At 75.0% G+C, this 57143-nt stretch carries 50 protein-coding genes and 2 riboswitches (2 of these 52 only partly in view); of the genes, 22 read left to right on the top strand and 28 right to left on the bottom strand.

Going from position 1 to position 57143, the window contains the following annotated elements; genetic code table 11:
- The 5 genes in view from HUT06_RS26880 to HUT06_RS26860 are tightly spaced (at most 53 nt apart) and all read right to left on the bottom strand, a layout consistent with a single transcriptional unit that may run on beyond the window.
- Positions 1-442 carry the 5' portion of an asparaginase gene (locus HUT06_RS26880; RefSeq protein WP_176198249.1) on the bottom strand. It extends 530 nt beyond the left edge of the window, so 442 of the gene's 972 nt are visible here — the first part of the coding sequence; its start codon is at positions 440-442; its stop codon lies off the left edge, out of view.
- Between the two features lie 11 nt (positions 443-453).
- The gene (locus tag HUT06_RS26875) at positions 454-1329 is read right to left on the bottom strand and encodes an amino acid ABC transporter permease (protein ID WP_176198248.1); all 876 of its coding nucleotides are present in this window, start codon (positions 1327-1329) and stop codon (positions 454-456) included.
- A complete protein-coding gene (locus tag HUT06_RS26870) occupies positions 1326-1970 on the bottom strand; it encodes an amino acid ABC transporter permease (protein ID WP_138635229.1) in 645 nt (214 codons plus the stop codon). Before HUT06_RS26870 ends, HUT06_RS26875 begins: the two co-directional genes overlap by 4 nt.
- An 11-nt stretch (positions 1971-1981) precedes the next feature.
- On the bottom strand, positions 1982-2917 hold the full coding sequence (locus HUT06_RS26865) for a glutamate ABC transporter substrate-binding protein (protein WP_176198247.1): 936 nt from the start codon (positions 2915-2917) through the stop codon (positions 1982-1984).
- 53 nt (positions 2918-2970) lie between these two features.
- Positions 2971-3699: an amino acid ABC transporter ATP-binding protein gene (locus tag HUT06_RS26860; RefSeq protein ID WP_176198246.1), complete on the bottom strand. Its 729-nt coding sequence runs from the start codon at positions 3697-3699 to the stop codon at positions 2971-2973.
- A gap of 116 nt (positions 3700-3815) precedes the next feature.
- Between HUT06_RS26860 and HUT06_RS26855 the strand changes: the two genes are divergently transcribed.
- Positions 3816-4973, top strand: coding sequence for an ROK family protein (locus HUT06_RS26855; protein WP_217711477.1), 1158 nt, complete (start codon positions 3816-3818; stop codon positions 4971-4973).
- An 18-nt stretch (positions 4974-4991) separates the two neighbouring features.
- Here HUT06_RS26855 and HUT06_RS26850 read toward each other — a convergent pair whose 3' ends face one another.
- Entirely contained in the window at positions 4992-5336 is a 345-nt protein-coding gene (locus HUT06_RS26850; protein WP_217711476.1) for an STAS domain-containing protein, read from the bottom strand.
- Between the two features lie 428 nt (positions 5337-5764).
- Between HUT06_RS26850 and HUT06_RS26845 the strand changes: the two genes are divergently transcribed.
- From HUT06_RS26845 to HUT06_RS26830, 4 genes are all read left to right on the top strand, one after another.
- Positions 5765-6040: a sulfurtransferase TusA family protein gene (locus tag HUT06_RS26845; RefSeq protein ID WP_176198244.1), complete on the top strand. Its 276-nt coding sequence runs from the start codon at positions 5765-5767 to the stop codon at positions 6038-6040.
- Positions 6041-6151: 111 nt separating this feature from the next.
- On the top strand, positions 6152-7621 hold the full coding sequence (locus tag HUT06_RS26840; RefSeq protein WP_176198243.1) for an NAD(P)/FAD-dependent oxidoreductase: 1470 nt from the start codon (positions 6152-6154) through the stop codon (positions 7619-7621).
- A gap of 1 nt (position 7622) precedes the next feature.
- The gene (locus HUT06_RS26835) at positions 7623-8627 is read left to right on the top strand and encodes a transglutaminase domain-containing protein (protein WP_176198242.1); all 1005 of its coding nucleotides are present in this window, start codon (positions 7623-7625) and stop codon (positions 8625-8627) included.
- Positions 8628-8665: 38 nt separating this feature from the next.
- Positions 8666-9622, top strand: coding sequence for a DNA polymerase domain-containing protein (locus HUT06_RS26830; protein ID WP_176198241.1), 957 nt, complete (start codon positions 8666-8668; stop codon positions 9620-9622).
- Positions 9623-9691: 69 nt separating this feature from the next.
- Here HUT06_RS26830 and HUT06_RS26825 read toward each other — a convergent pair whose 3' ends face one another.
- Both HUT06_RS26825 and HUT06_RS26820 read right to left on the bottom strand, forming a co-directional pair.
- The gene (locus tag HUT06_RS26825) at positions 9692-10906 is read right to left on the bottom strand and encodes a cytochrome P450 (protein ID WP_176198240.1); all 1215 of its coding nucleotides are present in this window, start codon (positions 10904-10906) and stop codon (positions 9692-9694) included.
- A gap of 170 nt (positions 10907-11076) precedes the next feature.
- On the bottom strand, positions 11077-11928 hold the full coding sequence (locus tag HUT06_RS26820) for a PaaX family transcriptional regulator C-terminal domain-containing protein (protein ID WP_176198239.1): 852 nt from the start codon (positions 11926-11928) through the stop codon (positions 11077-11079).
- A gap of 146 nt (positions 11929-12074) precedes the next feature.
- Here HUT06_RS26820 and HUT06_RS26815 point away from each other — a divergent pair, with 146 nt between their 5' ends.
- The 4 genes from HUT06_RS26815 to HUT06_RS26800 all read left to right on the top strand — a co-directional run bounded on the left by HUT06_RS26815 (position 12075) and on the right by HUT06_RS26800 (position 15219).
- Positions 12075-12989 (top strand): SDR family NAD(P)-dependent oxidoreductase, encoded by a 915-nt coding sequence (locus tag HUT06_RS26815; RefSeq protein ID WP_176198238.1) that lies wholly within the window; start codon positions 12075-12077, stop codon positions 12987-12989.
- The gene (locus tag HUT06_RS26810) at positions 12986-13882 is read left to right on the top strand and encodes an amidohydrolase family protein (protein WP_176198237.1); all 897 of its coding nucleotides are present in this window, start codon (positions 12986-12988) and stop codon (positions 13880-13882) included. The genes HUT06_RS26815 and HUT06_RS26810 overlap by 4 nt, the downstream gene beginning before the upstream one ends.
- A complete protein-coding gene (locus HUT06_RS26805) occupies positions 13879-14331 on the top strand; it encodes a MaoC family dehydratase (protein WP_176198236.1) in 453 nt (150 codons plus the stop codon). Before HUT06_RS26810 ends, HUT06_RS26805 begins: the two co-directional genes overlap by 4 nt.
- Before the next feature lie 87 nt (positions 14332-14418).
- A complete protein-coding gene (locus tag HUT06_RS26800) occupies positions 14419-15219 on the top strand; it encodes an IclR family transcriptional regulator C-terminal domain-containing protein (RefSeq protein WP_176198235.1) in 801 nt (266 codons plus the stop codon).
- On the opposite strand, the gene HUT06_RS26795 is transcribed toward HUT06_RS26800, so the two are convergent.
- Genes HUT06_RS26795 through HUT06_RS26775 form a run of 5 tightly spaced genes read right to left on the bottom strand, consistent with a single transcriptional unit; the run spans position 15206 to position 19386 of the window.
- Positions 15206-16162, bottom strand: a complete 957-nt coding sequence (locus tag HUT06_RS26795; protein WP_176198234.1) for a zinc-binding dehydrogenase — start codon at positions 16160-16162, stop codon at positions 15206-15208. The two genes, HUT06_RS26800 and HUT06_RS26795, sit on opposite strands and share 14 nt — an antisense overlap.
- A gap of 4 nt (positions 16163-16166) precedes the next feature.
- On the bottom strand, positions 16167-16529 hold the full coding sequence (locus HUT06_RS26790) for a hypothetical protein (RefSeq protein WP_176198233.1): 363 nt from the start codon (positions 16527-16529) through the stop codon (positions 16167-16169).
- Complete coding sequence (locus HUT06_RS26785) at positions 16526-17371, bottom strand: extradiol ring-cleavage dioxygenase (RefSeq protein WP_254715399.1); 846 nt, start codon at positions 17369-17371, stop codon at positions 16526-16528. Before HUT06_RS26785 ends, HUT06_RS26790 begins: the two co-directional genes overlap by 4 nt.
- A gap of 10 nt (positions 17372-17381) precedes the next feature.
- Positions 17382-18200 carry a citryl-CoA lyase gene (locus tag HUT06_RS26780; protein ID WP_176198231.1) on the bottom strand — a complete coding sequence of 273 codons (819 nt, stop codon included), beginning with the start codon at positions 18198-18200 and terminating at the stop codon, positions 17382-17384.
- The gene (locus HUT06_RS26775; protein WP_176198230.1) at positions 18193-19386 is read right to left on the bottom strand and encodes a CaiB/BaiF CoA-transferase family protein; all 1194 of its coding nucleotides are present in this window, start codon (positions 19384-19386) and stop codon (positions 18193-18195) included. The genes HUT06_RS26780 and HUT06_RS26775 overlap by 8 nt, the downstream gene beginning before the upstream one ends.
- Positions 19387-19608: 222 nt before the next feature.
- Here HUT06_RS26775 and HUT06_RS26770 point away from each other — a divergent pair, with 222 nt between their 5' ends.
- Positions 19609-21042, top strand: coding sequence for an amidohydrolase family protein (locus tag HUT06_RS26770; RefSeq protein WP_176198229.1), 1434 nt, complete (start codon positions 19609-19611; stop codon positions 21040-21042).
- Positions 21043-21213: 171 nt separating this feature from the next.
- Here HUT06_RS26770 and HUT06_RS26765 read toward each other — a convergent pair whose 3' ends face one another.
- From HUT06_RS26765 to cobF, 5 genes are all read right to left on the bottom strand, one after another.
- Positions 21214-21498 (bottom strand): DUF6295 family protein, encoded by a 285-nt coding sequence (locus HUT06_RS26765; protein WP_138635264.1) that lies wholly within the window; start codon positions 21496-21498, stop codon positions 21214-21216.
- Between the two features lie 27 nt (positions 21499-21525).
- Entirely contained in the window at positions 21526-22269 is a 744-nt protein-coding gene (locus tag HUT06_RS26760) for a dienelactone hydrolase family protein (RefSeq protein WP_176198228.1), read from the bottom strand.
- A gap of 66 nt (positions 22270-22335) precedes the next feature.
- Positions 22336-23172, bottom strand: a complete 837-nt coding sequence (locus HUT06_RS26755) for an undecaprenyl-diphosphate phosphatase (RefSeq protein WP_176198227.1) — start codon at positions 23170-23172, stop codon at positions 22336-22338.
- A gap of 135 nt (positions 23173-23307) precedes the next feature.
- On the bottom strand, positions 23308-24429 hold the full coding sequence (locus tag HUT06_RS26750; RefSeq protein WP_176198226.1) for a 5-methyltetrahydropteroyltriglutamate--homocysteine S-methyltransferase: 1122 nt from the start codon (positions 24427-24429) through the stop codon (positions 23308-23310).
- A gap of 121 nt (positions 24430-24550) precedes the next feature.
- Positions 24551-25300: a precorrin-6A synthase (deacetylating) gene (gene cobF / locus HUT06_RS26745; RefSeq protein ID WP_176198225.1), complete on the bottom strand. Its 750-nt coding sequence runs from the start codon at positions 25298-25300 to the stop codon at positions 24551-24553.
- Positions 25301-25361: 61 nt separating this feature from the next.
- On the opposite strand from cobF, the gene cbiE reads away from it, so the two are divergent.
- Genes cbiE through HUT06_RS26730 form a run of 3 tightly spaced genes read left to right on the top strand, consistent with a single transcriptional unit; the run spans position 25362 to position 28050 of the window.
- The gene (cbiE, locus tag HUT06_RS26740) at positions 25362-26579 is read left to right on the top strand and encodes a precorrin-6y C5,15-methyltransferase (decarboxylating) subunit CbiE (protein ID WP_254715398.1); all 1218 of its coding nucleotides are present in this window, start codon (positions 25362-25364) and stop codon (positions 26577-26579) included.
- Positions 26576-27331, top strand: a complete 756-nt coding sequence (cobM, locus tag HUT06_RS26735) for a precorrin-4 C(11)-methyltransferase (protein WP_176198224.1) — start codon at positions 26576-26578, stop codon at positions 27329-27331. Before cbiE ends, cobM begins: the two co-directional genes overlap by 4 nt.
- Positions 27316-28050 (top strand): cobalt-precorrin-6A reductase, encoded by a 735-nt coding sequence (locus HUT06_RS26730; protein ID WP_176198223.1) that lies wholly within the window; start codon positions 27316-27318, stop codon positions 28048-28050. Before cobM ends, HUT06_RS26730 begins: the two co-directional genes overlap by 16 nt.
- Here HUT06_RS26730 and cobJ read toward each other — a convergent pair.
- From cobJ to HUT06_RS26715, 3 genes are read right to left on the bottom strand one after another with little or no spacing between them, the layout of a single operon-like run.
- On the bottom strand, positions 28041-29528 hold the full coding sequence (cobJ, locus tag HUT06_RS26725; protein WP_176198222.1) for a precorrin-3B C(17)-methyltransferase: 1488 nt from the start codon (positions 29526-29528) through the stop codon (positions 28041-28043). The two genes, HUT06_RS26730 and cobJ, sit on opposite strands and share 10 nt — an antisense overlap.
- Entirely contained in the window at positions 29528-30148 is a 621-nt protein-coding gene (locus HUT06_RS26720; RefSeq protein ID WP_217711475.1) for a precorrin-8X methylmutase, read from the bottom strand. Before HUT06_RS26720 ends, cobJ begins: the two co-directional genes overlap by 1 nt.
- A complete protein-coding gene (locus HUT06_RS26715; protein ID WP_217711474.1) occupies positions 30145-31239 on the bottom strand; it encodes a precorrin-3B synthase in 1095 nt (364 codons plus the stop codon). The genes HUT06_RS26720 and HUT06_RS26715 overlap by 4 nt, the downstream gene beginning before the upstream one ends.
- A 71-nt stretch (positions 31240-31310) precedes the next feature.
- A riboswitch (cobalamin riboswitch) is annotated at positions 31311-31434 on the top strand.
- A gap of 52 nt (positions 31435-31486) precedes the next feature.
- On the opposite strand from HUT06_RS26715, the gene cobN reads away from it, so the two are divergent.
- Positions 31487-35116 (top strand): cobaltochelatase subunit CobN, encoded by a 3630-nt coding sequence (cobN, locus tag HUT06_RS26710; protein WP_217711473.1) that lies wholly within the window; start codon positions 31487-31489, stop codon positions 35114-35116.
- Here cobN and HUT06_RS26705 read toward each other — a convergent pair.
- The 5 genes from HUT06_RS26705 to HUT06_RS26685 all read right to left on the bottom strand — a co-directional run bounded on the left by HUT06_RS26705 (position 35056) and on the right by HUT06_RS26685 (position 40795).
- Entirely contained in the window at positions 35056-36414 is a 1359-nt protein-coding gene (locus HUT06_RS26705) for a cobyrinate a,c-diamide synthase (RefSeq protein WP_254715804.1), read from the bottom strand. The genes cobN and HUT06_RS26705 overlap by 61 nt on opposite strands.
- Positions 36411-37013 (bottom strand): cob(I)yrinic acid a,c-diamide adenosyltransferase, encoded by a 603-nt coding sequence (cobO, locus tag HUT06_RS26700; protein ID WP_176198220.1) that lies wholly within the window; start codon positions 37011-37013, stop codon positions 36411-36413. The genes HUT06_RS26705 and cobO overlap by 4 nt, the downstream gene beginning before the upstream one ends.
- A 1-nt stretch (position 37014) precedes the next feature.
- The gene (locus HUT06_RS26695) at positions 37015-38973 is read right to left on the bottom strand and encodes a VWA domain-containing protein (protein ID WP_176198219.1); all 1959 of its coding nucleotides are present in this window, start codon (positions 38971-38973) and stop codon (positions 37015-37017) included.
- Between the two features lie 139 nt (positions 38974-39112).
- Positions 39113-39301: a hypothetical protein gene (locus HUT06_RS26690; protein ID WP_176198218.1), complete on the bottom strand. Its 189-nt coding sequence runs from the start codon at positions 39299-39301 to the stop codon at positions 39113-39115.
- A gap of 142 nt (positions 39302-39443) precedes the next feature.
- Positions 39444-39504, bottom strand: a riboswitch (cobalamin riboswitch).
- A 61-nt stretch (positions 39505-39565) separates the two neighbouring features.
- Positions 39566-40795, bottom strand: a complete 1230-nt coding sequence (locus HUT06_RS26685; protein ID WP_254715397.1) for a PHB depolymerase family esterase — start codon at positions 40793-40795, stop codon at positions 39566-39568.
- A gap of 230 nt (positions 40796-41025) precedes the next feature.
- On the opposite strand from HUT06_RS26685, the gene HUT06_RS26680 reads away from it, so the two are divergent.
- The 7 genes from HUT06_RS26680 (at position 41026) to HUT06_RS26650 (ending at position 55625) form a co-directional block, all read left to right on the top strand.
- Complete coding sequence (locus tag HUT06_RS26680) at positions 41026-41595, top strand: TerD family protein (protein WP_176198217.1); 570 nt, start codon at positions 41026-41028, stop codon at positions 41593-41595.
- Between the two features lie 5 nt (positions 41596-41600).
- Positions 41601-43235 carry a TerD family protein gene (locus tag HUT06_RS26675; RefSeq protein ID WP_176198216.1) on the top strand — a complete coding sequence of 545 codons (1635 nt, stop codon included), beginning with the start codon at positions 41601-41603 and terminating at the stop codon, positions 43233-43235.
- Positions 43236-43410: 175 nt separating this feature from the next.
- Positions 43411-51045 (top strand): type I polyketide synthase, encoded by a 7635-nt coding sequence (locus HUT06_RS26670; protein WP_176198215.1) that lies wholly within the window; start codon positions 43411-43413, stop codon positions 51043-51045.
- Positions 51042-52070 carry a 3-oxoacyl-ACP synthase III family protein gene (locus HUT06_RS26665; RefSeq protein WP_176198214.1) on the top strand — a complete coding sequence of 343 codons (1029 nt, stop codon included), beginning with the start codon at positions 51042-51044 and terminating at the stop codon, positions 52068-52070. The genes HUT06_RS26670 and HUT06_RS26665 overlap by 4 nt, the downstream gene beginning before the upstream one ends.
- A 2-nt stretch (positions 52071-52072) precedes the next feature.
- Entirely contained in the window at positions 52073-53719 is a 1647-nt protein-coding gene (locus HUT06_RS26660) for a fatty acid CoA ligase family protein (protein ID WP_176198213.1), read from the top strand.
- On the top strand, positions 53716-54714 hold the full coding sequence (locus HUT06_RS26655) for an NAD-dependent epimerase/dehydratase family protein (RefSeq protein WP_176198212.1): 999 nt from the start codon (positions 53716-53718) through the stop codon (positions 54712-54714). The genes HUT06_RS26660 and HUT06_RS26655 overlap by 4 nt, the downstream gene beginning before the upstream one ends.
- The gene (locus HUT06_RS26650; protein WP_176198211.1) at positions 54711-55625 is read left to right on the top strand and encodes an alpha/beta fold hydrolase; all 915 of its coding nucleotides are present in this window, start codon (positions 54711-54713) and stop codon (positions 55623-55625) included. The genes HUT06_RS26655 and HUT06_RS26650 overlap by 4 nt, the downstream gene beginning before the upstream one ends.
- On the opposite strand, the gene HUT06_RS26645 is transcribed toward HUT06_RS26650, so the two are convergent.
- The gene (locus tag HUT06_RS26645) at positions 55612-55953 is read right to left on the bottom strand and encodes a DUF6114 domain-containing protein (RefSeq protein WP_176198210.1); all 342 of its coding nucleotides are present in this window, start codon (positions 55951-55953) and stop codon (positions 55612-55614) included. The two genes, HUT06_RS26650 and HUT06_RS26645, sit on opposite strands and share 14 nt — an antisense overlap.
- Positions 55944-56471, bottom strand: a complete 528-nt coding sequence (locus HUT06_RS26640) for a DUF6230 family protein (RefSeq protein ID WP_254715803.1) — start codon at positions 56469-56471, stop codon at positions 55944-55946. The genes HUT06_RS26645 and HUT06_RS26640 overlap by 10 nt, the downstream gene beginning before the upstream one ends.
- Positions 56472-56657: 186 nt before the next feature.
- On the opposite strand from HUT06_RS26640, the gene HUT06_RS26635 reads away from it, so the two are divergent.
- A protein-coding gene (locus HUT06_RS26635; RefSeq protein WP_176198208.1) for a TetR/AcrR family transcriptional regulator crosses the window boundary here: on the top strand, positions 56658-57143 show its 5' portion. Its footprint extends 102 nt past the window's final position; the window shows 486 of its 588 coding nt (coding positions 1-486); it begins with the start codon at positions 56658-56660; its stop codon lies off the right edge, out of view.

Below are 57143 nucleotides of genomic sequence, written 5' to 3'. Positions count from 1 at the left end.
CGACCGGCCAGCCGTTCGCGGCGCACGCGGCGAGCATGGCGGCGTGCTTGCCGGAGCAGTTCATCCGCACCCGCGACTCGCCCTCGCCGGCCCGGATGAGCGCCGCCTTCGTCGGCTCGTCCTCCGGCCAGGACGGCGGGCACCGCAGGGCGTCCACGCCGAGGCCGGCGTCCGCGAGCATCGCCTCGACCGTCTTGACGTGGAAGTCCTCGCCGGTGTGGCTGCCCGCCGCGATCGCGAGGCGCTCCCCGGCGAGGGGCGCGCCGGCCGTCAGGCAGGCGAGCGCCTGGAACGGCTTCGTGGTGGAGCGCGGCAGGACGGTCTCGTCCGGGACGCCGCGCGCGTAGGCGAGCGAGCCGTCGGAGGCGAGCCCCGCGACGCTGCCGTAGTGGCGGCTCTCCACGAAGCCGTTCCGGACGACCTCGGCCAGAACTTCGTACATGACTTCCTTCGTTACGGTTGCGCCGCCGGGACGGTCTCCCGGACGGGGGCCCGGCCGGCGCGGGACGGGCGGTTGCGCTGCCGCGCCTCCAGCGTCCGGGCGAGCTTGGCCAGCGACGCGTTGATCACCAGGTAGATCAGCGCGATCACCAGGTAGGTCTGGATGAGCAGGTGGTTGTAGTTCGCGAGGACCTTGCCGCTGTAGAGCAGCTCGGCGTAGCTGACGACGTACCCGAGCGAGGTGTCCTTCAGCAGCCCGGCGGACTGGCTGACCAGCGACGGCAGCACCCGCCGCGCCGCCTGCGGCAGCACGATGAGCCGCATCGCGCGGCCGCGGGTCAGGCCGAGCGCGAGGCCCGCCTCCAGCTGGCCGCGCTCCACCGACCGGATCCCGGCCCGGAAGATCTCCGCGAACGCGGCGGCGTTGGACACCGACAGCGGCACGACGAGCTTCCAGAACAGCGGCAGGTCGACGCCGTACCTCGGCAGCGCGAACAGCACGATGTAGACCAGCAGCAGCGCCGGGATCGTCCGGACGATCTCGACATAGGCGGCGGACGGGACGCGCAGCCACCGCGACGGCGAGACCCGGCCGAGCGCGAGCACGATCCCCGCCGCCATGGCCAGCGCGATCGACACGGCCGCCGCGTACAGGGTGGAGCGCAGTCCCTCCAGGAGGTACCGCCACATGACCCACGTCCCGTACGGGCGCCACCGGTCGGCGGCGAGCTGGCCGTTGTCGGCGAACTGCTTCAGCGCGAGCGCGACGAGGACGGCGCCGCCGAGCAGCGTCAGCGCGGTGGTGATCCGGATGCGGCGGCGGGCGCGCGGCCCCGGCTCGTCGAACAGCAGCCGCGCGGAGTTCCCGGCGTCGGCGGTCTTCTTCATCGCAGGATCGCCAGCTTCCGCTCGAGGCCGCCGGTGACCAGCCCGAAGACCCCCGACAGCGCCATGTAGCCCAGGCCCGCCGTCACGAAGATCCAGATCGGCTGCGCCTCGGCCAGGTTGACCCGGTTCGCGGCGGCGGTCAGCTCCACCACGCCGACCGCCGCCGCGAGCGCGGTGTTCATCAGCGTCATGATCGCGATGTTGCCGAGCGGCTGGACGACCGTCCGCAGCGCCTGCGGGAGGACGACCAGCCGCAGCGACTGGACGAACGTCAGCCCGAGCGCGCGGGCGGCCTCGCCCTGCCCGGCCGGCACCGCGTTGATCCCGGACCGGATCGCCTCGGCCATGTACGCCCCCTGGTAGAGGGCGATGACGACGACCGAGGTGGTGAACAGCCCGGCGATCACCCCGATCTCGGGGAGCCCGAACACGGCGATGACCAGCCAGACCAGCAGCGGGATGTTCTGCAGGAGCTCGACGTAGGCCATGCCCGCGGCGCGCAGCACCCGCACCGGGCTCACCCGCATCGCGGCGACGAGGACGCCGGCGGCGAGCGCGCCGGCGAGCGCCAGCAGCGTCAGCTCGACGGTCAGCAGCAGCCCGTCGCCGAACTCCCCGAGGTGGTCGGTGATGACGTCCATGGGAGGAGGGGTTACTCCGAGCCCGGCGCGGAGCCGATCGCGGGCGGCTGCGGGGCCTCACCCTGGACGACCGTCCCGATCGAGTTCTTCCAGACCTTCGCCCACAGCCCGGACTCCTGGATCTTCTTGAGCCAGTCGTTGACGAACTGCTTCATCTGGGCGTCGCCGTGCTTGAGGCCGATGCCGTACGGGTCCTGGGTGAACGGCTCGCCCTGGATCTGGATGGTCGGGTCCTGCTTCGCGGTGGCGAGCAGCACGGCCTGGTCCTGCACGTAGGCGTCGCCGCGGCCCTGCTTGAGCGCCTGGACGCACTCGGGGTCGCTGCCGAACGTGACGATCTTGGCGTCCGGGGCGGCCTTCTTGATCGCCGGGATCGCCGGGGTGTTGGCGCCCGCGATGACCGTCTTGCCCTTCAGGTCGGCCGGGGTCTTGATGCCCGTCTCGTCCTTCTTGGTGGCGATGACCAGGCCGGAGCTGTAGTACGGCCCGGCGAACGCGACCTGCTTGGCCCGCTCCGGCGTGATGCTGTAGGTCTGGAAGACCACGTCCACGGTGCCGTTGGACAGCAGCGCCTCGCGCGTCTCCGACGCCGAGTTGACGATCTTCACGTTGGGCTTGCCGATGATGTACTTGGCGAGCAGCCGGCCGAAGTCGGCGTCCAGTCCCTCGACCTTCTTGTCCGCCGGGTTCTGCTGGGACAGCAGCGGCGCGTCCAGCGAGCCGCCCACGATCAGCTCCCCGCGCTGCTTGATCTTCTCCATGGTGGAGCCGGCCGGGATGTCGGCGGCGACCGGGGCGGAGGCGAGCAGGTCGTCGGTCTTGCCGCCGCCGGCGCCGGGCACGGCCGAGTCGGAGTCGCCGCCGGAGCAGGCCGCGAGGCCCGTCAGCGACAGCGCGGCGACCGCGGCCACCGCCGCCCGCCGCAGCCCCGCAGGGGTACGCACCATGATCATCAACCTTTCTCGGGTGGCGCGCCATGGGCGGCGCGCCGGGGGTGCCACTAGTGGCTGAGGACCTTGGCCAGGAAGTCCCGGGCCCGGTCGGTGGCGGGGGAGTCGAAGAAGGCGGCCGGCGTGCCGGACTCGACGACCTCGCCGTCCGCCATGAACACGACGCGGTCGGCGACCTTGCGCGCGAACCCCATCTCATGGGTGACGACGACCATCGTCATGCCGTCGCGGGCGAGACCGGTCATCACGTCGAGGACCTCGCCGACCATCTCGGGGTCGAGCGCGGAGGTCGGCTCGTCGAACAGCATCGCCTTCGGCCGCATCGCCAGCGCGCGGGCGATCGCGGCGCGCTGCTGCTGGCCGCCGGACAGCTGCGCGGGCAGCTTGCCGGCCTGCTCGCCGATGCCCACCCGGTCGAGCAGTTCGCGCCCGCGCCGCTCGGCCTCCTCACGCGACAGCCCGCGTACCCGCGTCGGCGCCAGCGTCATGTTCTGCAGGACGGTCTTGTGCTGGAACAGGTTGAACGACTGGAACACCATGCCGACGTCCGCGCGCAGGCGGGCGAGGGCGCGGCCCTCGGCGGGCAGCTCCTCCCCGTCGACGCGGATCACGCCGGCGTCCGGGGTCTCCAGCCGGTTCAGGCACCGGCAGAGCGTGGACTTGCCCGACCCGGACGGGCCGATCACCACGACCACCTCGCCGCGCGCCACGTCGAGATCGACATCGCGCAGCGCGGTGTGGCCGCCGAAGCGCTTGCTGAGCCCGCGCACCTCGATCATTCGGTCACCTTCGATCCAACTTCCTTCGATATCGAAGCTAAGCGCGACGATAGATGTAAAAATCGGCGTAAGTCAACACGTTGCTGTACCAAGTTCGCGCATGCTATCTATCTGGGGTGCGTAACAGAGGGGACGACAAACCGGCGGCGCTCCTGCGGTTGGTGGCGACCGGCCGGGCGGAGTCGCGGGCCGAGCTCGCCCGGCTGTCCGGGCTCGCCGCCTCCAGCGTCTCGCTGCGGGTCGAGCAGCTCATCGCGGCCGGCCTGTTCGCCGAGGAGGGCGCCGGGGCCTCGCGCGGGGGCCGGCGGCCCCGCCGCCTCCGGCTGGCCCGGGAGGCGGGCGTCTTCCTGGTCGCCGACCTCGGCGCGCACCACGCCCGGCTCGCCGCCGCCGACCTCGCCGGGACGCCGCTCGCGGTGTCGGACCTGCGCTGCGACATCGCCGCCGGGCCCGAGGCCACGCTGACGCTGGTCGTCGAGAGCCTGCGCGCGCTGGCCCGCGGGCACGGGCTGGCGGACGTCCCGGTCCGCGGCGTCGGCATCGGGCTGCCCGGCCCCGTCGACCCCGCGACCGGCCAGGTCGTCTCGCCGTCGCGGATGCCCGGCTGGAACGACTTCCCCGTCCGCGACCACGTCGGCGGGCTGACCGGGGTCCCCGTCCTGGTCGAGAACGACGCCAACCTCATGGCGGTCGGCGAGCACCGCCGGTCCTGGCCGTCCCTCGACAACCTCATGGTCATCAAGCTGGGCAGCGGCATCGGCTGCGGCGTCATCGTGGACGGCCGGCTGCACCGGGGCCGCGGCGCCGCCGGCGACATCAGCCACGTGCGGATCCTGTCGGAGGCGACGGTCGACTGCTCCTGCGGCCACCCCGACTGCCTGGAGGCCCACGCCAGCGGCGCGGCGCTCGCCGCGGCCCTCACCGCGCAGGGCATCGCGGTCGAGCACCCGTCGCAGATCGTGGACCTCGTCACCGACGGCGTCCCGCAGGCGACCAGCGCCGTCCGCACCGCCGGCCGGCTCATCGGCGACGTGCTGACCGCGCTCGTGAACTTCTTCAACCCCGACGCGCTCGTCATCGGCGGCAGCCTGTCGAACGCCGAACCCCTCGTCGCCACCATCCGGGGCGTCATCTACGAGCGCTGCCTGCCGCTCGCCACCCGCAACCTGGAGATCGCCACCTCGCGCGCCGGCCGCGACGCCAGCGTCCTCGGCGCGGGCCGCCTCCTGCTCGGCACCGCCGACACCTGGATCGACCGCGTCCTCGACCGCTGACGGGGGGCGGGCAGGGGGTCAGCGGTGCGCGGCGAGCGCCTCCCGCGCGGTCGCCACGTCCGGTGCGATCGCGACGCGGCGCTGCAGCCCGGCCACGTCCGACACCCGGCGGACGAGCCCGCGCGCCGGCAGTACCACCCACATGGGGACGCCCAGCTCGCTCGCCCGCATCTGCGAGCGGGTGATGACGTTGAGGCCGTTGGAGTCGCAGAACGTGCAGCCGCTGAGATCGAGGATGAGGGCGGGCGTCCCGGAGTCGAGGAGCCGCACGGCCTGCTCGAGGATCGCCTCGCCGTTGCTCAGGTCGACCTCGTCGGGGAACGTCAGCGTCCCGCAGGTGTCCGTGATCTCCACACGTGCCACTCCGAGCTCCATGGTCCGCCCCAAATCGGTTTCCTCACCTGGATGACAACGGGGGGTACTTCACTGCGACTGTAAGCCCCGATCCTGGACGGAACCTGAAAGAAAGGTTCAAGTCTAGGACCTCCCTCGCCCATATCGACGCCGAACCCGTTCACTCGGGTTTCGTCCTGGTTTGTCGCTTCTGAAGTGCCCCGGAAGCCCGTCCCCACCGGGGTTCGGGCGTCCTGTGCGCGCCGGGCGCGGGTGGGGCACGGCGGGGCACATCCGGACGATCGGCGTGCCTCCCGCCAGTCTGGTCGTCGTTCCTGAAGTTTCCCTTACCGGATGCGAAGCGGACGCTGAGAGTTCACGCCCGGCCTCCGCTGGGCGGCGGTCGCGACAAACCCATATATTTCACCCTGCGACCTGCGAGCACCGGGGGTGTGGGAATGAGCGCGGACCCAGTGGTCATCGACGGCGGCGACCGGTCCTGCGTGCGCCTGCTGCTGGAGTTGCGCGGGCACCTGGCGGGGCTCGCGCCGGGGACCGTCGTGCACCTGATCGCCGGCGACCCGGCGGCCCCCATCGACCTGCCCGCCTGGTGCCATCTGACCGGCCACTCCTACCTCGGCCCCGTCGAGCCGGCCGCGTCCCCGACCTATGCGCTCCAGGTGGCCGCCGACCCCCGTCCGACCTCCCCGGAGTCGCCCTGGCGCCCGCGCTGACCGCGCCGCCGGCCCCCGCTCCGCGGTCCGCCGAACGCCGTTCGGACAGCTATTGGCGAGGCGCCAATTAGAGGTTAGGCTGGCGGGCGGTGGCGATGAAGGGACGTGGGCATGAGCGGGCCGTCTGTCGCGATCGTCGGAAGCGGGTTCAGCGGGCTGGGGCTGGCCATCGCGCTGAAGCGCGCCGGCTGCACCGAGCTGACCGTGTTCGAGCGGGCGGACGGCCTCGGCGGCGTGTGGCGGGAGAACACCTACCCCGGCGCCGCGTGCGACGCCCCCTCGCACCTGTACTCCTACTCCTTCGAGCCGAAGCACGACTGGTCGCGCAGGTTCGCGCCGCAGCCGGAGATCCTCGACTACCTGCGGCGCTGCGCGCGCAAGTACGGCGTCACCGAGCACTTCAGGTTCGGGACGGAGGTCACCGGCGCCGACTTCGACGCCGCGACCGGGCGCTGGACCGTCCGGACGGCCGGCGGAGAGGACTTCGCGGCCGACGTCCTGGTCTCGGCGTGCGGCCAGCTCAGCCGTCCGGCGCTGCCCGCCGTCCCCGGCCTGGAGACGTTCGCCGGCACCGCGTTCCACTCCGCGCGCTGGGACCACGGCCGCGACCTCGCCGGACGGCGGATCGCCGTCATCGGCAACGGGGCGAGCGCCGTCCAGTTCGTCCCGCGGATCGCGCCGGAGGCCGCCAAGCTCACCGTCTTCCAGCGGGAGCCGCAGTGGGTGGGCTGGAAGTGGGACCGCCGCTACCCCCGCCTCCGCTCCCGGCTCAACCGCCGGTTCCCGGTCCTCCAGCGGCTGTCCAGGCTCGGGGTGTTCCTCTGGTTCGAGGCCCTGCTCAACCCGATGCTGATCTCCCCGCGCGGCCGCCGGGTGCTGTCCGCGCACATCCGGGCGCTGTGCGGCACCACCCGGTGGGCGGTGCGCGACAAGCGGACCCGCCGCGACCTCACCCCCCGCTACGAACTCGGCTGCAAGCGCGTCCTCGTCTCCAGCGACTACTACCGGACGCTCAACCTGCCGCACGTGGACGTCGTCACCAGCCCCATCGTGAAGGTCGCGCCCGACGCGGTCGTCACCGCCGACGGCACCGCCCACCAGGTCGACACCATCATCATGGGCACCGGCTTCCGGTCGCACGACTTCGTCGCCCCCATGCGCGTCACGGGCCTGGACGGGCGCGCGCTGGACGAGGCCTGGCAGGGCGGCCCGCGCGCCTACCTCGGCCTGACCGTCGCCGGTTTCCCGAACTTCTTCCTGATGTACGGGCCCAACACCAACGTGGGCTCCGGGTCGGTGGTACACATGCTGGAGAGCCAGATCGCCTATATCGTGCAGGCCGTCCGCGCCCTGCGCGACCCGGAGGTGCTCTACATGGACGTCCGCGAGGGCGTGCTCTCCGAGTTCGACGAACGTCTCCAGCGCCGCCTGGACGGCACGGTCTGGAACGCCGGCGGCTGCACCAGCTGGTACCTGCGCGACGGCCGCCGCAACGCCAGCAACTGGCCCGGATCGATGCTCGCCTACCGCCGCCGCACCCGCACCCTCGACCCGGCCGACTACCGGTTCGTGAAGCGCTGACATGGGCCGGGCCACCGCTCACCCGCTGCTGCGCACCCTGGACGGCCTCCTCGTCGTCCCGCCCGAGCACCACCGCCCCGACACCGGCCGCGCCGACGCCGCCGAGATGCTCGCCTGCCCCGAGGCCACCCTGAGCGACCTCGTCCGGCACGGCCTCCCGGCCACCGGCGAACGCGGCCGGGAGCGCTTCGACTCCCGGGACATCTTCAACATCGCCCTCTACTCCGGCTCCGGCCGCACCGGGATCGAGCGGACCGTCGCCTCCGCCCTGCGCTGGACCCGCGCGTCCTGCGAGGACCTCATCGCGCCGCGCGTCTCGCGGTTCGAGCTGCGCGTCGCCTGCGGCTCCCCGGACGGCTGCCGCCCCGGCGCCCGCAACACCCTCGCCCGGCCGCGGACCGGCGCCTACGGCGGCCGGGTCCGCCACGTCCGCGCCCACCCGGCCGGCGCCGCGCGCAACGAGCACGCCGGGACGGCGGCGACCGCCCGCGCGTCCGGCCCCGCGCTCGCCCTCTCCGCCGTCCTGCGCACGGTCGGCGACTGCCCGGTGCTGCGCTCGCCCGCGCTCCGCGCGATCCTGCGCGAGTTCATGGGCGCGGAGCTGCGCTGGCTGCGCCTCCCCGAGGCCATGCGCGACGACGAGTCCCTCGTGCCGCGCGGGTTCGCCAGCTGCGGCTCGGCCAGCCGCTACATCGCCCGGCTGTGCCGGGAGGAGGGCATCCCCGCCACGACGCGGATCGGCTGGGTCGTCGGCCTGCCCGACCTGGTGCACGCCTGGGTGGAGGTCGAGGACGAGGACGGCGTCACCAAGGTCATCGACCCGACGTTCGTGCTGCTCGCCGAGGTGATCCCGGGCGCGAACCCGATGCTGCGCGACCCCGGCATCGCCTTCCGCACCAACCGGCTCGTCCCCACCGCGCTCGGCGTCGGCGCCGACATCGCGTCCCACACCTGCGCCGCCGGCCACCTGCCCCGCGTGAGCACGTCCCTGGTGCCCATGGCCTGACCCCCGCCTCTGTCGGACGGGCGTGCGATGGTGGTGGGGTGAGCGCCGATGAGGAGCGTGACGGGGTCCGGCTGACGAACCTCGACCAGCCCCTGTTCGAGGGGGCCGACGCGACCAAGCGCGACCTGGTCGACTACCTGGACGCCGTCGCCGGCCGCCTCGTGCCGCAGCTGGCCGGGCGCCCGCTGTCGGTGATCCGCGTGCTGCGCGGCCAGAAGCCGTTCATGCAGAAGAACGTCCCCAAGTACACCCCGTCCTGGGTGCGGACCGTGAAGGTGTGGGCGGAGACGTCGCGGCGCGAGGTGTCGTACGCGCTGTGCGACGACCGCCGCACCCTGCTGTGGTTCGCCAACCAGCGCGCCGTCGAGTACCACCCGCCGCTGTTGCGCGCGGACGCGCCGCACCGCCCCACCCACCTCGTGATCGACATCGACCCGCCGGGCGCGGCCGCGTTCGGCGCCGCCGTGCGGGCCGCGCACCTGGTCCGGCGCGCGCTGGACGGCTCCGGGCTGGCGGGCGCGGTGAAGACCAGCGGCGCCAAGGGCGTGCACGTGTTCGTCCCGCTGGACGGCGCCGCCGTGGCCGAGGACGTCGCCGCCGCCACCCGCGCGCTCGGCGCCCGCGCCGAGCGGCTCGACCCCGGGCTCGCGACGACCGCGTTCATCCGCGAGGACCGGGGCGGCAAGGTGTTCCTCGACTCCACCCGCGCGGGCGGCGCGACCGTCGCCGCCGCCTACAGCCCGCGCATCCGGCCCGGCGCGCCCGTCTCGTTCCCCGTCGCCTGGGACGACCTCGACGGCGTCTCCCCGGCCGACTTCACGATCAGGAACGCGCTCGGCGTCCTCGGCGACCGCGACCCCTGGGCGGAGCTCATGCCGGCCCCGCAGGCCCTGCCCGCCGACCTGGTCGAGGAGGGGCACACGATCCCGATCGCGCGGGTCCAGGCGATGCACGAGGGCAAGCGCCGGGCGAAGGCGCGCCGCGACGCGGGCTGACGGATCCACGGGCCGTCCCGCGCTTTTCCCCGGTCTCGCGAGCGGGCCGGGGAAAGGCGCGGCGAAAGCTCAGGAATTCAGTTCGACCGGCAGCGACCGGTGCCCGTTGGAGATGAACGACTCGACCGGCCGCAGCTCGCCGGGATCGACGGCGAGCGCCATATCCGGGAAGCGCGCGAAAAGCGCGGGAAGCGCGATCTCGGCCTCCATCCGCGCGAGGGGCGAGCCCATGCAGAAGTGCACGCCGTGGCCGAAGGAGAGGTGCTCCTTGCCGGCCCGGGTGATGTCGAAGGCGTCGGCGCCGTCGCCGTGCAGCGCGAGGTCGCGCCCGGCCGCCGCGTAGGCGGCGAGGATCGCCTCGCCCTTGCCGATCGTGACGCCGCCGACGTCGATGTCCTCGACCGCGTAGCGCAGCGGCAGGTTCGCGACGGGCGCCTGCCAGCGCAGCGCCTCCTCGATCACCTCCGCCCACGGCACCGCCCCGGACCGGGCGAGCGCGCGCTGCTCCGGATGCGTCAGCAGCGCCGTGACCGCCTGGTCGAGCAGGTTCACCGTGGTCTCGTGCCCGGCGGAGATCATCAGGATCAGCGTGTCGACCAGTTCCTCCTCGCTCAGCCGCGACCCGTCCTCGTCGCGGGAGGAGATCAGCACGCCGGCCAGGTCGTCGGCGGGCTCGCGGCGCCGGAACGCGACGAAGTCCTGCAGGATGCCGTACATCTCGGTCTGGTTGGCGATGGCCTCCTGCGCCGTCAGCGCGGTGTTGAAGATGCCGTCCACGCACCGGCGCAGGCTCGGCCGGGTCTCCTCCGGGACGCCGAACAGCCGGCAGATCACCTCGATCGGCAGCGGGTAGGCGAACGCCTCGCGCAGGTCGGCGCGCCCGCCGGGAGCGGCGGCGAGCCCGTCCAGCAGGCCGGCGGTGATCCGCTCGACGTCGGGCCGGAGCGCCTCGGTGCGGCGCGGCGTGAACGCCCGGGAGATGATGGCCCGCAGCCGGCGGTGGTCCTCGCCGTAGGCGGTGAACATGTTCCGCACCGAGACCCACAGGCGCAGCGGCCAGTCCTCGGCGATCTCGCCGTCGATGTACTTCGTCCAGTGCAGGTTCGGGTCCTTCGAGACCCGCGGATCGGCCAGCAGCCGTTTCAGCTGCTCCTGGCCGGTGACCGCCCACGCGGTGACGCCGCCGGGCAGTTCGACGGGCGTCACCGGTCCGCGCGCCCGCAGTTTCGCGGCCTCTCCCTGGACATCGCCGCCGGACGGGTCGATGACGAGCGGATTCTCCATGGTGGCCCTCTCCACGGACGCGTCGGAGCGCACCCGCGGGCGGCTCCCGAATGACCGACCCAGCCAACGTACGGGGCACCGCGCCGGGCCGCCAGATCAGCGCGTGGAATCGTCCGCCCGCCGACTTTTCGGCCATTCCTTAAATGGCGCGCGACGGTGCCGGCGCCGGTTCAGCGGCGGCCGGCGTCGGCGGCGAGCAGGGTGCGGAGCTGGTCGGCGGCGTCGGGTTCCAGCGCGGCGAACCGCTCCCGGTACAGGGCGGTGGACGCCGGCGCGGGCCAGTCGGCGGGCAGGTGCCCGGCGGGCAGGCCCGGGTCGGTGCGCAGCAGCTGCAGCCAGTCGGCACCGAGCAGGGTGAGCCGGCTGAGCGGGCTGCCGCGCCGCTCCCGGTCGGGCGTCCAGGTCGCGATGAACGACTCGTGCTCGGCGCGGATCGCCGGGACGTCCCAGGCGCGGCGCAGCAGCCGCGGCACGTCGGTGCCCTCGACCGGGACGGAGTAGAACGCGTCGGCCAGCTCCGCCAGCCCGGCGAACTCGGGGCCGGCGAAGATCGCGCCGATGTCGACCCGGCCGGGCGCGATCCACAGCCCGTCGCGCAGCCCGCCGAAGCCGGCCCAGATCAGCCGGGCGCGGATCTGGTGGCGCAGGTCGCGGCGGCTCTCCGGCATGGAGTAGCTGAGCAGCGTCCACGCGCCGCCCGGGTGGGCGAACGGCTCCGCCGAGCGGACCCGGGGGGTGGCCTCGCGCAGCAGCTCCTCGGCCCACGGGGTGAGCGAGAACCGCGCGGTGCGGCCCTCCCGGACGCGGGCGAGCTGCCCCTTGCGGGTCATCCGCGCGAGCGTGGCGCGGCCGGCCGCCTCCGCGACGCCGAGGTCCTCCAGCAGGTGCAGGAACACCCGGGAGCTGATCGGCGGGAGGCCGCGGTCGAGGACGAGCGAGCCGAGGAAGCTGAACAGCAGCTGCTGCGGGGCGCGCCGCCGCGGCCGTGCGCTCGCGGACGCCTCGTCCTGCTCGCCGGTCATGCCCGTCCTCCGTCGTCGCCGTTCGCCGCCGTCGGTGGACATCCCACCATGCCGGCCGGTCGCGTCCCACTTTATTCGAACAAATCTTGACGAGCGACAGCAATGAATCTAGCTTCTAGGGCACAACGCGGATCGGAAGGGTGGCAATGGAGCTGAACGGGAAGGTGGCGGTGGTCACCGGAGCCGGCCGGGGCCTCGGCCTCGCCTACGCCGGCGAACTCGCCCGCGCCGGCGCGGCCGTCGTCGTCAACGACGCGGACGCCGGCGCCGCCGAGGCGGCCGCGGCGGGCATCGCCGCCGCGGGCGGGCGGGCCGTCGCGCACCCCGCCGCGGTCGGCCCCGCCGAGGCCGCCGACGCGCTGGTCGCGCGGGCCGTGGCGGAGTTCGGCCGGCTCGACGTGATGGTGACCAACGCCGGCGTCCTGCGCGACCGGGTGCTGTGGAAGATGACCGACGACGACTTCGACACCGTCGTCCAGGTACATCTGAAGGGCACGTTCACCTGCGCCCGCGCGGCGGCGGTCCGGTTCCGCGAGCAGGGCGCGGGCGGCCGGCTCATCCTGGTCGGCTCGCCGGCCGGGCAGCGCGGCAACTTCGGCCAGACGAACTACTCGGCGGCCAAGGCCGGGATCGTCGGGTTCGTCCGGACCTGGGCGATGGAGCTGGCCCGCGCGAACGTCACCGTCAACGCGGTCGTGCCCGTCGCGGCGACCGCGATGACCGAGACGATCCCCGCGCTGGCCCCCTACGTGGCGGCGATGCGGGAGGGCCGCGCCATGCCGCCGTTCGCGCGCCGCGCGCTGGCCTTCGGCACCCCCGAGGACGCCGCCGGGCTGGTGGCCTTCCTCGCCTCGGACGCCGCGTCCGGCATCACCGGGCAGGCCATCGGGATCGGCGGCGACCGGCTCTCGCTCTGGACGCACCCGACCCAGGCCGTCGCCGCCTACCGGGACGGCGGCTGGGACGCGGACGACATCGCCGGCGCCTGGCCGGCGGTCTTCGCCGAGCACGAGCAGAGCGTGGGGGAGAACCTCCCCGAGGCCCCGGAGGGCGCCGCGTGAGCGGCCTCGACCTGGACGCGCTGGAGGCCATCGACGTCCACGTCCACGTCGAGTCCGACGGGCACGGCCACCTGTCCCTGCCGGAGGAGTTCATGGAGGCGTCGGCGAAGTACTTCGGCGCCGGCCAGAACCGCACGCCCACGATCGACGAGATCGCCGCCCACTACCGCGAGCGGCGGACGGCGGCCGTCGTGTTCACCGTCGACATCGAGAACGCCACCGGGCACCCCGCCATCTCCAGCGAGGAGATCGCCGACCGCGCCGCCGCGCACCCCGACGTGCTGATCCCGTTCGCGAGCGTCGACCCGGCCAAGGGCCGCGCCGGCGCCCGGACGTTCCGCCGGCTCATCGAGGAGCACGGCGTGCGCGGCATCAAGTTCCACCCGTCGCTGCAGGGCTTCTCGCCCGACGACCGCAGCGCCTACCCGCTGCTGGAGGTCGCCGCCGAGCACGGCGTCCCGGCCCTGTTCCACACCGGGCAGACCGGGATCGGCGCCGGGATGCCGGGCGGTGGCGGCATCCGGCTCGGCCTGTCCAACCCGATGCTGCTGGACGGCGTCGCCGTCGACCTCCCCGAGCTGACGATCATCATGGCGCACCCGTCGTTCCCCTGGCAGGACGAGGCGCTCGCCGTCGCCACGCACAAGCCGAACGTCTACATCGACCTGTCCGGCTGGTCGCCGAAGTACTTCCCGCCGCAGCTCGTCCGGTACGCCAACGGCCTGCTGCAGGACAAGGTCCTGTTCGGCTCCGACTACCCGGTCATCACCCCGGACCGGTGGCGGCGCGACTTCGACGCGCTGGAGATCAAGCCGCACGTCCGCCCCAAGATCCTGAAGGACAACGCCGTGCGGGCCCTCGGCCTCGCTCCGGCGAGCGAGGAGAAGGCATGAGCACGACCGTCGCGTACGAGGACCTGAAGAGCCTGGCGGGCGGCTCGCTCGGCACCAGCCGCTGGCTGGAGGTGGACCAGGCCCGCATCGACACCTTCGCCGACGCCACCGGCGACCACCAGTGGATCCACACCGACCCCGAGCGCGCCAAGGACGGCCCGTTCGGCGGCCCCGTCGCGCACGGGTACCTGACGCTGTCGCTGGTCATCCCGCTGTGGACGGAGCTGCTCGACGTCACCGGCGTCACCACGAAGATCAACTACGGGCTGAACAAGGTGCGCTTCCCGGCCCCCGTCCCGGCCGGCTCCCGGATCCGGCTGTCCGGCGCGCTCGCCGACGTGGCGGACGTCGCCGGCGGCCTCCAGGTCACCGCCGACCTCGTCGTGGAGATCGAGAACGGCGGCAAGCCCGCCTGCGTCCTGCAGGGCATCTTCCGCTTCCACCCGTAGCCGTTCGGCCGCCCCCACCGCCGCGCGGGCCTCCGGTCAGGTGTCCGTATGATGGACACCTTGACGACGACGGCGAGGGGATGATCGATGCCACGGGAAGGCACCGGACCGGATTTCATCGAGGCGCTGGCCCGGGGCCTGGACGTCATCACCGCCTTCGAGGCGCGGCGGCCGGTGATGACGCTCGCGCAGGTCGCCGAGGCCGCCGGGCTCGCCCGGCCGACCGCCCGCCGCGTCCTGCTGACACTGGGGGAACTCGGCTACGTCCGGGCGGGCGAGGGCGGCTACGCGCTCACCCCGCGCGTGCTCGACCTCGGCGTCGCCTACGTCCGCTCCATGGGCCTGTGGGACGTGGCGCGCCCGCACATGGAGCGGCTCGTCGCCCGGACCAACGAGTCGTGCTCGGTCGCGCAGCTCGACGGGTCCGACATCGTCTACGTCGCACGCGTCGCCGTCCCGAAGATCGTCGCGCTGGCGGTGCAGATCGGCACCCGGTTCCCCGCGCTGCAGACCTCGCTCGGCAAGGTGCAGCTCGCCGCGCTCGAACCCGCCGAGGTCGACCGGATCCTCGCCGAGCCGACCCGCTCCGGGCTGGAGCCGCGCGTCCACCTCACCAGAGCCGAGCGGGACGCCGAGCTGCGCGAGGTGCGGGCGCGCGGCTGGGCGCTGACGGACGAGCAGCTCGCCCGCGGCATCCGCTCGGTCGCGGCGCCGCTGCGGGACGGCTCCGGCACGGTCATCGCGGGCATCAACGTCAACACCCACGCCGCCGAGACGCCCGTCGAGCAGCTGCTGGAGGAGCACCTTCCGCTGCTGCTGCACACGGCGGGGGAGATCAGCGCCGACTTCGCGCGGCTGGAGACCGTCCCCCAGGTCACCGCGGGGTGAGGACGATCCGCCCGGCCGCCGTGCCCGCGCCCTGCCGCCGCCACGCCTCCGCCGCGTCCTCCAGGGGCACGGTCTCGTGGGCCGCGTCGAGCCGCCCGGACGCGGCCTGCTCCGCGACGAACCTGATCGACGCCGCCCGCTGCTCCGCCGACAGCTCGTTGTTGGTGTAGCCGAGCAGCCGCAGCGACCTTCCCCGAAGCAGCGAGGACTCGATCGGGCACGTCTCGTCCGCCGAGCTCCCGAGGTTGACGAGCCGCCCGCCGGGACGCAGCGTCCGCGCCGCTGCCGCCGCCGGGGCGCCGAACAGCGGATCGAGGACCAGGTCCACGGGCCCGTCGGCGGCGCCGGTGAACCGCCGGGCCAGCTCGGCGACGTCGGCGGTGTCGAGGGCGACGACCGCGTCCGCGCCGGCCGCCGCCGCCCGCGCCCGGGCGCCCGGTGACCGGGCGCCGGCGACGACCCGCCGCGCGCCCGCCGTCCGCGCGAGCCGCACGGCGGCCTGCCCGACGACCCCGCCCGCGCCGAGCACGATGACCTGCTCACCGGCGGCGAGCCCGCCGCGCCAGGTCAGCGCCATGTGCGCGGCGACGGCCGACAGCCCGAGCGCCGCCAGCCGCACGGGGTCGGCGCCGCCCGGCAGCTCGACGAGCGACGCCTCCGGGACGCACGCGACCTCGGCCATGCTCCCGTCGCCCGGCGCCATCCCGGCCGGGCTCGGGAACCAGACCGTCCGGCCCCTGGACGTCCCGACGCCCTGGACGCCCGGCACGTACGGCGTCGCGGGCGTCCCGAAGTAGGACGTCCCGCTCGCGCACAGCAGGTCGAGCGGCGTGATGGGCGCGGCGAGGACGTCCACCAGGACCTCGCCGTCGCCCGGCACGGGAGGCTCGCGGTCCGCCACGACGGGCGGGCGTCCGCATTCCCTGATCTCCGCGGCCCGCATCGGCTCAGGTCGCGATGTCGGGGTAGGGGAGCGCGACGTGCGAGACCCGCCGCGCGTACTCCAGCTGGAACCCGAGCGGCTCGTCGTAGTCGCGCTCGAACATCGCGATGAACAGCGTCAGCGTCAGGAACGGGTGCGCGCCCAGCTCGAACAGCTTCGGGTAGTCGTGCCCGGCGAGCGCGGCCCGCTCCTCGTCCTCGAACCGCAGCCAGGTGGACGACTCGCCGCCGTGGCAGTTGATGATGCGGTTGGCCTGCTCGTCCTCCCACCAGGCCACGGTCGCCTCCGGCTCGTCCCGGTAGCGCTCGACCAGCTCGGGATCGCGGTCGACGGTGTAGAGGAACTTGTTCAGCAGATACTTGCTCACGCGTCCGCTCCGTTCGGATACCAGGTGAAATAGGCCTCCATGGTGTGGAACAGGTCGTAGGTGTCGACGTAGTCGGCTTTGCGGCCCTCGCCGGCGACGCCCATCATCAGCATGAAGTCCATGAATCCGTGGGTGGCGTTGCCGGGGGCGTGCAGGCTGTCGAGGGTGACCTCCGCCAGGCAGCCCTCGATGTCGCCGGAGGAGATCCATTCGACGGCCTTCGCGTCGAACTCCGGGTCGGGGCCGTGCGGGCCGAACTGGCGCGGGCCGCCCAGCTCCAGGGACAGGTGCCCGGTGCCGATCACCGCGACGCGCCGGTCCCCGGGCCACGACTCGACCAGCTCCCGGATCGTCCGGCCGAGCTGGACGAACCGCTTCGGCCGCGGCAGCGGCGGCGCGAAGATGTTGGTATAGACGGGGACGATCGGCAGGTCGTTCTGCGGGCGCAGCGTGATGATCGGGCACGTGATCGAGTGGTCGATGCGCAGCTCGTTGGAGAACGCGAGGTCGAAGCCCGCGTCGATGCCCTCGCGCAGCAGGTGGGCCGACAGGTCCTCCTGGCCCTTGAGCAGCATGCGCGGCAGCCCGAACTCGCGTTCCTCGTTGTACCAGTTGGCGTCGTAGAACGGCGCCTTGCCGATGAGGAACTGCGGCATGTTGTCCAGCCACAGCTGGTGGAAGTGGTCGGAGCCGACCATGACCAGGACGTCCGGGCGGGCCCTGGTCAGCGTCGCGCGGAACGCCTCGACCTTGCGGACCCACTCGTCGGCGAAGTCGGGGCGGTCCTCGCCGGTCGCGGTGCTCGCGCGGTGGTAGAAGGGGTGGTGGGTCGAAGCGATCACAGCGACCAGTTCAGCCATGACGGTCCTCGGGGGTGTAGGGGTCGGGGGCGACGGACCGGTTGTTGAGGTCCACCGACAGGAAGATCTCGTTGCCGACGGGGTTGCGCAGCTCCTCGGCGAGCTGCCCGATCAGCCCGGCGGTGCGGGCGAGCAGCGCGAACCCGCGCAGCAGCTCCAGGGGCAGCCCGAGGTCGGCGAGCGCGGCGCCGCACACGCCCGCGCCGTTCAGCGGCAGCGTCCTGCCGAGCACCTCGGGGTGGACGCGGCCGATCGCGGCGAACAGCGACAGGTGCGGGCCGAACAGCCCCTCCTCGGTCGCGATCCGCATCAGCCGGGGCGTGCGCGGGTCGCCGTCCTTGTGCACGTGGTGGCCGAGGCCGGGGACGAACCGCCTCGCCTCCCGCTCCACCCGGAGCGTCCGCAGCGCCAGCGCGTCCCACCCGGCGCCGTCGGACGGGAGGCCGCCCTCCACCGAGGCCAGGACGCCGTGGAGGAAGCGGCCGGTGTCCTCGGTGACGCCGAGGAAGCGGGACCCGCCGCCGAGCAGCCCGGCGGCGAGCGCGCCCTGCACCGAGTCGGGCGCCGACAGGTACGTCAGCCGGGTGACGATCGCGGTCGGGGTGAAGCCGTGGTCGGCGAGCGCGGCGAGGACCGCCTCGAACACCCGCGTCTCGCCGGGCGTGGGCCGCCGCTGCGCCGCCAGCCAGAACGCCAGCTCGCCGAACCCGACCTCGCCCATCACGTCCGCGGCGAGGTCGTGGCCGAGCAGGGTGATCGTCTCCCGGCTGGAGGCGCCCAGCGCGGTCGGGTACTCGGGTGCGTCAGCCACGGTCGTCCTCCTCGGATCCGTTCGCTTCCTGCGGCTGCGACAGCCATTGACGCAGCTCGGCGCCGTGCTCGTCCAGGCCCGGCGGCGGGAGCCGGTAGGTCGCGGGCGTCCGGGAGAAGCGGATCGGGTGCCGGGTCGTCGGCACCGCGCGGCCGCCCTCGCCGACCACCACGACCGGGTCCAGCTCGAACCGCTCGGCCATCGCGAAGCCGCCGTCGATGGTGTTGATCGGCCCGCTCGGCACGCCCGCGTCCACCAGCAGCTCGAACCACTCGACCGCGCCGCGCCGCTTCAGCCGCTCCACCAGGATCGGGCGCAGCTCGGCGCGGTTGGCGGTCCGGTCGGCGTTGGTCGAAAAGCGCGGGTCGTCGGGGACGTCCGGGATGCCGAGCACGACGCAGAGCTTGCGGAACTGGCCGTCGTTCGCCGCCGTGACGATCAGGTCGTTGTCGGCGGTCGGCAGCGGCTCGTAGGGGAACACGCTCGGGTGCGCGTTGCCCATCCGGTACGGGACGGTGCCGCCGGCGACGTAGGCGGAGCTGTGGTTGACGAGCCCGGTCAGCGCCGACGACAGCAGGTTCACCTCGACGAGCTGGCCCTCGCCGGTCGCGTCCCGGTGCCGCAGCGCCGCGAGGATGCCGATCGCCGCGTGGTTGCCCGCCATCACGTCGAACACCGAGATGCCCGCCCGGTACGGCGGGCCGCCGGGGTCGCCGGTCAGGCTCATCAGCCCGGAGATCGCCTGCACCATCAGGTCGTAGCCGGGGACCTTGCGCCCGGCGCCCGACCCGAACCCGGTGATCGAACTGTAGACGATGCCGGGGTTGGCGGCGCGGACCGCGGCGTAGTCGAGGCCGAAGCGGGCGAGGCCGCCCGGCTTGAAGTTCTCGATCAGCACGTCGGCGCGACGGGCCAGCTCGCGGGCGGCGGCGGCGTCCCCGGCGTCGCGCAGGTCCAGCGCGATCGAGCGCTTGCCGCGGTTGACGCCGAGGTAGTAGGTCGCCGTGTCGCCGCGCGCGGGCGGCGTCCAGCTGCGGGTGTCGTCGCCCCGCGGGCCCTCGACCTTGATCACGTCCGCGCCGAGGTCGGCCAGCAGCATGGTGGCGTAGGGCCCCGCCAGGATCCGGGAGAAGTCCGCCACCAGCACCCCCGAGAGCGGCCCGCCGCGCGCGGTGTCGTCAGTCATCCGGCTCCCTTGCTCTCTGTCACGCCCTGCTCGTCCGTGCAACGGACAGTCGTCCGTCATTCCGATTCTGGCATGCCCGCATCCGTGGCGGTCAAGTGGTTGACACTTTGACTAGCTGTGACGAGAGTGGCTCCCAGCAGCTTTGACCGTAGAGCGGACATCAGTCCGTGCAGCTCCCGGCGGTCGGGTCACAGGCCGGTTCCGAAGACGAGGAGAGCGATGATGAGCGAGTTCGAGCCGGGGCGCCCCCTGGTGCTGCGCGGCGGCACGGTGCTGCCGATGACCGACGGCCGCGCGGTGCTGGACGGCGCGGACGTCCTCATCGAGGGCGACCGGATCGCCGCGGTCGGCCCCGGCCTCCCGGTGCCGGACGGCACCGCCGAGATCGACGCGTCCGGCGGCATCGTCATGCCCGGGATGATCGACACCCACCGGCACATGTGGCAGACCGCGATGCGCGGCTACGGCGCCGACTGGACGCTGACCCAGTACTTCGTCTGGTACTACCTGGAGCACGGCAAGCGGTTCCGGCCCGAGGACGTGCACGCCGGGAACCTGCTCGCGGCGGTCGAGGCGATCGACGCCGGGGTCACCACGGTCGTCGACTGGTCGCACGGACTGCAGACCCCCGGCCACGCCGACGCCGCCGTGGACGCGCTGCGCGCCGTGCCCGGCCGGTTCGTCCTCGCCTACGGCAACATCCAGGCGCCGCCCGCCGAGTGGACGGCGACGCCGGAGTTCCGCGACCTCGCCGGCCGGCTCGCCGGCGGCGACATGCTCGGCTTCCAGGTCGCGTTCGACGTGCTCGGCGACCCGTCGTTCCCGGAGCGGCCCGCCTTCGAGGCCGCCCGCGACCTCGGCGTCCCCGTCACGACCCACGCCGGCGTCTGGGGCGCGACCAGCGACGAGGGCGTCAAGCAGATGCACGACCACGGGTTCATGACGCCCGAGACGGTGTACGTGCACGCCGCGTCGCTGTCCGCCGACTCCTACCACCGCATCGCCGCCACCGGCGGGTCGGTCTCGGTGTCGACCGAGAGCGAGCAGAGCGCCGGGCAGGGCTACCCGCCCACCTGGGCGCTGCGCTCGCACGGCATCCCGGTGTCGCTGTCGATGGACACCAGCGTGTGGTGGAGCGGCGACCTGTTCTCCGCGATGCGCGCCACGCTCGGCGCCGACCGCTCCCGCATGCACCTGGAGGCGCAGGGCGGCGGCGACACCGTCACCCACTGCAGCCTGCGCGCCGACCAGGTCGTGGACTGGGCCACCCGCGGCGGCGCCCGAACGCTCGGCCGCGCCGACCTCGGCAGCCTCGAACCCGGCAAGAAGGCCGACGTCGTCCTGATCAAGAACGACCACTCGCCGGTGTCGTTCCCCGTCCTCAACCCCTACGGGCACGTCGCGTTCCAGGCGCAGCGCGGGGACGTCCACACCGTCGTGGTGAACGGGCGCGTGGTCAAGCACGACCACCGGCTGGTGGGCGTCGACCTGGCCGCCGCGCGCCGCGAGGTCGAGGCGACGGTGGAGTACCTGCGCGGGTCGATGGGCGAGGAGGCGTGGGCGGCGGGCATGAACCCCGACGTCCCCGAGACCAAGATCCTCGACAACCCGTACACCTACACCGACTACCGCAGCGACGCCACCCGCACCCGGTGAGCCGCGCGCGGACGGCTCGATCGTCCTGGAGTCCGCGCTCGCGCCCGTCCCCCCCAGCCGCGAGCATGGCCCGCCTCTTCCGGGACGCCGCCGCCGCGCATCACCCGGCCCCCGCGGAGGTGATCCTCCCCGGGGGCCGCTGAGTGCCGGGGCCGCGCCGCGCGCGGAGCGTCAGGCCGCCGTGGAGTCCCGCCCGGAGGCGAGACCGGGCGGGGCGGCCGCGAGTGCCTGCTGGATGGCCGCCACCAGCGCCAGCGCCGCCTCCTCGGTCAGCTCGACCGCGACGCGCGCCGACGGCCCGGCGCCCGGGTTGGTGAAGTCGATGTTCACCGTGTGCTCGTGGCACGCGTGGTACGGATGGTCGACGTAGACGGCGCCGTCGGTCAGCGTGAACCAGCCGGCCGCGCCCTTCGCCGCGCCGTCCAGCTCGACCTTGAAGGTCTGGTAGGTGCACATGGCGTCTCCTCTCGGGCTGCCGGGCGGTCAGGCGGCCAGGTAGCGGCCGAAGAACGCGAAGATCCGCTCCCAGCCGTCCTTGGCGGCGGCGGGCCGGAACGCGGGCCGCTCGACGGCGAAGAACGCGTGCCCGGCGCCCGGGTAGGTGTGGAACTCGTGCTCCTTGCCGAGCCTGGTCAGCTCCGCGTCCAGCACGGCGACCTCGTCCGGCGGCGGGGCCTTGTCGTCCTCGCCGAACAGGCCGAGCAGCGGGCACGACAGGTCCGGTGCCCTGGACAGCAGCGGCGTCATCCGCAGCCCGGCGTCCGCGGGCGGCTCGCTGACGACGAACGCGCCGTAGCAGTCGACGGCGGCGTCGATGTCCAGCGAGCAGCCGGCGAGGAACGCCTGCCGCCCGCCGGAGCAGTGCCCGATCACGCCGATCCGCCCGTTGGCGTGCGCCAGCGAGTTCAGGTACGCGGCGGCGCCGGCGACGTCGCCGACGAGCTGCTCGTCCGGTACCCCGCCCTTCGCCCGCGCGGCGGCGGCCTGGTCGTCCGGGCTGACGCCCGCGCCCTCCCGCGAGTACAGGTTCGGGACGACCGCCGCGTACCCGTGCGCGGCGAACGTGCGGGCGAACTCCCGCGTCCCGGCGTCGTACCCGGGCAGGTGGTGGATCAGCACCACGCCGCCGCGCGGGGCGTCGCTCAGCGGGCGCGCCAGGTACGCCTCCAGCTCGGCGTCCCCGTGCCCGCCGAAGGCGACGGTCCCGGCCCACATCGCATCGTTCATGACTGTCAGTGCTCCACTCTCCATCGGTCCGCGGACCGTGACAGTCTTCCCCATCCGCGGCGGTTCTCAGGCGTTCAACGTGCCGGCGCCGAGCAGCCCGAACAGCAGCAGCCCGATGATGATCCGGTAGACGACGAAGGAGGTGAAGCTGTGCCGCGCGACGAAGCGCAGCAGCCACGCGATGGACGCGTACGCGACGATGAACGACACCGCGGTGCCGACGGCGAGCGGCAGCACGTCCACCGAGGTCCCGAGCGCGGACGGCAGCTCGTAGATCCCGGCGCCGGTCAGCGCGGGGATGCCGAGGAAGAACGACAGCCGGGTCGCGGCGACCCGGTCGAGGCCGAGCATCAGCCCGACCGACATCGTCGCGCCGGACCGGGAGAAGCCGGGGAACAGCATGGCGAGGATCTGCGCCGACCCGATCAGCATCGCGTCGGTGAACGAGGTGTCGTCCTCGCCCCGCTTGTGCCGGCCGAGCCGGTCGGCGAGCCACATCACGACGCTCCCGCCGAGCAGCGACCCGGCGACCACCCACAGCGAGGCGAGCGGCCCCTCGATGGCGTCCTTGGCGGCGACGCCGACGACCACCACCGGGATCGTGGCGAAGATGACCCACCAGCCGAACTTGTAGTCGTGGTGGTAGCGCTCCTCCCGGTCGACGATGCCGCGGCCCCACGCCTTCACGATCCGGACGATGTCGGAGAAGAAGTACACCAGCACCGCCGCGATCGCGCCGACCTGGATCACGGCGGTGAAGCCGACGACCGCCTTGTCGTCCACCGGGATGCCCATCAGGCCCTCGGTGATCTTCAGGTGCCCGGTCGAGGACACCGGGAGGAACTCGGTCAGGCCCTCCACGATCCCGAGGACGATCGCCTGCCCGACATTGATGACGCTCAACCGCGTTCCTCTCCAGCCCCGTCCCCGCTCCGGCCCTGCGGGATCCGCACCGAGGCTATGCCGGGCGCCGGGCGCGACCCGCGCTCAAGGAGATAACTTCACCCACCATTAACCGAAAGGTCAGGCGCCGGTTCCTCAGCCCCAGATCTCCTCGGCGGTCTCCGCGATGAGGCGCAGCTTCGCCGCCTGCTCGCCGGCCGTCAGCACGTTCCCCTCGACCGTCGAGGAGAACCCGCACTGCGGCGACAGGCAGATCTGCTCCAGCGGCACGAACCGCGCCGCCTCGTCGACGCGGCGCTTGAGGTCGTCCTTCGACTCCAGCTCCCCGCGCTTGGTGGTGACCAGCCCGAGCACGACCGCCTTGCCCGGCGGGACGAACCGCAGCGGCTCGAACCCGCCCGACCGCGCGTCGTCGTACTCCAGGAAGAAGCCGTCCACGTCCAGCTCCCCGAACAGCGCCTCGGCGACGAAGTCGTAGCCGCCCTCGGCCGTCCAGGAGGAGCGGAAGTTGCCCCGGCACATGTGGGTGGTGACGTTCATCCCCTCCGGGCGCCCGGCCAGCGCGGCGTTGATCTGCCGGATGTAGCGCAGGTGCAGGTGCTCGGCGTCGTCGCCCCGCTCGCTGATCATCGCGCGCTGCGCCGGGTCGTTGAGGTAGGCGAGGCTGGTGTCGTCGAGCTGCAGGTACCGGCAGCCGAGCTCGCCGAGCCGCCGCACCTGCTCGGCGTAGGCGGCGGCGAGGTCGGACCAGAACTCCTCGACGTCGGGGTAGACCGCCGGGTCGATCGCGGCGGGCCCGCCCCGGTAGTGCACCATGTTCGGCGACGGGATCGTCAGCTTGGGCGTCACCCCGTCCCCGGCGGTGCTCCGCAGGAACGCGAAGTGGTCGGCGAAGATCGTCTCCTCCAGCCGGACCTTGCCGTGCACCCGCAGCGCCGCCGTGGTGAACTCGATGTCCCCGGCGGCGCCGTGGAACCGCACCTTGATCTTCTCGTCCGCCGGGCTGATCCCGCCGAGCCGGTAGATGAAGTCCATGTGCCACGACGTGCGGCGGAACTCCCCGTCGGTCGCCGACCGCAGCCCCGCCTCGCGCTGCATGGCGACCACGTCGCGGATGGCGGCGTCCTCCGCCGCGGCCAGCGCCGCGTCGTCGACGCGGCCCGCCGCGTGGTCGGCCCGGGCCGCCAGCAGCTCCGGCGGACGCAGCAGGCTGCCGACGTGGTCGGCGCGGAACGGGGGCAGGGTGCGCAGAGACAAGGCGGTGCTCCTTCCACGGGAAAGAACGTGGTCCTGCCCAATCTAGGCACGCCTGTAACGGCGATCAATGAATTGCCGAGAATGCGTCCCCACCTGCCGCGCACCGCCGCCGGCGGCACGCCTACGCGGGGGGTTCGCGGCGCAGGAGGTAGGTGTCCATGATCCAGCCCTTGCGGGCGCGGGCCGCGGCGCGGGCGGTGCGGATCTCGTCGGCCACCTCGCGCACCGGGCCGGAGATGAGGATCTCGTCCGGCGTGCCGAGGTAGGCGCCCCAGTAGATGTGGAAGTCGTCGCCCGCGCCGGCGAAGGAGCAGTGCGCGTCGAGCATGACCAGGACGTCGTCGGCGGTGGCGCCCTCGGCGGCCAGGCGGCGGCCCGTGGTCAGGTGGACGGGGCGGCCCACCCGGGTCAGCCCGATCCGGTGCCGGGCGGTCAGCGCGGACACGCTGCTGATGCCGGGGATCACCTCGGTCTCGAACTCGGCGTCGACCTCCGCCAGCGCGGCGAGGGTGCTGTCGTAGACGCCGGGGTCGCCCCAGACGAGGAGCGCGCCGGTCTGCCCGCCGGCCAGCTCGTCCCGGACGAACTCCTCGTAGATCCGGGCGCGGCGGGACCGCCAGTCCTCGACGGCGGCGGTGTAGGCGGGGCCGTCGGCGGCGCGGTCGCGCTCGGGGTCGCGGGCCTCGACGATCCGGTACGGGGCGCGGCCGTGCGCCGCGATGAGGTCGTGCCGCAGCCCGGCCAGGTCGTGCTTGGCCTCGCCCTTGCCGACGAGGAGGAACACGTCGGCGGCGGCGATGGCCTTGGCCGCCTGGAACGTCAGGTGGTCCGGGTCGCCCGCGCCGATGCCGATGATCAAAAGCCGCTTCACCTGGCCAATAGTGCCAGCTATAGACTTGGCGCCGCATTTCACCCGAGCGGCCGGGGGGCCAGTGGACGAGCGTGTGATCACCGTCGTCGGCGTCGGCGCCGGCGGCTGGGACGGCCTCCCGGAGACCTCGCGCGCGGCGCTGCGGGAGGCGGACGTGCTGCTCGGGAGCGCCCGGCAGCTCGCGCTCGTCCCGGACGGGTCCGCCGAGCGGGTCGCGTGGCCGTCGCCGCTGCTCCCGGCGCTTCCCGGGCTGGTCGAGCGGTACGCGGGACGCGCCGTCGCCGTGCTGGCGAGCGGCGACCCCATGTTCTACGGGATCGGCTCCACGCTCGCGGGCCTGGTCGGCCCCGAGCGGCTGCGGGTGCTGCCGCACCCGTCGTCGGCGTCGCTGGCGTGCGCCCGGCTCGGCTGGCCGCTGGAGCGCACCGACGTCGTCAGCTTCGTCGGCCGCCCCGCCGAGACGCTGAACGCGCTCGTCGCGCCGGGCCGCCGCGTGCTCGTCCTCGGTGCCGGGCGGGAGGCGCCGATGGTCGTCGCGGCGCTGCTCACCGGCCGCGGCTTCGGCTCGAGCCGCATGACCGTCCTGTCCGACCTCGGCGGCGCGGACGAGGCGGCGGCGCACGGCGTCGCCTCCCACTGGTCCGGCCCGGCCGCCTCCGCGCTCACCGTCGTCGCCGTCGAATGCGTGCCCGGTCCGGACGCGGCGCCGCTGCCCCGCGTCGCGGGCCTGCCCGACGACGCCTACGAGCACGACGGGCAGATCACCAAGAGCGAGGTCCGGGCGGTGACGCTGGCGCGCCTCGCGCCGCTGCCGGGCGAGCTGCTGTGGGACGTCGGCGCCGGGTCGGGCAGCGTCGCGATCGAGTGGGCGCGGGCGCACCCGTCCTGCGCGGCCGTCGCGGTCGAGAGCCGCGCCGACCGGGTGGCGCGGATCGGCCGCAACGCCAAGGCCCTCGGCGTGCCCGGCGTCCGCGTCGTGGAGGGCCGCGCCCCGGACGCCCTCGACGGCCTCCCGCGGCCCGACGCGGTGTTCATCGGCGGCGGCCTCACCACCCCCGGCCTGCTGGACCGCTGCTGGGACGCGCTCCAGCCCGGCGGGCGCCTCGTCGCCAACGCCGTCACCCTCGAATCGGAGGTGACGGTGGCCGAGTACCGCCGCACCCGCGGCGGCGAGCTGGTCCGCCTCGGCGTGGAGCGCGCCGCGCCGCTCGGCGGGTTCACCGGCTGGCGGCCCGCGATGCCCGTCACCGTCTGGACGGCACGGAAGGACACCCTGTGACCGTGTACTTCGTCGGCGCCGGCCCCGGCGCCGCCGACCTGATCACCGTGCGCGGCCTGCGGGTGCTGGAGTCGGCGCCGGTGTGCCTGTACGCGGGGTCGCTGGTGCCGCGCGAGCTGCTGGACGCGTGCCCGCCCGGCGCCCGCCGCGTCGACACCGCGAACCTCACGCTCGACGAGATCACCGCCGAGCTGACCGGCGCGCACCGCGCCGGCCTGGACGTCGCCCGGCTGCACTCCGGCGATCCGTCGGTGTTCAGCGCGGTCGCCGAGCAGATGCGGCGGCTCGACGCGGCGGGCGTGCCGTACGAGGTCGTCCCCGGCGTCCCGGCGTTCGCGGCGGCGGCGGCCTCGCTCGGGCGGGAGCTGACCGTGCCCGGCGTCGGCCAGACCGTCATCCTGACCCGCACCGCCGTGCGCGCCACCCCGATGCCGCCCGGCGAGGACCTCGCGACCCTGGGCGCGAGCGGCGCCACGATGGTGCTGCACCTGGCCGTCCAGCGCATCGAGGAGGTCGCGGCCGAGCTGCGGCCGCACTACGGTGCGGACTGCCCGGTCGCGGTCGTCGCCCGCGCCAGCCGCGCGGACGAGCTGGTGCTGCGCGGCACCCTCGCCGACATCGCCGGGCTGGTCCGGGAGGCCGGGGTGAGGCGCACCGCCGTGATCGTGGTCGGCCGGGTGCTGACCGCGTCGGCGTTCCCCGACAGCCACCTCTACAGCGCCGGCCGGGACCGGGCGTGCGGCGCGTCCTGATCCTCGGCGGCACCGCCGAGGCCCGCGCCCTCGCCGCCGCGCTGGCGGACGGCCACCCGGACGTCCGGGTCGTGTCGTCCCTCGCCGGACGCGTCACCGACCCGCGCCTGCCCGTGGGGGAGGTGCACATCGGCGGGTTCGGCGGCGCCGACGGGCTCGCGGCCTGGCTGCGCGACCACCGGACCGACCGCCTCGTGGACGCCACGCACCCGTTCGCGGAGCGGATGAGCGCCTCCGCCGCGCGGGCGTCCCGGCTGGCGGGCGTGCCGCTGCTCGCGCTGCGCCGCCCCGGCTGGACGGAGGCGGACGGCGACGACTGGCGCCGCGTCCCGTCCCTGCCGGCCGCCGCCGAGGCCCTGCCCGCCGGGGCCCGCGCGTTCCTCACCACGGGCCGCCGCAGCATCCCGGTGTTCGCCGCCCGTGCCGACGCATGGTTCCTGGCCCGGTCGGTGGACCCGCCGGAGCCGCCCGTCCCGTCCAACGTGGAGGTCCTGCTCGCGCGCGGCCCCTACACCGTGGACGGCGAGCGCGCGCTGATCGACGCCCACCGCCTGACCGTGCTGGTCACCAAGGACAGCGGCGGCGCCATGACCCGCGCGAAGCTCACCGCCGCCCGCCGAGCGGGCATCCCGGTCGTCATGGTCGACCGGCCGCCGCCTCCCGAGGGCGTCCGGACGACCCACGACGTGGCGGCGGCCGCAGCCTGGGCTCAGGGGTAGCGGCGCGGCGTGTAGACGACGCCCTTGTCGGTGACGCGCGTGGTGGACGACCCCACGATGACCAGGCAGCGCATGTCGACCCGCTCCGGATCGAGCTTGCCGAGCGTCGTCACCGCCACGCTCTCCTCGGGGCCGCCGACGTCGCGTCCGATCACCACCGGCGTCTCGGGGGAGCGGTGCTCCAGCAGCAGGTCGCGCGCCGCCGGGAGCTGGTGCCTGCGGCGGCTGGACGACGGGTTGTAGAGCGCCACGACCAGATCGGCCTCGGCCGCCGCCGACAGCCGCCGCGCGATCGCGTCCCACGGCTTGAGGATGTCCGACAGCGACAGGACGCAGAAGTCGTGGCCGAGCGGCGCGCCCGCCCGCGCCGCGACCGCCTGCGCCGCCGTCAGCCCCGGCACGACCTGCACCGCAACGTCCGCGAACGCGTCGTCGGCGGCGGCCTCCAGCACCGCCGCCGCCATCGCGAACACGCCCGGGTCGCCGGACGAGACCACGGCGACGCGCGCCCCGTCCTTCGCAAGGTCCAGCGCGTGCCGGGCGCGGTCGGCCTCCACCCGGTTCCCGGACGCGTGCCGCCGCTGCCGCGGGTTCGGCGGCACCCGGTCCAGGTAGGGGCCGTAGCCGACGAGGTCGGTCGCGGACGCGAGGACGTCCTGCGCCTCCGGGGTGAGCCAGGACCGCCCCGCCGGGCCGAGCCCGACCACCCATACCCCGCCGGGGCCCTCGGGCCGGGCCGGGGGCGGCGCCTCGAACGACCGCTCCGCCGGGCTCGTCAGCAGGGCGAGCGACATGTACGGGACGTCCGCAGGGTCGACGTCGGCGAGCGGTGCGACCCGCTGCCTACCGGTGGAGGCCCGCTCGACGTACCAGGCGTCGCCGAGCCGGCCCGCGTCCTCGAACGCCTGCCTGACCTTGGGGAACGTCCGGCCGAGCTTGAGCACGGCCGCCGCGTCCGTCCCGCGCAGCCGCTCGGCCAGCTCGTCGCCGGGCAGCGTCCCGGGCAGGACCGTCAGCGTCTCCTCCCGCTCCGCCAGCGGCCGCCCGGCCGCCGCCGACGCCGCGCTCACCGACGTCACGCCGGGCACCACCTCGGCCGGGTAGTGCGGCGCGAGGCGCTTGTGCAGGTGCATGTAGGACCCGTAGAACAGCGGGTCGCCCTCGCTCAGCACCACGACCGTCCGGCCCGCGTCCAGGTGCGCGGAGAGCCGGGCGGCGCAGTCGGCGTAGAACTCGTCGAGCGCGCCCTGGTAGCCGCCCGGATGGGCGGTCGCCTCCGTGGTCACCGGGTAGACGAGCTGCTCCTCGATCCGGCCGTCCCGCAGGTACGGTTCGGCGGCCGACCGGGCGATGCTGCGGCCGTGCCGCGCGCAGTGGAAGGCGACCACGTCCGCCTCGCCGATCAGCCGCGCCGCCTTGACCGTGACCAGCTCCGGATCGCCGGGGCCGACGCCCACGCCGAACAGCCGTCCCGCCATCACTCCGCCTCACTGGCGACGGCGTTGACCGCCGCCGCCGTCATCGCGCTGCCGCCGCGCCGCCCGCGCACCACCAGGTGGTCGAGCCCGCTCGCGGCGAGCGCCTCCTTCGACTCGGCCGCGCCGATGAACCCGACCGGGATCCCGAGCACCGCCGCCGGACGCCCCGCGCCCGCCGCCACCAGCTCCAGCAGCCGGAACAGCGCGGTCGGCGCGTTGCCGATCGCCACGACCGACCCCTCGAGCCGGTCCAGCCACAGGTCGAGGGCCGCCGCGCTGCGCGTGGTGCCGAGCCGCTCCGCCAGCGCGGGCACCTCCGGCTCGCCCAGCGCGCACACCACGTCGTTGCCCGCCGGCAGCCGCGCGCGCGTGATACCGGACGCGACCATCCGCGCGTCGCACAGGACCGGCGCGCCGTCCAGCAGCGCCGCCCGCGCCCGCGCCACGACCCCCGGCGACCAGCCCAGATCCCGGACGAGGTCGGTCATCCCGCAGGCGTGGATCATCCGCACCGCGACGCGCGCGACGTCGTCCGGCAGGCCCGACAGGTCGGCCTCCGCGCGGATCGTCGCGAAGGACCGCCGGTAGATCTCGGCGCCGTCCCGGACATAGTCCATCACCGCTGCTCCTCAGGCATCCTCAGCACGACCGGGCCGCGGGGCGTCCCGCAGCGCCGCTCGCATCCCGCCCAGTGGACGGGCGTCTCGGGTGCGCGCTCCAGCCCGGCGACCCACCGCCGCGCCTCGCCCAGCACGTCGCCGCGCGACTTCGCGCAGCCGGGGCTCCCGGTGCAGGCGGTGACCCCGACCCACGGCGACGCGGCGTCGACCGCGAACCCCGCCGCCGCGAGCACCGCCGCGACCTCGCCGGCCTCGCCGGAAGTCAGATCCCGCAGCACGACGCTCCGCCACGGCGTGACCCGCACGCTGCCCGAGGACCCGGCGAGAGCCTCGGCCCGCGCGCCCGACAGCCGACCGAGCGGCGGCACGACCTCCAGCGCGACGAGCCCGTCCCGCTGCCGGACGATCCCGGCGTACGGGGGCCGGGGCTCAGGGGGCGCGCCGGGTTCCTCCGCACTCGCGCCGAGCCGTCCGGCGACGAGCCGCGCCCCGTCCGGGACCTCCGAGACCCGCCACGCGTCCCCCCGGACGTCGAGGAACGCCGCCGCGGCCGCGACCAGCGTCGCGACCGCGTCACCGGCGGGAACGGAGACCCGTGCCCCGGCGACGCGGAGGCCGTCCGGCGCGAAGGTCAGGTCGGCGTCCACGGCGGCCGCGTCGCCGGTGCCGTCGTCCAGCGCGAACAGGAAGCGGCCCGGCAGGCCGGCCAGCCGCGGGTTCGCGCACAGCGCCCGGTCGAGGGCCGCGACCAGCGGATCCGTCGCCAGGACGCCGTGCCGGCCGCGCCCGCCGAGCGGGGACGCGACGATGTTGCGCACCCGCTCGTGGGACGGCGACGGCAGCAGCCCCGCCGCCTCCAGGCGCGCCGCGAGCGCCGCCGGATCGCGGACGCCGCGCAGCTGCAGATTGCCGCGCGAGGTGAGTTCGATCACGTCGCGGCCCAGCTCGCGGGCGGCGGCGCCGAGCACTTCGAGCTGCGCGGACGACACCGCGCCGCCCGGCACCCGGACACGCGCCAGCGGCCCGTCGGCGGCGTTGTGGGTGCGCAGCGCACCGGGGCACGCGTCGGCGTGCGGTCTGACAATCGGCACGGGGAGGATGTTAACCACACTTTGCGGGCGGGCCGCGCTGCCGTACTGTTCTCCCCAGGCGATGGCAATGGGAGGAAGCCGGTGTGAATCCGGCGCGGTCCCGCCACTGTGACCGGGGAGCGAACCCCGCTTGAGGCCACTGTCCGCACGGACGGGAAGGCCGGGGCGAGCATCGATCCGGGAGCCAGGAGACTCCTGCCGTCGCGACACCCGCTACCGGGGCGAGGACCCCAGGGGAGGAACGGCCGTGTCCGCTGGCACCGTGCTGCTGCTGTCGACGTCCGACACCGATCTGCTGAGCGCCCGCGCGTCCGGCGCCGGCTACCGGCTCGGCAATCCCGCCCGGCTCACCGCCGCCGACCTGCCCGCACTGACCGAGGGCACGGGCCTCGTCGTGGTCCGGCTGCTCGGCGGGCGGCGCGTTTGGGAGGACGGGCTCGACGCGCTCCTCGCCGGCCCCCGCCCGGTGGTGGTCCTCGGCGGCGAGCAGGCCCCCGACGCCGAGCTGATGGAGCTGTCCCGGCTCCGCGGCGGGGTCGCCGCCGGCGTGTGCGCCGAGGCCCACGCCTACCTCGCGCACGGCGGGCCCGCCAACCTCGCCGAGCTGCACGCGTTCCTGTCCGACACCGTGCTGCTGACCGGGCGCGGGTTCGCGCCCCCGGCCGCGACGCCGACGTGGGGGCGGCTCGAACGCGAGCCCCGCACCACCGAGGGCCCCGTCGTCGGCGTGCTCTACTACCGCGCCCACCACATGGCCGGGAACACCGCGTTCGCCGAGGCGCTGTGCGCGGCCGTCGAGGACGCGGGCGGGCAGGCCATGCCCGTCTTCTGCTCGTCCCTGCGCACCGCCGAGCCCGCGCTGCTCGACACCCTCCGCCGGGCGGACGCGCTGGTCGTGACCGTCCTCGCGGCGGGCGGGTCCAGGCCCGCGACCGCCGGGGCGGGCGGCGACGACGAGGCGTGGGACGTCGGCGCCCTCGCCGCGCTCGACGTCCCGATCCTGCAGGGCCTCTGCCTCACCACCAGCCGCGCCGCCTGGGAGGACAGCGACGACGGCCTGTCCCCGCTGGACGCCGCGTCGCAGGTCGCGATCCCCGAGTTCGACGGCCGGATCATCACCGTCCCGTTCTCGTTCAAGGAGATCGACGAGGACGGCCTCACCGTCTACCGGGCCGACCCGGAGCGGGCGGCGCGCGTCGCGGGGATCGCCGTCCGGCACGGCCGCCTGCGGCACACCCCGCCCGCCGAGCGCCGCGTCGCGGTGATGCTGTCGGCGTACCCGACCAAGCACTCCCGCGTCGGGAACGCCGTCGGGCTCGACACCCCGGCGAGCACCGTCCGGCTGCTGGCCCGCCTCCGCGACGAGGGCCACGACCTGGGCGGAGGCTTCCCCGGCGTCGGCGACGACGCCGCGGGCCTGGACGGCGACGCGCTCATCCACGCGCTCATCGCCGCCGGCGGCCAGGACGAGGACTGGCTCACCGAGGAGCAGCTCGCGGGCAACCCCGTCCGGATCTCCGGCGCGTCCTACGAGCGCTGGTACCGGACGCTCCCCGAGGAACTGCGCGGCGAGATGGAGCTGCACTGGGGGCCGCCTCCCGGGCAGCTGTTCGTGCAGGACGGCGACATCGTCCTCGCCGCGCTCCGCGCCGGGAACGTCGTCGTCATGGTGCAGCCGCCGCGCGGCTTCGGGCAGAACCCCATCGCGATCTACCACGACCCCGACCTGCCGCCCAGCCACCACTACCTGGCCGCCTACCGGTGGCTGTCGGACGAGTTCGGCGCGCACGCCATCGTCCACGTCGGCAAGCACGGCAACCTGGAATGGCTGCCGGGCAAGGCGGCGGGCATGTCGGCGCGGTGCGGCACCGACGCCGCGCTCGGCGACGTCCCGCTGATCTACCCGTTCCTCGTCAACGACCCGGGGGAGGGGACGCAGGCCAAGCGCCGCGCGCACGCCGTCCTCGTCGACCACATGGTCCCGCCGATGGCCCGCGCCGAGACCTACGGCGACATCGCCCGCCTCGAACAGCTCCTGGACGAGCACGCGGCGATCGCCGCGATGGACCCGGCGAAGCTGCCCGCGATCCGCGCCCAGATCTGGACGCTGATCCAGGCCGCGAAACTCGACCACGACCTCGGCCTGGACGACCGCCCGCACGACACCGAGTTCGACGACTTCCTCCTGCACGTCGACGGCTGGCTGTGCGAGGTGAAGGACGCGCAGATCCGCGACGGCCTGCACGTCCTCGGGCAGGCGCCGGAGGGCGCGGCCCGCGTCGACCTGGTGCTGGCGATGCTCCGCGCCCGGCAGATGTGGTCGGGACGCGAGACCCTGCCCGGCCTGCGCGAGGCGCTCGGCCTGACCGAGGACGGCACCGAGGCCCTCGCCGCCGTGGACGCCGCCGAGACCGCCGCCCGCGGCCTCGTCCAGGCCATGGAGGACGCCGGCTGGGCCGTGGACGCGGTCGCCGAGGCCGTCCGGCGGGTCCCCGAAGAGCGCCGCGACCTGGTGGCCCGCGTGCTTGAGTTCGCCGCCGCCGAGATCGTGCCGCGGCTGGCCCGCACGTCCGACGAGCTCGACCACGTCCTGCACGCGCTGGACGGCGGCTACGTCCCGGCCGGGCCGAGCGGGTCGCCGCTGCGCGGCCTCGTCAACGTCCTGCCGACCGGCCGGAACTTCTACTCGGTGGACCCGCGCGCCGTCCCGAGCCGGCTCGCCTGGGAGACCGGCCGGGCGATGGCCGACTCCCTGCTGGACCGCTACCGCGCCGACCACGGCGAATGGCCCCGCTCGGTCGGCCTGTCGGTGTGGGGGACGAGCGCGATGCGCACCGCCGGGGACGACGTCGCCGAGGTGCTCGCGCTGCTCGGCGTCCGCCCCGCGTGGGACGAGGCGTCCCGCCGCGTCACCGATCTGGAACCGATCCCCCTCACCGAGCTGGGGCGGCCGCGCATCGACGTGACCGTCCGCATCAGCGGCTTCTTCCGGGACGCGTTCCCGCACGTCGTCGCGATGCTGGACGACGCCGTCCGGCTCGTCGCCGGCCTCGACGAGCCCGAGTCCGGCAACTACGTGCGCGCCCACGTCCGGGCCGACCGGGAGGAGCACGGCGACGAGCGGCGCGCCGCCCGCCGCATCTTCGGGTCGGCGCCCGGCGCGTACGGGGCGGGCCTGCTGCCGCTCATGGACAGCCGCAACTGGCGCGACGACGCCGACCTCGCCGAGGTGTACGCGGTATGGGGCGGCCACGCCTACGGCCGCGACCTCGACGGCGTGCCCGCCCGCGACGACATGGAGAGCGCCTACCGCCGCATCGCGGTCGCCGCCAAGAACGTCGACACCCGCGAGCACGACATCGCCGACTCCGACGACTACTTCCAGTACCACGGCGGCATGATCGCCACGGTCCGGGCGCTGACCGGGAAGGCGCCGGAGGCCTACGTCGGCGACAGCACCCGCCCCGACGCGGTCCGCACCCGCACGCTGTCGGAGGAGACCGCGCGCGTCTTCCGGGCCCGCGTCGTGAACCCGCAGTGGCTCGCCGCGATGCGCCGGCACGGCTACAAGGGCGCGTTCGAGCTGGCCGCGACCGTCGACTACCTGTTCGGCTACGACGCCACCACCGGCGTCATGGCCGACTGGATGTACGACCGGCTCACCGCCGCCTACGTCCTGGACGACGAGAACCGCGCGTTCATGGAGACCTCGAACCCGTGGGCGCTGCACGGCATCGCCGAACGGCTGCTGGAGGCGGCCGAGCGCGGCATGTGGGAGCACCCCGACCCGGAGGTCCTCCAGGGCCTCCAGGAGGTCTACCTCAAGACCGAGGGCGACCTCGAGGACGACGGGCGGGCGGACGACACGAGCCGCTGAGCCGCCTCCGGGCACCCGGCCCAGTGCAGGTGCAGGTAGGACGCGGTGATCCGGTCGCCGCCGAAGCCGTCAGCCCCGGTCCCGGTGCCGTCCCGCCAGCGGAACAGCGGTTCGCCGCCGCCGGTCAGGACGGTCCGGTGGAACTCGTGGCCGTGGAACCGCTCGCCCGGACGGGTCAGCAGCGACGACCCGACGGCGACCGCCTCCCGGTAGCCGAGCGTGAGCCGCGGCGTCATCCGCGCCCGCCCCGGCACGAGCCCGCACATCGCCCGCCCGTCGAGTTCCTCGCAGAGATAGAGGAGCCCCGCGCACTCGGCCGCGACCGGCCCGCCGAACGCCGCCACCGCCGCCAGCATCGGCGCGTTGGCGGCCAGCTCCGCGGCGTGCACCTCGGGGAACCCGCCGCCGATGACGAGCCCGGCCGTCCCGTCCGGCAGGGCCGGGTCCCGCAGCGGGTCGAACACCGCCACGTCCGCGCCCGCCGCCCGCAGCAGCTCCACGTGCTCCCGGTAAGAGAAGGTGAACGCCGGACCGCCCGCCACCGCCACGACCGGACGCCCCGCGACCGGCTCGACCTCACCGGCCGGGTCCCACACCGGCCCCGGCAGCGGGGGAGCGGTGCCCGCGAGCCGCACCAGGGCGTCCACGTCGCACGACCGCGCGACCAGCTCGCCGAGCCGCTCCACCGCCCGCACGGCCTCCGCCCCGCGCTCCGCCGCCGGGATCAGCCCGAGATGCCGGGACGGGTTCACGACGGCGTCGTCCCGGCGGATCGCGCCGAGCACCGGCACGCCCGCCGACTCCAGCGCGCCCCGGCACAGCTCCTCGTGCCGGTCCGACCCGACCCGGTTGAGGACGACGCCGGCGACCCGCACCCCCGGCTCGAACGTCGCGAAGCCGTGCACCAGCGCCGCCACCGACCGGCTCTGCCGCGCCGCGTCCACGACCAGCACCACCGGCGCCGCGAGCAGCTCCGCGACATGCGCGGTGGACGCGAACCCCGTGTCGCCGCGCCCGTCGAACAGGCCCATCACCCCCTCGACCACGGCCACGTCGCAGCCGGCCGCGCCGTGCCGGAACAGCGGCGCCACCCGCTCCTCGCCCACCAGCCACGGATCGAGGTTGCGGCCCGGCCGCCCCGCCGCCAGCGCGTGGTAGCCGGGGTCGATGTAGTCGGGCCCGACCTTGTGCGGCGACACCGCGAGCCCCCGCGCCCGCAGCGCGGCCATGAGCCCCGTCGCGACCGTCGTCTTCCCGCTCCCCGACGACGGCGCCGCGACCACCAGGCGCGGGATCACCACTCGATGCCCCGCTGCCCCTTCTGCCCGGCGTCCATCGGATGCCGGACCTTGCCCATCTCCGTCACCAGGTCCGCGGCCCCGACCAGCGCGTCCGGCGCGTCCCGCCCGGTGACGACGACGTGCTGGGCGCCCGGCCGGGCGGTGAGCGTCGCCACCACGTCGTCCAGGTCCAGCCAGCCCCACTTGAGCGGGTAGGTGAATTCGTCGAGCACGTAGAAACGGTACGTCTCCGCGGCGAGGTCCCGCTTGATCTGCGCCCAGCCCTCCCGCGCGTCGGCCGCGTGGTCCTCCTCGCTGCCGGGCCGCTGGATCCACGACCAGCCCTCGCCCATCTTGTGCCACGCGACCGGCCCGCCCTCGCCGCTGCCGCCCAGCACCCGCAGCGCGCGCTCCTCCCCGATGCGCCACTTCGCCGACTTCACGAACTGGAACACCCCGACCGGCCAGCCCTGGTTCCACGCCCGCAGCGCCATCCCGAACGCCGCCGTCGACTTGCCCTTCCCCGGCCCGGTGTGGACGATCAGCAGCGGCCGGTTGCGGCGCTGCCGGGTGGTGAGTCCGTCGTCGGGGACGGACACGGGCTTCCCCTGGGGCATCTCAGGCCGCCTTCCTGTGCTCGCGCACGATCGCATCGAGTTCCCGCAGCGGGACGAGCCGCGCGTCCATCCGCGCGGCGAGGCGGCCCGCGAGCCCGAGCCGGACCGGGCCGTCCTCGCAGTCCACGACGATCCCCGCCGTCCCGGCGAGCAGCCCGGCCGCCCGGTCGACGTCGCCGCCGGCGGTGGCGCGGCCGTCGGTGACGACCACGACCAGCGGGCGCCGCGCCGGATCGCGCAGCCGCTGCGCCCGCAGCGTCTCGGCGGCCCGGACCAGCCCCGCCGCCAGCGGCGTCCGGCCGCCGGTCGGCAGCGCCCGCAGCCGCGCCGCCCCCGCCTCCACCGACGACGTCGGCGGAAGCACCACGTCCGCCTCCCGCCCCCGGAACGTGATCAGCCCGACCTTGTCGCGGCGCTGGTAGGCGTCCAGCAGCAGGCTCAGCACCGCCGTCTTCACCGCCGTCATCCGGCGCCGCGCCGCCATCGAGCCGCTCGCGTCCACGACGAACAGCACCAGGTTGCCCTCGCGCCCCTCCCGCACCGCCTCCCGCAGGTCCCCGCGCCGCAGCACGAGCCCCGAGCCGGAGCGGCCCCGTTCCCGCTGATGGGGCGCGGCGGCCAGCAGCGTCGCCACCAGGTGCGGATCGCGGACCCGCTCGGCCGGGCGCCGCGCCCCGGTGACCCGGCCCCGCGCCGTCCGCGCCCGCGACCGCCGCCCCGCGGCACCGTCACCGACCCCGGGCACCTCCAGCCGGGGCACCGCATGCGGCGCCCCCGCCGCCGCGACCCGCTCACCCCCGCCACCGCCCCCGCCCGAAGGGGAGTCGCCGCTCGACGAACCGCTCTCGCCAGGCGGTCTTCCGTCGCCCTGCGGCCCGTCTTCCTGCGGCCCGTCATCCTGCGGCGCGCCGCCGGGCGGGGGCGGGGGCGGGGGCGGGTCGTCGTCGGGGGAGGAGCGGTCCAGCAGGTCGTCGAGCAGCGACTCGTCCAGGCCGGGGGCGTCGAACGGGTCGCGGCGGCGGCGGTGCGGCAGCGCCAGGCGGGCGGCGGCGCGGACGTCCTCCTCCGCCACCTCGTCCCGGCCCCGCCAGGCCGCGTGCGCCATCGCGGCGTTCGCGGTGACGATGTCGGCGCGCAGGCCGTCCACCTCGAACCCCGCGCACACGGCCGCGATCTGCTCCAGCCGCTCGTCCGGCAGGCGGACGCCGCCGAGCCGCGCGCGGGCCTGCGCGATCCGCGCGGCGAGGCCCGACTCGGCGGCGGCCCAGCGCGCCGCGAACGCCTCCGGGCCGGCGTCGAACGCGAGCCGCCGCCGGACGACCTCCGCCCGCTCGCGCGGCTCCCGCGACGCCGCCACCTCCACCGTCAGCCCGAACCGGTCGAGCAGCTGCGGCCGCAGCTCGCCCTCCTCGGGGTTCATCGTCCCGACCAGCAGGAACCGGGCCGCGTGCCGGACCGACAGCGACTCGCGCTCCACGTAGCAGGTGCCGAGCGCGGCGGCGTCCAGCAGCAGGTCCACCAGGTGGTCGTGCAGCAGGTTCACCTCGTCCACGTACAGCACCCCCCGGTGCGCCGCCGCGAGCAGCCCCGGCTCGAACGCCTTCACGCCCTCGGTCAGCGCCCGCTCCACGTCCAGCGACCCGGCGAGCCGGTCCTCGGACGCGCCGACCGGCAGCTCCACCAGCGCGGACGGCCGCCGCTCCGCCGGGCCGCCCGGCTCGTGCGGGCCGTCCGGGCAGGACGGGTCCGGCGCCGCCGGGTCGCACGCGAAGCGGCAGCCCGCGACGACGTCCACGGCGGGCAGCTGGGCCGCCAGCGCCCGCACGATCGTCGACTTCGCGGTGCCCTTCTCTCCGCGCACCAGCACTCCGCCGACACGCGGCGAGACGGCGTTGAGGAGCAGCGCCAGCTTCAGGTCGTCCAGGCCGACGACGGCGCTGAACGGATACAGGGTGGTCAAGGAACCACCTTCCGATAGACGTGAGGGACCCGTCGGCCGCCCCGGGCGGCGGCGAGTCGCGTGATGGACAGCGGAGCGAGACCGAACCGGCCGGCCGCGGCGGCGTCCAGGCCGCGGGCGCGGCCGAGCCGCACCCCGTTCAGGCGGGCACGGCGGCGGGACGGGCCGCCCGGCCGCAGGCCCACCCGAACAGCGCGCCGAACGACGCCCGGGACTCGTCGATGGACTCGTCGATGCGCGGCTCACCGGCCGCGACGGGGAAGGCGCCCGCGACGAGGCCGGCCGGCAGGCCGAGAAGAAGGCCCCTGACCAGCAGGGTGCGTACCATGCGGCGGCCTAGTGGCAGGGCACGGCGAGCAGCCGGGGAACGAGGCGGGGAAGGGGGATGGTGCGGGCACTGAGCGTGCTCACGGAGCCTCCATTTGGGATCTGGCGCGTCCCGGACAATGAGGTCGCGGCCACCCGAGCGACCTGGCTCCCGGGATCGTCGTCCCGGATACAGTGGCGCGTCCGCACCGGCATCTCACCGGATTTCCCTCGGGCAACCGTGAATCAAGCGAACCGTACGATCTGCCCGCACCCCTGTCAACCGTCAGGAGGCGCCGCACGCGGCGCCGTTGAGCGTGAACGCGGACGGCGCGCCGGTGCCGCCGGTGTGGGTGGCCTGGAAGCCGATCCCGACGGATCCACCTGCGGGAATCGCGGCGTTGTAGGACACGTTCGCCGCGGTCACCGCGCCGCTCTCGGGCCGGTAGGCGGCGCCCCAGCCGGAGGTGATCGCCTGCCCGGCGGGGAGGGTGAAGCCGAGCGTCCAGCCGTTGATCGCCGCGGACCCGGTATTGGTGACGGTGATGCTCGCCACCAGTCCCGTGTTCCACGCGTTCACCGCGTAGGAGACGGCGCAGCCGTCGCCGTCCCCGGGCGGCTCGGTGGTGCCGCCCTGGTCGAGGCCGAAGAACTGGATCGCCCGCTGCGCCATGCCGGAGGCCATCAGGTTGTGGCCGACGCCCTGCAGGGAGTACGCCTCGACCTTGTCGCCGTAGCGGGTGCGCGTCCAGCCCTGCTGCGGCTGGTCGGTCGAGGTCGGCGTCGCGGACAGGCCGTGGACGTTCGTCCACTGGTCGATCTCCTCGCCGAAGTTCGGGTAGCGCAGCGTGTCGTCGGCGGTGCCGTGCCACAGCTGCACCCGCGGCCGGGTCCCGGAGTAGCCGGGGTAGGCGGAGCGCGCGATGTCGCCCCACTGCTGCGGCGTCTTGAGGATCGTCCCGTTGGCGCACGCGCTGTTCCAGCCGGAGCCGTCCGCGGTGGCGAAGCAGCCGTCGGGCACACCCGCGAACACCGCGCCCGCGGCGAACACGTCCGGGTAGTTCGCCAGCATCACGTTCGTCATCATCGCGCCGGACGACACCCCGGTGACGAACACGCGCGACGCGTCCCCGCCGTGCCGCTGGAGCGCGTACCGGACCATCGACATGATCCCGACCGGGTCGCTCCCGCCGTCGCGCCGCAGCGCCCGCGCCGACGACACGTCGAAGCAGGCCCCGCCGCGCGTCGCGGACGGGTAGACGACGACGAACCCGTACCGGTCGGCGAGCCGGGCGAACTCCGTGCCCGAGTACATCGCCGGCCCCGACCCCGTGCACCAGTGGATCGCCAGCAGGACGGGCGGCTTCTCCTGGACGCGGTCGGGGACGTACACGTGCATCCGCAGCCCGGTCGGGTTCGTCCCGAAACTCGTGACCTCCGTCAGCGCCGCCGCCGAGGCCGGCGGTCCCGTGAGAACCGCCGCCGCGGCGACCAACGCGGCCACGAGCACACTCACGACCCGCACCAGTGAGAACCGCACCAGAACCACTCTTTTCCCGATCACAATTCGCAGGTGGAACGTCACTATGCGGCGGTCCGCGCGGAGCGGACAAGAAACCTTCCACCGGTTTCACGGGCGGAACCGGGAACGAGGTGACAACACGGCGCATGGGCTGGAAGGCTTTGCGTCCGGGCCGGCGCACCCTCGGGTCAGCGCGGCACAGGGACGGCGAGGAGGCGACGGCTGTGACGGTGTCGATGGTGAAGGGCCAGCGGATCTCGCTGGAGAAGCCCGGCGGCGTGCTCAGCATGGTCCGGATGGGCCTGGGCTGGGACGCGGTGAAGAAGAAGGGGTTCTTCGGCTCCCGCGTGCGGGACATCGACCTCGACGCGTCCTGCGTCCTGTTCGCCGACCAGAACCTCGCGGACGTGGTGTACTTCGGCAAGCTCGTCAGCGACGACGGCTCCGTCCGGCACACCGGCGACAACCTGACCGGCGCGGGCGACGGCGACGACGAGTCGGTCATCGTCGACCTGAACCGCCTCCCGGTGCACGTCACCTCGCTGGTGTTCACGGTCAGCTCGTTCAACGGCCAGACGTTCAACGAGGTGGAGAACGCGTTCTGCCGGCTGGTCAACGAGATGGACGGCGGCGAGCTCGCCCGGTACACGCTGACCGGCGGCGGCGCCCACACCGCGATGGTCATGGCCCGCATCTACCGGCACGGCGGCGCCTGGAAGATGAACGCGATCGGCGAGCCCTGCCACGGCCGCACGTTCCAGGACATGCTCCCGGCGATCGCGGCGCACGCCTGACGCCGATGACCGAACTCGCCCGCGGCGCCAACGCGGCACTGACCGCCCGGCGGGTGACCGCGACGGTCTCCAGCGCCGTGCCCGTCGACGTCAGCGCCCTGCTCGTCGGCCCCGACCTGCGCGTCCGCTCCGACGCCGACCTGGTGTTCTTCAACGCCCCGCAGGCCGCGGGCGTCCGCTGGTCGGACGCCGGCGGCCAGCGCGTCGACCTCGACCTGGACGCGGTCCCCGCCGAGGTCGCCGCGGTGCTCATCGCGGTCAGCCTCGCCGGGGGCACGTCGTTCGGGGCGGAGCCGCCGCGGGTGCTGCTGACCGCCGGCGGCGCGACGGCCGCCGCGTTCACCGTCCCCGGCCTCGGGCCCGAGCAGGCGATCATCGGCCTGGAGGTGTACCGGCGCGCGGGCGGCTGGAAGGTGCGCGCCGTGGGCCAGGGCTACGGCGGCGGCCTGGCCGAGCTGGTCGCCGCGCACGGCATCGAGGTGGACGACCCGGGAACCCCGCCGCCCTCCGCGCAGACCCCGCAGACCCCGCAGCCCCCGCCGCCCGCGGCCGTACCGCCGCCGAGGGCCGTACCGCCGCCGGTGCCTCCGCCGGTGCCGCCACCCGCGCCGCCGCCTCCGCCGCCGCCCGACTCCGAGGTCGACTACCTCGAACGCTGCTGGCTCGTCTGGGAGGACGCGAGCCGCTCGCTGGCCGCGTTCCGCGCCGCCACCGACCACGCGCTGACCGTCCGCAACGAGGAGATCGCCGGGCGGCGGCCCCGCGGCCGCTTCGACGAGCTGATGGCCACCGCCGACCAGCGGCTGCGCGCCGACGCCGCCCAGCTCCGCGACGAGCTGGCCCGGGTGGAGCCGCACGTCGAGGCGGAGGTCGCGCCGTTCGACGCGCCGTCCTGGCTGACCTGGCGGCCCCGCACCGACCTCGCCGGCGGCGTGCTGCTCGGCCGGCTGTCCACCGCCGAACTGCCGGACCTGCGGATCCCGCTCGTACTGCGGCTGCCGTGGCGGCGCGCCGTGTGGATCTCCCAGGGCACGATGCCGGGCGACTCCACCGCCTACGCCTGGTCGCTGGCGACCCGGTTCCTCGCCGCGGCGCCGCCCGGGCTCGTCGGGCTGGACGTCGTCGACGCGCCGGGCCTGTCGGGCGCGGGCTGGCTGCAGGGCTTCGACCCGGCCACCTCCGCCCGGCTGCTCGGCGGCGGCGTGGCCGTCGGCACCGGGGCGGCCGAACGCGTCCGCCGGCTGCTCGACCTGGTCGACCTGCGCCGCATCGGCGGCGGCGAGGACCCGCCCGGCGGCGGCCCGCCCGTCCGGCTGGTGGTGATCCTCGACGCCGGCGCCGCGCTCGACGGCGACGACGCGCACGGCCTGCTGCGCCTGGTGGAGGACGGCCCGTCGGCCGGCGTCCCGGTGCTGCTGGTGGAGACCGACACCCCGGCCGCCGAGTCCGTGCGCGCCGTCCGGCTCCGGCAGGCGTGCAACAACCTCCCCTCCAGCGCGGACGCCATCGCCGACTCGTGGGTCGGCGCGGACTGGACGCTCACCCCCGACGTCCTGCCCGACGCCGCCGGCGCGCAGGCCCCCGCCCTGTTCTCGCACGTCCTCGGCCTGCACGCCCGCACCCTGGCGTCCTACGACTGACGCGGGCGTCCCATGACCGACACGCCTACGACTGACACGCGCGCCCGGCGGTGACGCCCCCGCTACCCCGGGGGGTAGGGCTTCGGCGCTTCCGCGTCTGTTGCCGCCGCGCCCGACCCGTCGCAGCATTTAGTGGCCATCTGACTACTGAATGTAATCGGGAGAGGGTGCGCGCATGGGGGAACGGCCAGGCGGGACCGATGGCCGCGCGGTCGCGATCGTCGGGGCGGGGTGCCGGCTTCCGGGCGGCATCACCGGCCTGGACGGGCTGTGGGCCGCGCTGGAGCGCGGCGACGACCTGGTCGGGCAGGTGCCGCCGGAGCGGTTCGAGGCCGACCGGTTCGTCGACGAGCGGATGCCCCGGGCGAGCCGCAGCTACACCCGCGCGGGCGGCTTCCTGACCGAGGACCCGGGCGGTTTCGACGCGGCCTTCTTCGGGATCTCGCCGAAGGAGGCCGCGGCGATGGACCCGCAGCAGCGGCTGCTGCTGGAGACGGCCGTGGAGGCGCTGGACGACGCCGGCATCGACCCCGCGTCCCTCGCCGGGTCCGACACCGGCGTGTTCATCGGGATCTCCGACCCCGCCTACGGCGTGCTGCAGATGCTGGAGCCGTGCGGGATCGGCCCGTACACGATGTCGGGGTCGACGCTGTCGATCGCGTCGAACCGGCTGTCGCAGGTGTTCGACCTGCGCGGCCCCAGCATGAGCATCGACACCGCCTGCTCGTCGTCGCTGCTGGCGGTGGAGCGCGGCTGGCGGACGCTCGTCGAGGGCAGGAGCCGGGTGGTGCTGGCCGGCGGGATGCACCTCCTGCTGAGCCCCGGCTCGTTCGTGGGGTTCAGCCAGGCGTCGATGCTGTCGCCGACCGGCCGCTGCCGGGCGTTCTCCGCGGACGCCGACGGGTTCGTCCGCGCCGAGGGCGGGGGCCTGGTGGTGCTGAAGCGGCTGGCCGACGCGCTCGCCGACGGCGACCGGGTGCACGCGGTGATCCTGGGGGCGGGCACCAACAACGACGGCCGCACGTTCGGGCTGTCGCTGCCCAGCCCGGACGCGCAGGAGCAGCTGCTGCGGCAGGTGTACACCGAGGCCGGCGTCGCGCCCGACGAGGTCGTGTACGTCGAGGCGCACGGCACCGGGACGCAGGCGGGGGACCCGGCCGAGTGCCTGTCCCTCGGCCGGGCCCTCGGCGCGGAGCGCTCCGGCGGCCCGCTGCCGATCGGGTCGGTGAAGTCCAACATGGGGCACCTGGAGCCGGCGTCCGGCATGCCGGGCCTGTTCAAGGCCATGCTGGTGCTGCGGAACCGGCTGGTGCCGCCGACGCTGCACGCCGGCACGCCGAACCCGGCCATCGACTTCGACGGGCTGGGGCTGCGCGTGGCGACGCGGCCGGTACCGCTGGACGGCGCCGCCGCCCGCCCGGTGGCCGGGGTCAACTCCTTCGGGTTCGGGGGCGCGAACGTCCATGTCGCGCTGACCGTCCCGCCGCCGTCCGAGGAGGGCGGCGCGGCTGGCGGGCACCCCGCGAACGCGCTGCCGCTGGTGGTGTCGGCGCGGACGCCGGCCGCGCTGCGCGAGGCGGCCCGCCAGGCCGCCGGGGTGCTCGCCTCGACCGCGGACCAGGACTTCTACGACATCGCCTACACGTCCTGCCGGCGGCGCGGCACGCATCCGCACCGCGCGGCGGTCGTCGCCGACTCGCCCGCCGGTGCCGCGCGCGCCCTGACCCGCCTGCTGGACGGCGACGAGGGCGGCGGCGAGGCGGCGTTCGGTGAAGCGGTGGAGCACGGCCGCGTCGCGCTGGTGTTCTCGGGCAACGGCGCGCAGTGGGCGGGGATGGCCGCCGACCTGCTCGGCGACGAGGTGTTCCGCGAGGCCGTCGAGGCCTTGGACGCCGAGCTGGCGCCGAGGCTGGGCTGGTCGGTCCTGGAAGAGCTGGCCGTGCCCGCCGAGCGGTGGTGCCTGGCGGCGACGGAGGTCGCGCAGCCCCTGCTGTTCGCGGTGCAGGCGGGGCTCGCGGAGATGCTGAAGGCGGCGGGCGTGCGTCCGGCCTGCGTGCTCGGGCACAGCGTGGGCGAGGTCGCCGCCGCCTACGTCTCGGGGGCGCTGTCGTCCGCGCAGGCGGCGCAGGTCATCGCCGAGCGGAGCACGGCGCAGGCGCGGGCGCGGGGCTGGGGGCGGATGGCCGCCGTGGGCCTGCCGGAGGACGCGGCCCGGCGGCTGCTGGCCGGCCATCCCGGCGTGGAGGTCGCCGCGGTCAACACCGACCGCGATGTCACCGTCGCCGGCCCCGAGGAGGCCCTGACCGCGCTCGGCGAGGAGCTGGCGGCCGGGGAGACCTTCTTCCGGATGCTCGACCTGGAGTACCCCTTCCACAGCTCCGCCATGGACCCGGTCCGCGACGGCCTGCTGGAGGCGCTGGCCGGGCTGCGGCCTGACCGCACCCGGATCCCGCTGGTCTCGACGGTGACCGGCGGGCTCATGGACGGGCCCGACCTGAACGCGGCGTACTGGTGGCGGAACGTCCGCGAGCCCGTCCGGTTCGCCGCCGCCGTCGAGCGGGTGGCGGACGAGGGCTGCGACGTGCTGCTGGAGGTCGGGCCGCACCCGGTGCTGCGCTCCTACCTGCGCCGCGTCATCGGCAAGGCGAGGCCCCGCGCGGCCGTCGCCGCCACCTTGCGGCGCGGAGAGCCGGGCCCGTCCGCCATGCGCGCGGCGGTCGCGCACCTGATCGCGTCCGGCGCCCGCGTGGACTGGGACCGCCACTTCCCGCGCCCCGGCCGGGTGCGGCCGCTGCCCGCCTACCCGTGGCAGCGCGAGCGGTACTGGATCGGCGGCCCCGGCACCTGGATCAGCCGGTTCGGCGACCCGGCGGTCCAGCATCCGCTGCTGGGCGAGCGGCTGCCGGTGCCCTACCCCGCGTGGGCGGCCGAACTCGACCCGGGGCGGCTCGGCTGGCTGCTGGACCACAAGGCCGGCGGAGCCCCGGTCATGCCCGCCACCGGCTACCTGGAGATGATGGCCGCCGCCGGGCGGCTCGGGCTGCCGGAGGCCGCCGGCGCGGTCGAGGTCGACCGGATCGACATCGCCCGGGCGCTGGTGCTGTCGGCGGCGACCGGTACCGAGCCGACGTGCGCGAGCACCACGCTGTACCCCGAGACCGGCGTGGTCGTCGTGGCCGGCGCCGAGGACCGCACCCGGCAGCCACGGGAGAACTGCCGGGGACGGGTCCGCCGCCTGCTGCGCCCGGTCCCGCCGCCGGTGGACGTGGCGGAACTGCGCGCACGCATCGGCGAGCCGGTCGACGTCGAGGACTTCTACGCGCGCGCCGCCAAGGGCCACATGGAGTGGGGGCCGCACTTCCGCGTGCTGACGGGCCTGTGGCGCGCCGGTAAGGAGATCCTGGGCTCCTACTCGTGCGACGCGCAGGAGGACGGCGCCTACCAGGCGCATCCGGTCGTCCTCGACAGCGCGCTCCAGGCCGGAGTGGTGTGGCTGGTGGACGAGATGCTCGCGGGCAGGCACTACATGCCCGCGGCGATCGCCTCGATGCGGCTGTGGGGGCGGCCGTCCCCGCAGGGCCTGCTGCACGTCCGGGAACGTTCGAGGTATGACGACGAGGTCTGCTGGGACATCACCGTCACCGACCCCGACGGCAACGTCAGCGCCGAGATCCTCGGCTGCCGGCTGCGCGCCGTCCGGGGCATCGCGACCCGGCTGACCCGGTACGAGACGGTGCTGCGCGCCGCGCCCCGGCCCGGCGGGGCCGACGAGCGGGGCACCGCGGACGGCGTGGCCCCCGTGGCGGAGCCGCAGCTGCTCCTCGACGAGGCGGCCGGCACCGCCGACCGGGCCCTTGAGGCGTGGCGCGGACTCGACTACCCCCGGTTCGCCGCGCGGGCCGAGGAGGCGTTCGCGCACGCCGTCGCCCGCGCGCTGCGGGCACCGGGCGCCGACGGCCGCGCCCGGCCGTTCGACCCGCGGGAACTGCTCCGGTCCCATGCCGCGTCGGACCACCGGCGGCTGCTGGAACCGGCGCTGCCGCTGCTCGAACGGCACGGCCTGATGGGCCGGCTCGGCCCGCGGCAGCTCCGGTGGACGACCCCGCCGGCGGGCCCCGACACCCTGCACGAGGAACTCGTCTGGCGCGGCAACGCCTTCGCCGCGCACGCCGCCCTGACCGTCCTCATCGGCACGCGCCTGCCCGACCTGCTCGCCGGGCGCGAGACCGCGGCCGGCCTCCTCGCCGGTGGCGGCGCCGACCTGCTGGAGCAGTTCCACCGCGCCGGGCCGCTGTGCACGGCCGCCAACCGGGTCGTGCGCGCCGCCGTGGAGGGGATCGTCCGGCGCTGGCCCGCCGACCGGCCGCTGCGCGTCCTGGAGCTCGGCGCCGGGACGGGCGGGACCACCGACGCGCTGCTGCCGGCGCTGCCCGCCGACCGCACCCGCTACACGGCCACCGACGCGGACGAGGCGGTCGTGAACCGGCTGCGGCAGCGGTTCGCCGCGTCCGACCTCGTCGAATACGCCGCGCTGGACATCGACCGGGCGCCCGCCGGGCAGGACGTGGCCGAGGGCGCGTTCGACCTCGTGGTCGCGGTGAACGTCCTGCATCTGGCCGAGGACGTGACCGCCGCGCTCGACCACGCGCGCGCCCTCCTGGCACCCGGCGGGCTGCTGCTGGCCGCCGAACCGCACCGGCTGGGCGCGCTGCTGCCGGTCTTCGGCCTGCTCGCGGAGTTCTGGCGCTTCGCCGACCGCGACGTGCGTCCCGACTCGCCGCTGCTGCCGCGCGAGCAGTGGTCGGACCTGCTGGTCGACGCGGGATTCACCGCCATCGGCGCCACCGGCGACGGCGGGGAGCCGGAGCACGGCGACTTCTCGGTCCTGCTGGCCGGAGCCCCGCAGCCGGCGGCCGCGCAAGCCCGCCGCACGGCGCCCGCACGGCTGCCGCGGGCGGGGGAGGGCGACGCCTGGGTCATCGCCGCCGAGGACGGCCCCGGCGCGGCCGGTGCGCTCGCGGACGTGCTGCGCGACCGCGGCGCCCGGGTCGCCAGGTCCGGCATCGGCACCGATCCCGGGGAGTGGGCGCTGAAGGTGCCCGCCGACGCGCGCAAGGCCGCCTTCTGCGTCCTCCTGGGCGATGCCGAAGACGACACCGGGGAAGACGCCGCGTCCGGCCCGGCCGCGGAGGTCGAGCGGATCACCCGGCGGGTCGCGGCGCTGCGCGCCATCGCGCTGGCCTGCGAGCAACTGCCCCACGACCTGGAGGTCTCCCTCTGGCTCGCCGCCCGCCCCTGCGGCGCCCTCCCGGAGACGGGCGAGCCGGAGGGGAGCGGGCCGGAGGGGAGCGGGCCGGAGGCCGGGACGCATCCGCGGGACGCCGCCGTCTGGGGCGCCGCGCGCTCCCTCGGCAACGAGCACCCGAGCCTGCGCGTCCGGCGCGTCTGCCTCACCCCGACCGGCGACCCCGCCCTGGACGCGGAACGCCTGGCGGCGGAGATGCTCGCGCCGGACGACGAGGAGGAGATCGTCCTGACCCGCCGCGGCCGCTTCGTCCCGCGGCTCCGGGAGGCGCCGGCCGCCACCGTCCCGTCCACCGGCGTCGGGGACGGCTGCGAGCTCGCGGTCCGCGACCCCGGGCGGACGTTCACCCTGGAATGGCGGCAGAAGCGCAGAGCGGAGCCCCGCGCCGGCGAGGTCGCCATCGAGGTCCGGGCGGCCGGGCTGAACTACCGCGACGTGATGCGCGCGGCCGGGCTGCTGCCCGTGGAGGCCGTAGAGGCGGTGCACGGATGGCACGAGCTCGGGCTGGAGTGCGCCGGGGTCGTCAGCGCCGTCGGCCCCGGCGTCACCGACCTGGAGCCCGGCGACCGGGTGCTGACCGCCGGGCCCGTCGGCATCGGCGACCACGCCGTCGTCGCCGCCTGGATGGCCATGCCCGTCCCTGACGGGCTCACCTTCACCCAGGCGGCCACGCTGCCGATGGCGTTCGTGACGGCGACCCACTCGCTCATCCACTGCGCGCGCCTGCGGGCCGGCGAGACCGTCCTGGTGCACGGCGGCGCCGGCGGCGTCGGCCTGGCCGCGCTCCAGGTCGCCCGCGCCTGCGGGGCCCGCGTGATCGCCACGGCCGGCTCGCCCGCCAAACGCGACCTGCTGCGCGCGCTCGGCGCCGAGCACGTGCTGGACTCGCGGAGCCTCCGCTTCGCCGACCAGGTCATGGAGCTGACGGACGGGCGCGGCGTGGACGTCGTCCTCAACTCCCTCGCCGGGGAGGCGATCACCCGCGGCCTGGAGGTGCTGCGGCACGGCGGCCGGTTCATCGAGCTGGGCAAGCGCGACATCTTCGAGAACAAGCCGCTGCTGCTGCGGCCGTTCGGCGACAACATCTCGCTGTTCGGGGTGGACGTGGGCACCCTGCAGTGGAAGGACCCCGAGCGCGCCGCCCGGGAGATCACCGCCTGCTACCCCCTGATGCGGACCGGCGGCGTCACCGCGCTGCCGCACACCGTCCTCCCCGCCGCCCGGGTGGGGGAGGCGTTCGCGCTGATGGGCTCGTCCCGCCACATCGGGAAGATCGTCGTCTCGTTCGGGCACGACGAGCCGTTCGGCGTGCGGCCCCGGCGGACGGTGCCGGCCCTGGACCCCGACGGCACCTACCTGGTCACCGGCGGGCTGACCGGGTTCGGCGCCGCCACCGCCCGCTGGCTGGCCCGCCGCGGCGCCCGCCATCTGGCCCTCGTCGGCCGCCGCGGCGCGGGGACGCCCGAGGCGCCCGGTCTGCTGGCCGACCTGCGCGCCCTGGGCGCCGACGCCCGCGCCTACGCGGCGGACGCCGCCGACCGCGCCGCCATGGAGCGGGTCCTGCGCGACATGGACGCCGACGGCCGTCCGCTGCGCGGCGTCGTCCACGCGGCGATGCACCTGGACGACGCGCCGCTCGCCGAACTGTCCGACGACCGGATCCGCGCGGTCCTGCACCCGAAGATCGCCGGGGCCCTGGTCCTGGACGACCTCACCGGTGACCGCGACCTGGACATGTTCGTCATGTACTCCTCCATCTCGGCGCTCGGCAACATCGGCCAGTCCGCGTACGCGGCGGCCAACCTCTACCTGGAGGCGCTGGCCCGGCTCCGCCGCCGGCGCGGCAGGACGGCGCTCACGGTGGCCCTCGGGGCGCTCAGCGAGACCGGCGTGCTGGCCCGCGACGCCCAGGGCGGGACGCTGGCGGCGGTGTTCGGCGGTGAGGCGACCCGCCCGGCGGAGGCGCTCGCCGCGATCGAGGACATGCTGGCCGAGCAGGCCGGCGTGGCGATGGTGGGCCGGTGCGACTGGGGCCGGCTCAGCCAGGTCATGCCCGGCCTGCGGCGTCCGATGACGGCGGCGCTGCTGCCCGCCGGCCTGGACGAGGAGGGCACCGACCGGACGCGGGTGCTGGAGGCGCTGGCCGCCATGGACCGCGAGCAGGCCCTCGCCTTCCTCGTCGCGGAGATCAGGCAGGTCCTCTCGGAGGTGCTGCTCCTGCCGGCCGGCCAGATCGCCGTCGACCGCCGGCTGGACGAGTACGGGATGGACTCCCTGATGGGCGGCGAGCTGATGGCCTCCGTGCGGACCCGGTACGGCATCGATATCCCGCCCCTGGAACTGCTGCGCAGCGGTGGAACCATCGCCGACATCGCCCAGATCGTCCTGGTCCGCCTGGGGCTGTCCACCACCGATGCCGCGACTCCCACACCTCCCTCACCCCCGCGCCCACGACCACCGGAGCCCGACCCGGTGGCGGCCGTCCCGACGGGTGGGAGCCGGTGACCGGCGAGGGCGCGCCGTGGACCCGGCTGGCCGCGGTGGCCGCGCACCTGCCGGAGACCACGCTGACCACCGCCGAACTGGAGGACCGGCTCGCCGAGCGCAACCCGGGCCTGGACGTCCCGCGCGGCCTGATCCTCAGGGCCAGCGGGGTGCGGCGCAGGCACGTCGCCGCGCCGCAGGACGGCCCGTCCGACCTGGCCGCCGCCGCGTGCCGCAAGCTGCTGGACGGCGCCGGCGTCGCCCCCGCCGACGTGGACCTGCTGATCTACGCGGGAGTGTCCGCCGACGTCGTCGAGCCCGCCACCGCGCACCTCGTCGCGGCCGCGCTCGGCGCCCGGTGCCCCGTCTTCGACGTGCGCAACGCCTGCAACGGCGTGCTGACCGCCATCGAGCTGGCCGACGCGCTGATCACCGGCGGCCGGTACCGGCGCGTGCTCGTCTGCTGCGGCGAACTGCCCAGCGCCATCACCCCGTGGAGCGTGCGCGGCGTCGAGGAGTTCTACGCCGTCGCGGCCGGCTACACCGTCAGCGACGTCGGCGCCGCCCTGCTGCTGGAGGCGGGCTCCGCGCCCGGCGTGCTGGCGCACCACTCCGCCGCCCACTCCGCCGCGTGGGAGGGCGCCGTCGTCCGCGTGCTGGACGCCTCCAGCGATCCGTCGACCCCGGCGCCGCACTACGGCCCGCTGCTGGTCGACGCCCGCGCCCTCCTGCGGGGCTTCGAGAGCATCGACCCCGCCCTGTTCCGCAAGCCGCTCACCGACCTCGGCCTGACCTGGGACGACTGCGCGGCCGTCTGCGTCCACCAGGCGTCGCTGCCGATGCTGTGGAAGTTCTGCGACCACGCCGGGATCCCGCCGGGCAAGGTCGTCGTCACGATCGTCCAGCACGGCAACATGGTCGCCGCCACCCTGCCCGTGCAACTGGCGATGGCGGTGGAGTCCGGCCGCGTGCGGCGCGGCGACCTCGTCGCGCTCGTCGGCCTGGCCAGCGGGGTCAGCGCCGGAATCGTCCTGGCCAGGTGGTGACCGTGATCCAGGAGCGGTCCCCGGCCGTCAGCCCGCTGTACCTGCGCGCCGGATGGTGGCGCCACCGGCGGCCGGACGCGGTCGCCTGCCGCCGCCCCGACGGCGAGGCGACGACGTTCGCGCAGCTGTCGGAACTGGTCGCCGAGACCGCGGCGGCGCTGGCCCGCGCCGGGGTGGGCGAGGGCACGCGCACGGCGGTGATGGTGCCGCCGGGCCCGGAGCTCTGGGCGGCCGTCCTGGCGCTGGCCCGCCTGCGGGCCGTCCCGGTCCTGGTGGATCCGGGCCTGCCGTTCGGTGAGATCCGCCGGTGCCTGCGGCGGGCCGAGCCCGAGGCGTACATCGCGATACCGCGCGCCCAGGCCGCACGACTGGTGCTCGGCTGGGCCAGAAGCGCGCGCGTCGTGGTGACCGTCGGCCCCCGATGGCTCACCTGGGGAGCCGGCATGGACGCCCTGCGCGAGGCCGCGGCCGGCGACCCGCGGCACTGGCCGGAGCCGCGGATGGACGACGTCGCGCTGATCGGCTACACCTCCGGCTCGACCGGGCCGCCGAAGGGGGTGCCGCTGCGGCACCGGCAGCTGGCCGCGCAGGTGGACGCGCTCGACGCGCTGGACGTCCTGTCGCCCGGCTCGGTGATGCTGTCGGCGTTCGCGCCGTTCGCCCTGGCCGCGACGGCGTTCGGCGCCGCCGCGCTCGTCCCGGACACCGACCCGCGGCATCCCGGCCGGGCCGACCCGGCCGCGCTGAGCGCCGCCGTCCTGCGCCACGGGGCGACGGCCATGTTCGCGCCGCCCGCGCTGCTGGACCGGCTGGCCCGCCACTGCCTGGACCGCGGGATCGTCCTGGAGCCGCTGCGGCACGTCCTCGCCGCGGGCGCGCCGCTGCCCGCCGGCACCCGCGAGCGGATGCGCGCGGTGATCCGCGACCGGGCGCGGCTGCTGTCGGTGTACGGGGCCACCGAGTGCCTGCCGGTCGCGGCGATCGAGAGCCGCGAGCACGCCGGCACCGACGCGGCCACCGCCGCCGGGGCCGGGACCTGCCTGGGCGAGCCGCTGCCCGGCGTCCGGGTCCGTGTCATCCCCGTCACCGACGGCGCGGTCCGCCGCTGGAGCGACGACCTGCCCGTGCCCGCCGGCGCCCTCGGGGAGATCGCCGTGTCGGCCCCGATGGTCGCCGACCCCTACCTGGACGACCCGGCCGCGACCGAACTGGCCCGCATCCCCGACGGCCGCCGCGACTGGCACCGCACCGGCGACCTGGGCCGCATCGACGACGAGGGCCGGCTGTGGTTCGCGGGCCGCAAGTCCGAGCGCGTCCGGACCGGCCGCGGGGACCTGTGCACCGAGGAGGTCGAACCGCTGTTCGCCGACGTCCCGGGCCTGCGGCGGGCCGCACTGGTCGGCGTCGGCCCCGCGGGCGCGCAGCGGCCGGTGCTCGTCGTCGAACCGGTGCCCGAACTCGGCCGCCGGGAGCGTCCCGGCCTCATCGCGGCGGTCCTGGACGCGGCGGGGGAGCGCGCACCGGCCGCTGGGATCCGCGACGTCCTGGTGCACCGCGACCTGCCCATGGACGCCCGCCACCACAGCAAGATCCGCCGCCACGAGCTGGCCCGCTGGGCCGCCCGCAAGCTGGAGGGGCGCGGCCGATGAGAGTCCTGGTCACCGGAGGCGGCGGGTTCCTGGGCGCGGCGGTCTGCCGGCGGCTGGCGGTGCGCGGCGACATCGTCCACGCCCTGCAGCGCCGCCGCTCCCGCGAGCTGGACGACCTCGGCGTCGTCCAGCACCTGGCCGACATCCGCGACCGGGACGCGGTCCTGGCCGCCGCCGACTGGTGCGACGCGGTCGTGCACTGCGCGGCCAAGGCCGGGGTCGGTGGGCGGCGCCGCGAGTACGAGCAGGTCAACGTGGACGGGACCCGGCATGTCCTGGCGGCGTGCGCGCGCGTCGGCGCCCGCCTGGTCTACACGTCCTCGCCCAGCGTGGTGCACGACGGACACGACCTGGAGGGCGCGGACGAGTCCCTGCCCTACGCCCGCCGTTTCCGGGCGCACTACCCGCGCACCAAGGCCGCCGCCGAGGGGCTCGTCCTGGGCGCCGCCGGACGGGGGATCCCCGCCGCCGCGCTGCGCCCCCACCTCATCTGGGGCCCGGGCGACCCGCACTTCCTCCCGGGCCTGGCCGCCGCGGGCTCCCGCCTGCGCCTGATCGGGGCGGCGGACAAGACCATCGACACCGTCTACATCGACAACGCCGCCGACGCCCACGTCCTCGCCCTGGACAGGCTCGCCCCGGGCTCGCCGCTCAACGGACGCGCCTACTTCATCACCCAGGACGAACCGGCCCCCTTCGGACACTGGATCAACGGACTCCTGAAGGCCGCAGGGCTTCCACCGGTGACCCGCCGCGTGCCGGTGGCACCGGCGATCCTGGCGGCCGCCGCCCTCGAACTGCTCTTCGGCCTGCCCGGCGTGCGCGCCGAACCGCCGCTGACCCGGTTCCTGGTCGGGCAGGCGTCCACGGCGCACTGGTTCGACATCTCCGCGGCCCGCCGCGACCTCGGCTACACCCCTTCCGTCAGCACCGCGCAGGGATTGGCGCGCCTCGCCGATCACCTGGCCGAGCATCCCCTGGGAGCAGTCAGGTGAGCTTCTTCCCCGGCTACCGGTTCGACTCGCACTGGTTCACCCATCCCGGCGCGAACGGCCTCGACCAGCACTACGTGGACGAGGGGGACGGGCCGCCGGTGCTCTTCGTCCACGGGAACCCCACCTGGAGCTACATGTGGCGCCGCCCCGTGCTGGCGCTGCGCGACCGGTTCCGGTGCATCGCGCCCGACCACATCGGCATGGGCCTGTCCGACAAGCCCGGCGGCGACCGCTACGCCCACACCCTCGCCGCGCGCATCGACGACCTCGACGCCCTCACCACCCACCTCATCACCGACCAGGGCGCCCCCGCGACCGGCTGGACGCTGGTGATGCACGACTGGGGCGGGCCGATCGGCATGGGCTGGGCCGCCCGGCATCCGGGGCGCGTGTCCCGGCTGGTCGTCCTCAACACGGCGGCCTTCCCCAACCCCCACGGCGCCCGGGTCCGCTCCGCCCTCCGGGTCCCGTTCCGGGTGCTGCGCGGACCCCGCCTCGGCGACCGCCTCTTCCTGCGGCACAACGCGTTCCTCCGGCTGGCGACCCTCCCGCCCTGCGGCGTCCGCAGGCCGCTCCCGCGCGCCGTCCGGGCCGCCTACCTGGCGCCCTCGGACCAGCCGGGCGGACGCCTGGCGATCCAGCGCTTCGTCCAGGACATCCCGCTCGGGCCAGGCGATCCGTCCTGGCCGCTGCTGTGCGGGATCGGCGACTCCCTCGGCCGGTTCGCCGACCTCCCGGCGCTGATCGCCTGGGGACGCCACGACCCCGTCTTCGACCCGGCGTTCCTGCGCGAATGGCGGACCCGGCTACCCGGCGCCCGCGTCCGCCTCTACCCGCACGCCGGTCACCTCGTCGTGGAGGACGCCGGCGACGACCTGCTGATCGCGCTGCGCCGCTTCATGCTCGAATGACCGGCGGCGTCCAGGCGAAGCCCCAGGCCGCGCCGACGATCGCCATCAGCGACCCGAGCAGCAGCCCGCCCAGGTTCGTCAGCACGAACGCGGCCAGCGCGGCCATCACCACCAGTACCGCGATGACATCGCGCGGACCGCCCCAGCACAGCCCCGCGCCCATCGCGATCAGGAACACCCCCACGAGGAAGCCCGCGTACCCGCCCACACCGCCGTTCACCACCAGCCCCACACCCGCCACCGGCACCAGCAGGATCTCCACACCGGCCGCCGCGACCAGGCAACTCGCCCCGAACGGCCGCGCACGCCGCCACTGCGTCAAAAGCATGTCGGGACGTCCCGCCCGATGGCGACCTTCAGCCCCGTCACCTGGAACGTCCCACCGGTCACCATCCAGGAGTCGACCTTCACATTCCGCACCGTGAACCCCAGGGCCCCCACCCCGTAGTCACCGGCACCACCGCCCAGCGCCCGCGCGTCCTTGTTGAGCACCAGCGAGCCGAACTCGACGTCGGCGTCGATGCTCCGGGCCGAGATCGTCAGCCCCTTCACCTGCGACGGCTCCCGACTGCTGAGCCGCACGACGTAACGCCCGAGCGGGGTGTCCACGACCGACGACTGGCACAGCCCGTAGACGGCGGCCGACCGCATCGTCAGCGACAGCACCTGGTGCCGTTCACCGTCCGCCGAGCGCACCACGGCCGGGTACAGCCCGAACCCCTGCCCGGACAGCCGGTCGGCGGAGACCTGCATCCGCCGCCCCGACAGCGCGAACGACACGGGCACCGTCCCCTGCGCCATCCCCACCCCGAGCACGCCCAACGCGCCCAGCGAGGGAACGAGCATCAGCACGAACCGCCTCCACCTGACACCACCCAAGGCACAGCCTCCCAGCCCCACAACCTACAACGCATGGCAATCAATCGACAACTCACAGTAATCAAACCCGCACCTCCTCAAAAGACGCGCGCTTTATCGTGACTTGTCCCGCCCTTTGCGGAACGCGCCCTCAAGCGCGCATACGGTGACGGAATGGCTAATGCCATCCACCGGCAGCGGATCGTCGACGTGGCGACCCGCCTGTTCAGTGAACTCGGCTATGACGGCACGTCCATGCGGCTCATCGCGGACGCCACGGGCACCGACCCCGCGGCGATCGTCGAGGCCGTGGGCGACAAGCGCGCGCTCTACCTGGAGGTGATGGACCAGGCCTTCGAGTCCGAACGGACCATGCTCGAAGCGGTCGTGTCGCAGGCCGAACCGGGCCGGGCCGCCGTCCACCGGATCGTCGACGCCTACCTGGACTTCCACGTGGCGCACCCGAACCGGTCCCTGTGGGCGCACCGCTGGGTCGACGACGCCGCCGACATCACCGAACTGGAGGACCGCTACGCCCGGCCACTGCTGCACCTGACCGCCCGCAAGATCCGCGACGCGGTACCGCCGGACGTCAACCCCTACTACCTGCTGGGCACGATGATCTGGTGCGTCCACGGCTTCCTGGGCTCAGGCGTCCTA

It is taken from the genome of Actinomadura sp. NAK00032 (assembly GCF_013364275.1).
In the GTDB taxonomy this organism is placed as follows: Bacteria; Actinomycetota; Actinomycetes; order Streptosporangiales; family Streptosporangiaceae; genus Spirillospora.
The sequence above is the reverse complement of the archived record's forward strand: the minus strand, read 5'-3'. Positions and strand labels throughout refer to the sequence as shown.

What these genes read in the sequence shown, in the direction of transcription:
- HUT06_RS26655 (WP_176198212.1), top strand. Translation starts at nt 53,716, where the DNA reads ATGAGAGTCCTGGTCACCGGAGGCGGCGGGTTCCTGGGCGCGGCGGTC.
- HUT06_RS26645 (WP_176198210.1), bottom strand. Translation starts at nt 55,953, where the DNA reads ATGCTTTTGACGCAGTGGCGGCGTGCGCGGCCGTTCGGGGCGAGTTGC.
- HUT06_RS26675 (WP_176198216.1), top strand. Translation starts at nt 41,601, where the DNA reads ATGACCGAACTCGCCCGCGGCGCCAACGCGGCACTGACCGCCCGGCGG.
- HUT06_RS26765 (WP_138635264.1), bottom strand. Translation starts at nt 21,498, where the DNA reads ATGTGCACCTACCAGACCTTCAAGGTCGAGCTGGACGGCGCGGCGAAG.
- HUT06_RS26860 (WP_176198246.1), bottom strand. Translation starts at nt 3,699, where the DNA reads ATGATCGAGGTGCGCGGGCTCAGCAAGCGCTTCGGCGGCCACACCGCG.
- HUT06_RS26875 (WP_176198248.1), bottom strand. Translation starts at nt 1,329, where the DNA reads ATGAAGAAGACCGCCGACGCCGGGAACTCCGCGCGGCTGCTGTTCGAC.
- HUT06_RS26640 (WP_254715803.1), bottom strand. Translation starts at nt 56,471, where the DNA reads ATGCTCGTTCCCTCGCTGGGCGCGTTGGGCGTGCTCGGGGTGGGGATG.
- HUT06_RS26770 (WP_176198229.1), top strand. Translation starts at nt 19,609, where the DNA reads ATGAGCGAGTTCGAGCCGGGGCGCCCCCTGGTGCTGCGCGGCGGCACG.
- HUT06_RS26775 (WP_176198230.1), bottom strand. Translation starts at nt 19,386, where the DNA reads ATGACTGACGACACCGCGCGCGGCGGGCCGCTCTCGGGGGTGCTGGTG.
- HUT06_RS26845 (WP_176198244.1), top strand. Translation starts at nt 5,765, where the DNA reads ATGAGCGCGGACCCAGTGGTCATCGACGGCGGCGACCGGTCCTGCGTG.
- cobO (WP_176198220.1), bottom strand. Translation starts at nt 37,013, where the DNA reads ATGCCCCAGGGGAAGCCCGTGTCCGTCCCCGACGACGGACTCACCACC.
- HUT06_RS26835 (WP_176198242.1), top strand. Translation starts at nt 7,623, where the DNA reads ATGGGCCGGGCCACCGCTCACCCGCTGCTGCGCACCCTGGACGGCCTC.
- HUT06_RS26805 (WP_176198236.1), top strand. Translation starts at nt 13,879, where the DNA reads ATGAGCACGACCGTCGCGTACGAGGACCTGAAGAGCCTGGCGGGCGGC.
- HUT06_RS26840 (WP_176198243.1), top strand. Translation starts at nt 6,152, where the DNA reads ATGAGCGGGCCGTCTGTCGCGATCGTCGGAAGCGGGTTCAGCGGGCTG.
- HUT06_RS26820 (WP_176198239.1), bottom strand. Translation starts at nt 11,928, where the DNA reads ATGACCGGCGAGCAGGACGAGGCGTCCGCGAGCGCACGGCCGCGGCGG.
- HUT06_RS26795 (WP_176198234.1), bottom strand. Translation starts at nt 16,162, where the DNA reads ATGCGGGCCGCGGAGATCAGGGAATGCGGACGCCCGCCCGTCGTGGCG.
- HUT06_RS26690 (WP_176198218.1), bottom strand. Translation starts at nt 39,301, where the DNA reads ATGGTACGCACCCTGCTGGTCAGGGGCCTTCTTCTCGGCCTGCCGGCC.
- HUT06_RS26865 (WP_176198247.1), bottom strand. Translation starts at nt 2,917, where the DNA reads ATGGTGCGTACCCCTGCGGGGCTGCGGCGGGCGGCGGTGGCCGCGGTC.
- HUT06_RS26870 (WP_138635229.1), bottom strand. Translation starts at nt 1,970, where the DNA reads ATGGACGTCATCACCGACCACCTCGGGGAGTTCGGCGACGGGCTGCTG.
- HUT06_RS26800 (WP_176198235.1), top strand. Translation starts at nt 14,419, where the DNA reads ATGCCACGGGAAGGCACCGGACCGGATTTCATCGAGGCGCTGGCCCGG.
- HUT06_RS26815 (WP_176198238.1), top strand. Translation starts at nt 12,075, where the DNA reads ATGGAGCTGAACGGGAAGGTGGCGGTGGTCACCGGAGCCGGCCGGGGC.
- HUT06_RS26760 (WP_176198228.1), bottom strand. Translation starts at nt 22,269, where the DNA reads ATGAACGATGCGATGTGGGCCGGGACCGTCGCCTTCGGCGGGCACGGG.
- HUT06_RS26825 (WP_176198240.1), bottom strand. Translation starts at nt 10,906, where the DNA reads ATGGAGAATCCGCTCGTCATCGACCCGTCCGGCGGCGATGTCCAGGGA.
- cobJ (WP_176198222.1), bottom strand. Translation starts at nt 29,528, where the DNA reads ATGGCGGGACGGCTGTTCGGCGTGGGCGTCGGCCCCGGCGATCCGGAG.
- HUT06_RS26670 (WP_176198215.1), top strand. Translation starts at nt 43,411, where the DNA reads ATGGGGGAACGGCCAGGCGGGACCGATGGCCGCGCGGTCGCGATCGTC.